This window comes from Gudongella sp. DL1XJH-153, from assembly GCF_049310905.1.
In the GTDB taxonomy this organism is placed as follows: Bacteria; Bacillota; Clostridia; order Tissierellales; family Tissierellaceae; genus Gudongella.
Genome location: NZ_JBMEMN010000008.1, coordinates 1 through 57,671 on the forward strand (window position 1 = coordinate 1; position 57,671 = coordinate 57,671).

The 57,671-nt window shown below is 38.4% G+C and carries 51 protein-coding genes, 1 rRNA gene and 1 other annotated feature; of the genes, 40 read left to right on the plus strand and 12 right to left on the minus strand.

Going from position 1 to position 57,671, the window contains the following annotated elements:
* From rrf to ileS, 6 genes are all read left to right on the plus strand, one after another.
* A 5S ribosomal RNA gene (gene rrf / locus ACOEN1_RS04825) occupies positions 1-79 on the plus strand; the annotation flags it as partial.
* Positions 80-235: 156 nt separating this feature from the next.
* Positions 236-1,300: a 4Fe-4S dicluster domain-containing protein gene (locus tag ACOEN1_RS04830; protein ID WP_422485346.1), complete on the plus strand. Its 1,065-nt coding sequence runs from the start codon at positions 236-238 to the stop codon at positions 1,298-1,300.
* A gap of 173 nt (positions 1,301-1,473) precedes the next feature.
* Positions 1,474-2,733, plus strand: coding sequence for a uracil-xanthine permease family protein (locus ACOEN1_RS04835; RefSeq protein WP_422485347.1), 1,260 nt, complete (start codon positions 1,474-1,476; stop codon positions 2,731-2,733).
* Positions 2,734-2,814: 81 nt separating this feature from the next.
* Positions 2,815-4,041: an NAD(P)/FAD-dependent oxidoreductase gene (locus tag ACOEN1_RS04840; RefSeq protein ID WP_422485348.1), complete on the plus strand. Its 1,227-nt coding sequence runs from the start codon at positions 2,815-2,817 to the stop codon at positions 4,039-4,041.
* 97 nt (positions 4,042-4,138) lie between these two features.
* Entirely contained in the window at positions 4,139-5,437 is a 1,299-nt protein-coding gene (locus tag ACOEN1_RS04845; RefSeq protein WP_422485350.1) for an NAD(P)H-dependent oxidoreductase, read from the plus strand.
* Positions 5,438-5,481: 44 nt separating this feature from the next.
* Positions 5,482-5,688 (plus strand) — a binding site (T-box leader).
* Positions 5,689-5,732: 44 nt separating this feature from the next.
* Entirely contained in the window at positions 5,733-8,837 is a 3,105-nt protein-coding gene (gene ileS / locus ACOEN1_RS04850; RefSeq protein ID WP_422485352.1) for an isoleucine--tRNA ligase, read from the plus strand.
* A gap of 27 nt (positions 8,838-8,864) precedes the next feature.
* Here ileS and sfsA read toward each other — a convergent pair whose 3' ends face one another.
* A complete protein-coding gene (gene sfsA / locus ACOEN1_RS04855; RefSeq protein WP_422485354.1) occupies positions 8,865-9,563 on the minus strand; it encodes a DNA/RNA nuclease SfsA in 699 nt (232 codons plus the stop codon).
* A gap of 103 nt (positions 9,564-9,666) precedes the next feature.
* Between sfsA and ACOEN1_RS04860 the strand changes: the two genes are divergently transcribed.
* From ACOEN1_RS04860 to ACOEN1_RS04935, 16 genes are all read left to right on the plus strand, one after another.
* On the plus strand, positions 9,667-10,152 hold the full coding sequence (locus ACOEN1_RS04860; protein WP_422485355.1) for a ribonuclease domain-containing protein: 486 nt from the start codon (positions 9,667-9,669) through the stop codon (positions 10,150-10,152).
* Positions 10,153-10,163: 11 nt separating this feature from the next.
* Positions 10,164-10,442, plus strand: a complete 279-nt coding sequence (locus tag ACOEN1_RS04865) for a barstar family protein (RefSeq protein ID WP_422485356.1) — start codon at positions 10,164-10,166, stop codon at positions 10,440-10,442.
* A gap of 63 nt (positions 10,443-10,505) precedes the next feature.
* Complete coding sequence (locus tag ACOEN1_RS04870; protein ID WP_422485358.1) at positions 10,506-10,877, plus strand: YbaN family protein; 372 nt, start codon at positions 10,506-10,508, stop codon at positions 10,875-10,877.
* A gap of 11 nt (positions 10,878-10,888) precedes the next feature.
* Positions 10,889-11,620 (plus strand): NAD-dependent protein deacylase, encoded by a 732-nt coding sequence (locus ACOEN1_RS04875; protein ID WP_422485359.1) that lies wholly within the window; start codon positions 10,889-10,891, stop codon positions 11,618-11,620.
* On the plus strand, positions 11,620-12,786 hold the full coding sequence (locus tag ACOEN1_RS04880; RefSeq protein WP_422485360.1) for a class I SAM-dependent methyltransferase: 1,167 nt from the start codon (positions 11,620-11,622) through the stop codon (positions 12,784-12,786). Before ACOEN1_RS04875 ends, ACOEN1_RS04880 begins: the two co-directional genes overlap by 1 nt.
* 15 nt (positions 12,787-12,801) lie before the next feature.
* Entirely contained in the window at positions 12,802-14,337 is a 1,536-nt protein-coding gene (gene guaA / locus ACOEN1_RS04885; RefSeq protein ID WP_422485361.1) for a glutamine-hydrolyzing GMP synthase, read from the plus strand.
* 230 nt (positions 14,338-14,567) lie between these two features.
* Positions 14,568-15,503: a nucleoside hydrolase gene (locus ACOEN1_RS04890; RefSeq protein WP_422485362.1), complete on the plus strand. Its 936-nt coding sequence runs from the start codon at positions 14,568-14,570 to the stop codon at positions 15,501-15,503.
* 2 nt (positions 15,504-15,505) lie between these two features.
* Positions 15,506-16,027: a nucleoside hydrolase gene (locus tag ACOEN1_RS04895; RefSeq protein WP_422485363.1), complete on the plus strand. Its 522-nt coding sequence runs from the start codon at positions 15,506-15,508 to the stop codon at positions 16,025-16,027.
* 131 nt (positions 16,028-16,158) lie between these two features.
* On the plus strand, positions 16,159-17,043 hold the full coding sequence (locus ACOEN1_RS04900) for a mechanosensitive ion channel family protein (protein WP_422485364.1): 885 nt from the start codon (positions 16,159-16,161) through the stop codon (positions 17,041-17,043).
* A 173-nt stretch (positions 17,044-17,216) separates the two neighbouring features.
* The gene (locus tag ACOEN1_RS04905) at positions 17,217-17,537 is read left to right on the plus strand and encodes a zinc ribbon domain-containing protein YjdM (protein WP_422485366.1); all 321 of its coding nucleotides are present in this window, start codon (positions 17,217-17,219) and stop codon (positions 17,535-17,537) included.
* Positions 17,538-17,683: 146 nt separating this feature from the next.
* Positions 17,684-18,625, plus strand: coding sequence for an FtsH protease activity modulator HflK (gene hflK, locus ACOEN1_RS04910; RefSeq protein ID WP_422485367.1), 942 nt, complete (start codon positions 17,684-17,686; stop codon positions 18,623-18,625).
* Positions 18,618-19,601 (plus strand): protease modulator HflC, encoded by a 984-nt coding sequence (hflC, locus tag ACOEN1_RS04915; protein ID WP_422485368.1) that lies wholly within the window; start codon positions 18,618-18,620, stop codon positions 19,599-19,601. The genes hflK and hflC overlap by 8 nt, the downstream gene beginning before the upstream one ends.
* Positions 19,602-19,717: 116 nt before the next feature.
* Positions 19,718-20,764: an aldo/keto reductase gene (locus ACOEN1_RS04920; protein ID WP_422485369.1), complete on the plus strand. Its 1,047-nt coding sequence runs from the start codon at positions 19,718-19,720 to the stop codon at positions 20,762-20,764.
* 563 nt (positions 20,765-21,327) lie between these two features.
* Positions 21,328-24,411 carry an EAL domain-containing protein gene (locus tag ACOEN1_RS04925; protein ID WP_422485370.1) on the plus strand — a complete coding sequence of 1,028 codons (3,084 nt, stop codon included), beginning with the start codon at positions 21,328-21,330 and terminating at the stop codon, positions 24,409-24,411.
* Positions 24,412-24,423: 12 nt separating this feature from the next.
* Positions 24,424-27,489, plus strand: a complete 3,066-nt coding sequence (locus tag ACOEN1_RS04930) for a putative bifunctional diguanylate cyclase/phosphodiesterase (RefSeq protein ID WP_422485371.1) — start codon at positions 24,424-24,426, stop codon at positions 27,487-27,489.
* Between the two features lie 13 nt (positions 27,490-27,502).
* Positions 27,503-28,042, plus strand: a complete 540-nt coding sequence (locus tag ACOEN1_RS04935; protein ID WP_422485372.1) for a GNAT family N-acetyltransferase — start codon at positions 27,503-27,505, stop codon at positions 28,040-28,042.
* 64 nt (positions 28,043-28,106) lie between these two features.
* Here the strand turns inward: ACOEN1_RS04935 and ACOEN1_RS04940 are convergent, their stop codons facing one another.
* Positions 28,107-29,117, minus strand: a complete 1,011-nt coding sequence (locus ACOEN1_RS04940; RefSeq protein ID WP_422485374.1) for an asparaginase — start codon at positions 29,115-29,117, stop codon at positions 28,107-28,109.
* Positions 29,118-29,193: 76 nt separating this feature from the next.
* Positions 29,194-29,502: a hypothetical protein gene (locus tag ACOEN1_RS04945; RefSeq protein WP_422485375.1), complete on the minus strand. Its 309-nt coding sequence runs from the start codon at positions 29,500-29,502 to the stop codon at positions 29,194-29,196.
* Positions 29,503-29,539: 37 nt separating this feature from the next.
* On the opposite strand from ACOEN1_RS04945, the gene ACOEN1_RS04950 reads away from it, so the two are divergent.
* Positions 29,540-29,773 carry a hypothetical protein gene (locus ACOEN1_RS04950; protein WP_422485376.1) on the plus strand — a complete coding sequence of 78 codons (234 nt, stop codon included), beginning with the start codon at positions 29,540-29,542 and terminating at the stop codon, positions 29,771-29,773.
* A 624-nt stretch (positions 29,774-30,397) separates the two neighbouring features.
* On the opposite strand, the gene ACOEN1_RS04955 is transcribed toward ACOEN1_RS04950, so the two are convergent.
* A complete protein-coding gene (locus tag ACOEN1_RS04955) occupies positions 30,398-31,744 on the minus strand; it encodes an SLC13 family permease (RefSeq protein WP_422485378.1) in 1,347 nt (448 codons plus the stop codon).
* A gap of 765 nt (positions 31,745-32,509) precedes the next feature.
* Positions 32,510-33,280, minus strand: coding sequence for an IclR family transcriptional regulator (locus tag ACOEN1_RS04960; RefSeq protein ID WP_422485379.1), 771 nt, complete (start codon positions 33,278-33,280; stop codon positions 32,510-32,512).
* A 354-nt stretch (positions 33,281-33,634) separates the two neighbouring features.
* On the opposite strand from ACOEN1_RS04960, the gene ACOEN1_RS04965 reads away from it, so the two are divergent.
* The 17 genes from ACOEN1_RS04965 to ACOEN1_RS05045 all read left to right on the plus strand — a co-directional run bounded on the left by ACOEN1_RS04965 (position 33,635) and on the right by ACOEN1_RS05045 (position 51,773).
* Positions 33,635-34,186 (plus strand): 2-oxoacid:acceptor oxidoreductase family protein, encoded by a 552-nt coding sequence (locus ACOEN1_RS04965; RefSeq protein ID WP_422485380.1) that lies wholly within the window; start codon positions 33,635-33,637, stop codon positions 34,184-34,186.
* Positions 34,140-34,454 carry a 4Fe-4S binding protein gene (locus ACOEN1_RS04970; RefSeq protein WP_422485429.1) on the plus strand — a complete coding sequence of 105 codons (315 nt, stop codon included), beginning with the start codon at positions 34,140-34,142 and terminating at the stop codon, positions 34,452-34,454. The genes ACOEN1_RS04965 and ACOEN1_RS04970 overlap by 47 nt, the downstream gene beginning before the upstream one ends.
* Positions 34,444-35,649 (plus strand): pyruvate ferredoxin oxidoreductase, encoded by a 1,206-nt coding sequence (gene porA, locus ACOEN1_RS04975; RefSeq protein ID WP_422485381.1) that lies wholly within the window; start codon positions 34,444-34,446, stop codon positions 35,647-35,649. The genes ACOEN1_RS04970 and porA overlap by 11 nt, the downstream gene beginning before the upstream one ends.
* A complete protein-coding gene (locus ACOEN1_RS04980) occupies positions 35,642-36,529 on the plus strand; it encodes a thiamine pyrophosphate-dependent enzyme (protein ID WP_422485382.1) in 888 nt (295 codons plus the stop codon). The genes porA and ACOEN1_RS04980 overlap by 8 nt, the downstream gene beginning before the upstream one ends.
* Before the next feature lie 38 nt (positions 36,530-36,567).
* Positions 36,568-37,497, plus strand: a complete 930-nt coding sequence (locus ACOEN1_RS04985) for a ketopantoate reductase family protein (protein ID WP_422485383.1) — start codon at positions 36,568-36,570, stop codon at positions 37,495-37,497.
* Between the two features lie 14 nt (positions 37,498-37,511).
* Complete coding sequence (locus ACOEN1_RS04990; protein ID WP_422485384.1) at positions 37,512-38,576, plus strand: TRAP transporter substrate-binding protein; 1,065 nt, start codon at positions 37,512-37,514, stop codon at positions 38,574-38,576.
* A gap of 95 nt (positions 38,577-38,671) precedes the next feature.
* Positions 38,672-39,157 (plus strand): TRAP transporter small permease, encoded by a 486-nt coding sequence (locus tag ACOEN1_RS04995; protein WP_422485385.1) that lies wholly within the window; start codon positions 38,672-38,674, stop codon positions 39,155-39,157.
* A gap of 5 nt (positions 39,158-39,162) precedes the next feature.
* Complete coding sequence (locus tag ACOEN1_RS05000; protein ID WP_422485387.1) at positions 39,163-40,446, plus strand: TRAP transporter large permease; 1,284 nt, start codon at positions 39,163-39,165, stop codon at positions 40,444-40,446.
* A gap of 100 nt (positions 40,447-40,546) precedes the next feature.
* Positions 40,547-41,443, plus strand: a complete 897-nt coding sequence (locus ACOEN1_RS05005; protein ID WP_422485388.1) for a bifunctional enoyl-CoA hydratase/phosphate acetyltransferase — start codon at positions 40,547-40,549, stop codon at positions 41,441-41,443.
* A gap of 25 nt (positions 41,444-41,468) precedes the next feature.
* Positions 41,469-42,533, plus strand: a complete 1,065-nt coding sequence (gene buk / locus ACOEN1_RS05010; RefSeq protein WP_422485389.1) for a butyrate kinase — start codon at positions 41,469-41,471, stop codon at positions 42,531-42,533.
* A gap of 276 nt (positions 42,534-42,809) precedes the next feature.
* On the plus strand, positions 42,810-44,201 hold the full coding sequence (locus ACOEN1_RS05015; RefSeq protein ID WP_422485390.1) for an IS1182 family transposase: 1,392 nt from the start codon (positions 42,810-42,812) through the stop codon (positions 44,199-44,201).
* A 253-nt stretch (positions 44,202-44,454) separates the two neighbouring features.
* Entirely contained in the window at positions 44,455-45,762 is a 1,308-nt protein-coding gene (gene rsxC, locus ACOEN1_RS05020) for an electron transport complex subunit RsxC (RefSeq protein ID WP_422485391.1), read from the plus strand.
* Positions 45,759-46,718 carry an RnfABCDGE type electron transport complex subunit D gene (locus tag ACOEN1_RS05025; RefSeq protein WP_422485392.1) on the plus strand — a complete coding sequence of 320 codons (960 nt, stop codon included), beginning with the start codon at positions 45,759-45,761 and terminating at the stop codon, positions 46,716-46,718. Before rsxC ends, ACOEN1_RS05025 begins: the two co-directional genes overlap by 4 nt.
* Before the next feature lie 17 nt (positions 46,719-46,735).
* Entirely contained in the window at positions 46,736-47,272 is a 537-nt protein-coding gene (locus tag ACOEN1_RS05030; RefSeq protein WP_422485393.1) for a GNAT family N-acetyltransferase, read from the plus strand.
* 277 nt (positions 47,273-47,549) lie between these two features.
* Positions 47,550-49,379 carry a stalk domain-containing protein gene (locus tag ACOEN1_RS05035; RefSeq protein ID WP_422485395.1) on the plus strand — a complete coding sequence of 610 codons (1,830 nt, stop codon included), beginning with the start codon at positions 47,550-47,552 and terminating at the stop codon, positions 49,377-49,379.
* Positions 49,380-49,547: 168 nt separating this feature from the next.
* On the plus strand, positions 49,548-49,895 hold the full coding sequence (locus ACOEN1_RS05040) for a YwpF family protein (RefSeq protein ID WP_422485396.1): 348 nt from the start codon (positions 49,548-49,550) through the stop codon (positions 49,893-49,895).
* A 216-nt stretch (positions 49,896-50,111) separates the two neighbouring features.
* Positions 50,112-51,773, plus strand: a complete 1,662-nt coding sequence (locus ACOEN1_RS05045; protein ID WP_422485397.1) for a glycosyl hydrolase family 18 protein — start codon at positions 50,112-50,114, stop codon at positions 51,771-51,773.
* Positions 51,774-51,978: 205 nt separating this feature from the next.
* Here ACOEN1_RS05045 and ACOEN1_RS05050 read toward each other — a convergent pair whose 3' ends face one another.
* The 7 genes from ACOEN1_RS05050 to ACOEN1_RS05080 form a co-directional block, all read right to left on the minus strand.
* Positions 51,979-52,473: a hypothetical protein gene (locus ACOEN1_RS05050; RefSeq protein WP_422485398.1), complete on the minus strand. Its 495-nt coding sequence runs from the start codon at positions 52,471-52,473 to the stop codon at positions 51,979-51,981.
* Positions 52,474-52,528: 55 nt separating this feature from the next.
* Entirely contained in the window at positions 52,529-53,518 is a 990-nt protein-coding gene (gene pdxA, locus ACOEN1_RS05055) for a 4-hydroxythreonine-4-phosphate dehydrogenase PdxA (protein ID WP_422485399.1), read from the minus strand.
* Positions 53,519-53,611: 93 nt separating this feature from the next.
* Complete coding sequence (locus ACOEN1_RS05060) at positions 53,612-54,409, minus strand: ABC transporter permease (RefSeq protein ID WP_422485401.1); 798 nt, start codon at positions 54,407-54,409, stop codon at positions 53,612-53,614.
* Between the two features lie 15 nt (positions 54,410-54,424).
* Entirely contained in the window at positions 54,425-55,231 is an 807-nt protein-coding gene (locus ACOEN1_RS05065) for an ABC transporter permease subunit (protein WP_422485403.1), read from the minus strand.
* A 12-nt stretch (positions 55,232-55,243) separates the two neighbouring features.
* Complete coding sequence (locus ACOEN1_RS05070) at positions 55,244-56,125, minus strand: ABC transporter ATP-binding protein (RefSeq protein WP_422485404.1); 882 nt, start codon at positions 56,123-56,125, stop codon at positions 55,244-55,246.
* On the minus strand, positions 56,122-56,736 hold the full coding sequence (locus tag ACOEN1_RS05075; protein ID WP_422485405.1) for a TetR/AcrR family transcriptional regulator: 615 nt from the start codon (positions 56,734-56,736) through the stop codon (positions 56,122-56,124). The genes ACOEN1_RS05070 and ACOEN1_RS05075 overlap by 4 nt, the downstream gene beginning before the upstream one ends.
* A gap of 148 nt (positions 56,737-56,884) precedes the next feature.
* Entirely contained in the window at positions 56,885-57,517 is a 633-nt protein-coding gene (locus ACOEN1_RS05080) for a hypothetical protein (protein ID WP_422485406.1), read from the minus strand.
* Between the last annotated feature and the right edge of the window lie 154 nt (positions 57,518-57,671).

A 57,671-nucleotide genomic window follows, 5' to 3' on the forward strand; every position in this document is an offset into this window, starting at 1 on the left:
ACCGAACACAGAAGTTAAGCCTCTTAACGCCGATGGTACTTGGTTGGAAACGATCTGGGAGAGTAGGAAGTTGCCAGTCTATATATACTTAGTAAAGATTCTGTTGATTATTCAACAGGGTCTTTTTTTTGTGCAAAATCATCGGGGAATGATATAATGGGGAATGATGTAATTTAGAAAAGCAGACTAAAAATGACTCATACAATACATGCAATTGGTAGAGAGGATGAGAAAAATGGCAAGGATAGATGAGAGAGATATAATGTTCTCAAGAGTAACAAGAGTTGAGGGTACTGAGGAATACAAGGACTACTACAAGAGGAATCCAGAAAAAAAAGAGATCGATGACGCGATAAGAGCAATGCCTGATATGAATGGAAATACAACCAAATTCTTCCACCCCTTAAATTCTCCAATGGTGGATGCAGCATTCGGTTTCTTGTCCGACATCAGGGGTTTGGTGGATGGCCCAGACTCAGCCGAAAAAAGGGTGGATGCCCTACCTGAAGAATTTACAGAAAAGCTAAAAGGCTTGGCTTCATTTTATGGTGCAAAGCTTACAGGGGTTGCATTGCTGGATGAAAGCTATTACTATACCCACAGAGGAAGGACAGATCAGGTTTATGGTGACAGAGTTGAACCGGATTTGCCGTATACATTTGTGTTCGCAGTGGAAACGGATCGAGACTACATAAACACAGCTCCTGTACTTTCCCAGAGCATAGAGGTAACAAAGGGTTATGTTGATGCTGCAATTATTGGAATGATTCTTCTATATTACATAAAATCAATGGGCTATAGGGCAAGAAATAATATGGACGGCAACTACTTGATGGTGATGCCACTTGCAGCAAGGGCCGCAGGACTTGGGGACATAGGAAGACATGGTCTTTTGGTGACTCCTGAATACGGCTCAAGGATAAGATTGGGTGCGGTTACCACTGATATGCCACTGGTTGCAGATAGAAGGTCACCCCTTAAAATCAAGGAATTTTGTGAAGCCTGTGGAAGGTGTGCACTGCTGTGTCCATCAAAAGCCATCTCAAAGGAACCGCCAATTGAAATTGATGGAGTCGAAAGGTGGCAGACCAATCAGGGGGCATGCTTTGGGAAATGGATGGAATTTGGTACGGATTGCGGTATTTGCGTAGCCTCCTGCCCATTCAGCCTGCCCATGGACAAGAAGGATATCGAAAAGTATTATGAGGATTCCGGGTATAAGAATGATATTCTGGAGAAGTATGGATCAATGGAATTCAGAAAAAAAATCAACAATGAAAAATTGGAATGGTTGAAGTAGAACAATGACTTAAATGGATACTTTCAGGATGTTTTTCACATAAATCGTTCAATAAGATGCACAATATTTCAGTAAAAACATCTTGAAATTCAACCAAACCAATGATATACTTTTGAGAAGTAAGAAAAAAATACTTTAAATCAGTCCTGAGAGGCTGGAAAGGAGAGAATAACATGACTGAAAACGTAATTAAAGGTTCAGTTTCTACTCCCGTGTCAATAGTGGCCGGAGCAAGAAAGTCAGTTTTAGCTTTACAACATCTAATCGCAATGTTCGGTGCAACGGTTCTCGTACCAATGATCACAGGTTTGAACCCATCAATAGCACTACTATCCGCTGGAATAGGTACACTGATTTTCCACACCTGCACAAAGGGTAAAGTACCTGTATTCCTAGGCTCATCATTCGCTTTCATCCCGGTAATACTTACAGTTAAAGAGTTATATAATGGAGATCTGGCTTATGCCCAAGGGGGTATTGTTGTAGCCGGATTAATTTATGTGCTGATGTCTTTCCTGATCAAGTCAATTGGTGTGGAAAGAGTACAAAAACTCCTTGCACCTCAGGTAATAGGACCAATGATTATTGTAATTGGACTTAACCTGGTACCGGTAGCATACGGAATGGCTTCAAGTCACTTTATGGTAGCTGCAATAACACTGGGCGTTGCCCTTGGAATAAACTTTCTTGGAAAAGGGTTTATCAAGCAGTTATCAATACTTCTTGCAGTAGTAACAGGATATGCAGTGGCATACAGCGTAGGACTTGTAGATACATCAATAGTAGGAAATGCAAGCCTTGTAGCAATACCAGAGTTCACATTCCCAAAGTTTGACATAGGCGCAATTGCAATAATAGCACCAGTTATACTTGCAGTATTCATGGAGCATCTTGGTGATATAACTACAAACGGACAAGTTGTTGGAAAAGACTTCATAAAGGATCCAGGATTAAACAGAACACTTCTTGGAGACGGCCTTGCAACAACATTTGCAGCATTGATAGGTGGACCGGCAAATACAACATACGGTGAAAACACAGGAGTACTTGCAATAACCAAGAACTACGACCCATCAATCCTAAGACTTGCAGCAATGTTTGCAGTAGTATTGGCATTCGTAGCAAAAATCGGAGCAGTACTTAGCTCAATACCAACATCAGTAATGGGTGGAATCAGCTTGATGCTGTTCAGCATGATAGCACTGATTGGTGTTAAGACAATCAAAAATAACGACGTTAAAATAAACGGAAAAAACATAGTGGTAATGGGAACAATCATTGTACTTGGATTATTCAGCACACAGCTTTCAGCAATGACTGGCATGACAATTGGAATACCAATAAATGAAACTGTAAGCATAACAGGACTGAGCTTTGCAGCACTTGTGGGAATCATCCTGAATGCAGTGCTTAACATGAAGAAAACAGCTTAGAATAGATAAAATTTAAGATTAATTGAGACTATGGTATAATCTATATCATAGTCTTTAATTATTTTTGGAAGAAGGGATATTATGAGCTTGAAGGTAGCGGTAATTGGAGGAGGAGCCTCAGGAATGATGGCTGCAATAAACTGTGCATACACTGGTGCAAAGGTTGTCCTGCTTGAAAGAAACGACAGGGTAGGAAAGAAACTGCTTGCAACAGGTAACGGCAGATGCAATTATACCAATGAGAATATGAAGCTGGATTTTCTCTATGGAGAAGACCACTTGTTTATAGAAAAGGTGATGGAAAAGTTCAATCGTGACCAGACCGTTGAATTCTTTGAAAAGATCGGAATCGTTCCTGCATCGGAAGGGGACGGAAAAATATTTCCCCTTTCATTTCAAAGCTCATCGGTACTGGATGTGCTGAGATACGAAATGGAAAAAGTAGGTATAGAAGTGCTTACAGATTCGTATGTAGTGGAGATAAAGAAGGAAAAGGATTTTTTAGTAAAACTAAAAGAAGGAAAGTCCATACGGGGCGACAGGGTAATAGTTACCACTGGAGGGAGGGCAATGCCCGTAAGTGGTTCCGACGGCAATGGATATGGCCTTGTGAAGCCTCTGGGTCATGGTACAGTCGAGACCACGCCTGCCCTTGTGCAGCTAAAGCTAAAAGGTGACATATTCAAGCAGATAAACGGAGTGAAATTTGTTGGAAGGGTTGTTTTGTATATCGATGGGAAACGGACAAAGGAAGACTTCGGAGATGTTCTTTTTACAGATTACGGAATATCCGGGCCACCTGTACTTCAAATTAGCAGGGAGGCAATCAGAGCCCAGGAAAAAGGAATAGATACAAGGGTAAGGATTTCAATCATTAGTGGAAAGACAAAGGAAGAAGTGTTTTCATATCTGAAGGAGAGATTTAAGAATTTTCCTGAACGTACATTGGACTTTGGCCTAGTTGGACTGATAAACAAAAGATTGATACTTCCAATTTTAAAGGAGCTTGACCTGGACAAGAACAAAGTGGTTGGAAGTCTCGAAAACAGAGAGATTGAAGCGCTTGCAGAAATCCTTACGAGCTGGGAGTTCCCTGTTATCGGCAACAAAGGCTGGGGACAGGCACAGACAACTGCAGGTGGAATAATGACAAAGGATATCAATCCAGATACAATGGAATCAAAACTGGTAAAGGGACTGTTCTTTGCAGGGGAAATACTTGATGTGGATGGTGACTGTGGAGGATACAATCTCCAATGGGCATGGTCAAGCGGTTATCTGGCAGGACTTTCAGCAGGATCCCTGTAATTGGGATGCATAAACTTATTGTGAAATAGAATCTTAAATATGATAAAATAGCTATGGTGCAACAAGAGATTAAAATTATGTAATTCGGGAGGATAAGATGTTTGGATTAAGAAATAAGCTGGGTGAGTTGGAGGAGAGTAACAATCCCATTAAGGTTTGCCTCGTAGGAGCAGGACTAATGGGAAAAGGGCTTGTAAGTCAACTTACACGAGTTGATGGCATGACACCGTCTGTGGTGGTAAGCAATAAAATCCAGGATAGTGTGGATGCATTTACAATTGCTGGAATCCACAAATCAGATATTGTAATAGCGAGGAACACAACTGATATAGACAATGCAGTAAGAGCCGGAAAGTTTGTAGCTACAGACCTGTGGGATATGGCAGTAAGAGCCGGCATGACAGATGTTATTGTCGATGCGACAGGAGTTCCCGATACAGGAGCGAGAATCGCAACAACCTCAATACTGGAAGGCAAGGATATCGTTATGCTAAATGTCGAGGCAGATGTTGTAGTTGGACCTTACCTTAACAGGCTGGCCAAGCAGGAAGGCGTAGTCTACACCGGTTCAGCCGGAGATGAGCCCGGAGCTGTAATGGAGCTGTATGATTTTGCTGTTTCAACGGGATTCAAGGTACTTGCCCTTGGAAAAGGGAAAAATAACCCGCTGGATCATCACGTAACCCCGCAAATGGTTCGTGTAAAGGCAGAAAAATCAGGTCTTAAGCCCTTGAGACTGGCCTCATTCATAGATGGAACAAACACCATGGTCGAAATGGCTGCAATGGCTAATGCCTCTGGATTTGTACCTGATGTAAGGGGCGGTCATGGTCCAGACACGACAGTGGATCAGTTGCCAAAGGTTTACAGTCTGAAAAGTGAAGGTGGAATACTAAACAGATATGGAATAGTGGATTTTGCATTTGGAGCAGCACCTGGAGTGTATGCAATAGTAACGACAGACCTTCCACAGGTTCATCACGAAATGAAGTTCCTGAAGATGGGCGATGGTCCAAACTATGTCCTGTTCAGACCATACCACCTGACAAGTCTTGAAACGCCAATAACAATTGCAAAGGCTCACATATACAGGGAACCATCAATAGTCCCAATGATGGACAGACCGGTGGCCGAGGTGATTACAATGGCAAAGAAGGATATCAAAAAAGGTGAGTACTTTGATGGCATAGGTGAAGAGACCGTATATGGAAGCATAGAAGAGTACAATGTCGCTAAAAAAGAGGACCTTGTGCCAATAGGTCTTATAAATAGAAATGCAAGAGCAAGGGTTGATATAAAGAAGGATGAATATATAACAAACAGCATGATAGAACTTGATACGGATACTGAGATTTACAAGCTTAGACAGCTGCAGGATGAACAAACAACATCTTGACAAAAGACTGTAAATCCTATATATTATTAGACAAGTGTAAACATATAAATGCAGTGATCAGGACAGTAATCAGTCGGGACCATTTTAGAGAGGTGGCAGTAGGGTGGAATGTCGCCATGGAAAGATTGATGAAAATCACCTGTGAGCATAACGTCTGAAAAGTAAGGCGTTACGTGAAGACGTTATACTTAAATGGAGTGACAGGATTTATCCTGTAATTTGGGTGGTACCGCGGAATTTTCGTCCCTAAGTCTTTGACTTGGGGATTTTTTATTTTAAAAAGGAGAGATGATCAGTGAAAAGGTTTAATGAATTATCAAATGAACCAGTAAAGGATAGGGAGAAATCCATATCAGAATACTGGAAAGAAATTGACCTTCTGCACAAATCAGTGGAATCAAGAGATCCGGAAAACCCTTACGTTTTCTACGAAGGACCTCCCACTGCAAACGGCAAACCTGGAATTCACCACGTAATGGCCAGGACATTGAAGGACTTAACCTGCAGATACAAGACAATGCAGGGATATCAGGTAAAAAGAAAAGCAGGATGGGATACACATGGCCTGCCTGTTGAAATTGAGGTAGAAAAGAAGCTTAACCTTAAGAACAAGCAGGATATTGAAAATTTTGGAATGGAAGAATTCAACACAGCATGTCGTGAATCTGTATTTACCTACGAAAAGCTTTGGAGGGAAATGACAGAAAGAATGGCCTATCTGATTGACCTGGATGACCCATACATCACCTTGGACAACAACTACATTGAATCAGTCTGGTGGATACTGGACAAGTTCTTCAAGGAAGGTTACATCTACGAAGGCCACAAGATACTTCCATACTGCTCAAGATGCGGTACTGGACTGGCATCCCACGAGGTTGCCCTTGGTTATGAAGAAATAAAGACAGAGACTGTAATAGTCGAGTTCAAGGTAAAGGACAAGGATGAGTATATCCTTGCATGGACAACGACACCTTGGACACTGCCATCCAACGTTTGCGTAACAGTAAATCCTGACATAACATATATAAAGGCAAAAAAAGACGACAAAGTATACTACCTTGCAAAGGAATTGGGAGATAAAGTACTTGGGGAAGACTATGAGATTCTTCAGGAGATGACAGGCAAGGATATGGAGTACATGGAGTACGAGCAGCTTATTCCATATATAGATGTCAAGGGAAAGGCGTTCTATGTAACTGTTGGAGATTATGTAACAATAGAAGACGGAACTGGAATCGTCCATTCAGCACCAGCATTTGGTGAAGATGACTACAACACAGGTTTGAAGTATAATCTTCCTGTAGTAAATCCAGTATCAGAGGAAGGCAAGTTCACAGAAACCCCTTGGGCTGGTACGTTTGTAATGGATGCAGACCACGATATAATTCACTGGCTAAAGGACAATGACAAGCTCTTCAAGAAAGAAAAAATGCTGCACAATTATCCACATTGCTGGAGATGTAGCACGCCACTTCTATACTACGCAAAGCCATCATGGTATATAGAGATGACAAAGTTGAAGGACAAGCTCGTTGAGAACAACAACAGTGTAAACTGGTTCCCTGATTTTGTAGGCGAAAAGAGATTTGGCAACTGGCTGGAGAATGTAAACGACTGGGCCATATCAAGAAACAGATACTGGGGTACACCATTTCCAATATGGAGATGTGATGACTGCGGACACCTTGAAAGTGTAGGATCGAGACAGGAACTGATTGACAGAGCAATCGAGGAAGATGTGACAATGGACATCGATCTTCACAGACCATACGTTGACGATATCCACTTCAATTGCCCTGAATGTAACGGAACCATGACCAGGGAAAAAGAAGTAATCGACTGCTGGTTTGACAGTGGAGCAATGCCATTTGCACAGCACCACTATCCATTCGAGAACAAGGAAAATTTCGACAAACTCTTCCCAGCAGACTTTATCTGTGAAGGAATAGACCAGACAAGAGGTTGGTTCTACTCCCTAATAGCAATTTCAACATTTGTAAAAGGAGTATCACCATATAAGAACGTTCTTGTAAATGACCTGGTACTGGACAAAACCGGAAAGAAAATGTCCAAGACAAGAGGAAATACAGTAGATCCGTTCAGATTGTTCGACGACTACGGAGCAGATGTTCTTAGATGGTACCTGATATATGTATCACCACCATGGACACCAACAAAGTTTGATGAAGACGGACTTAAAGAGGTTGAATCCAAGTTCTTCAGAAGTATAAGAAACGTGTACAACTTCTTCTCAATGTATGCAAATACAGATGAGATAGATCCTGAAGAATTCTTTGTACCTTACGAGGAAAGACCACAAATTGACAGATGGATTCTATCAAAATTCAATACACTGATAGCCCAGTCCAAGGAAAACATGGATGAGTTTGAGCTTACCAGAGTAGTAAGGGCAATCCAGGAATTTGTAATAGAAGACCTGTCCAACTGGTATATCAGAAGAAATAGAAGAAGATTCTGGTCAACAGAGATGGATGATGACAAAAAGGCAGTATACAATACAACCTATGAAATACTGGTAGATGTATGCAAGCTAATTGCACCATTTGTACCATTCATATCAGAGGAGCTATACAAAAACCTAACAGGCAAGGAATCAGTTCACCTTGACCTCTACCCAGAATCAAAGCCAGAGCTAATAAACAAAGAGCTTGAGGAGAAGATGGACCTTGTCAGAAACCTTGTAACTCTTGGAAGGGCATCTAGAGAGAACGTTAGAATCAAGGTAAGACAACCACTTAACGAGGTTGTAATTGACGGTAAATATGAATCAAAGCTGTCTGATTTGATTCCATTGATAAAGGAAGAGCTTAACGTTAAGGAAGTCTTGTTTGAGAAGGATCTTTCACAGTTTATGAACTTCTCACTTAAGCCTAACTTCAAGGTTGCAGGACCAATCCTTGGATCAAAGATCAAGGCATTTGGCAAGGCGCTTTCCGAGCTCGATGCAGCAGCTGCTGTAGTAAAGCTTGAAAATGGCGAGAACCTCCATATGAACCTGGATGGAGAAGAATTTGAGATAAACAATGACCTTGTTCAGACATCAATATCATCCAAGGAAGGCTTCAATGTGGTTATGGAGAACAACCTGTTTGTAATCCTGGACACAACTCTTACACCGGAACTCTTGAACGAAGGATTTGCAAGAGAGTTTGTATCAAAGGTCCAGCAGATGAGAAAAGCGAACGGCTACGAAATACTGGATACCATAACAATCAAGTACGACGGAAGTGATGCAATCAAGGAAGCGGTATCACAATACGGCGAATTCATAAAGTCAGAGACACTGGCAACTGACATCCAGCATGTAGAAGACGCAGAATTTGAAAAGCAGGATCTTAATGGAGAAGAAACAGGAATACAGTTAAGCAAAAATTAAGTAAGGATAAATAAATCAGGGAACAGGCTATAAGACCTGTTCCCTGTATTGTATTTTTGAGCCTATTTGAATCGAGTCAAAGGTGACGATGCTGTCATAAACGTGAACACGTACACCCTTGTTTACTGCCAGGTCGAGAGCCTGACCAAATTCAGGGTCCATAGTCCTGTTTGGTGTGAAGGTTTCAGGGCCCTTCATCTGGATAAGAAATAATATGTTTCCCTCATAGCCATCTTCAACAGCACGGATCATTTCCATGATATGCTTTGTTCCCCGAATTGTTGGAGCATCAGGGAATTTGGACAAACCATCCATTTCCAAGGTGACCCCCTTGATTTCAATAAAGCCCTCTCTGTCAACATCCCTGTAGTACACATCAAAGCGGGAATCTCCAAACCTTTGCTCTCCCTTGATTAGCTCAGGAGTTCCAAGTCCCTGGATTTTACCATCCATCAGGGCATCCATAACAACCCTGTTGGGAACCTGGGAGTCCATGTTAACAAGCATTTCCTCCTTGTAAACGGATATTAGGGAGTATCTTGTCTTTCTTTTGGTATCGAGGCCGTGGTCCTGAAGGATGACCCTTGCTCCCGGAAGTAGTAGTTCCCTGCATCTGCCGGTGTTTTTAACATGGGCTATCTCCTCACTGCCATTTACCATGACGTGGGAAATGAATCTGTTGGGACGCTTAAGGAAGATCCCTTGTATCATATTTGAATATTTCATAGGTAAAATCAACTCCATTTCAATCATTCAATATTAACACATATTGAATCTCCAGACAATATTAGGGTATCTTAAGACTAGTACTTAAAGGAGGACAAAAAACATGAGACAATTTACAAAAATGACCATTATAACCCTTGTTGTGGCCTTACTTCTATTGGGATTAGCGGCATGTACAGGCACGGATGTTGTAGTGGACGAAGCTGAACCTCCACTGGTTGAAGATGGAGAAGAGGTAGTTCAGGAGATAGATGAGGATGGCTATTACACATCACCCGAGGATGTAGCTCTCTATTTACACACATATGAAAGACTGCCCAACAACTATATCACCAAGGAAGATGCAATGGACCTTGGATGGGACGCACAGGAAGGTAATCTCTGGGAAGTAACTGACAGGATGAGCATCGGAGGCAACAGGTTTGGCAACAGGGAGAAACTACTACCTGAAGCAGATGGCAGACAGTATTACGAAGCAGATGTAAACTACGAGGGTGGATACCGAGGTGCCGAAAGACTTGTCTATTCAAATGATGGTCTGATATTCTATACTGAGGATCATTACGAATCATTTGAGCAGCTTTACTAGGGGGATGAATGATGAAAACTGTATTGCTAGATGCAAAAAAAATGAAGGACAAGGATTTTCACGACTACTTTAAAAAGAAGCTGGACCTGGAAGGATACCACGGAAACAATCTTGATGCAATGTATGATGTCCTTTCAACGATAAGAGAGGAACTCCGTATATATGTATATGATATGGATCTAGAAAATATGACTGAATATGGGAATTCCATATGGAGAACATTAAGGGACTTGGAGATGCATAGAGATAACATCAGTTTAAGAACTGTGAGTATTTCGAAAAGGTATTGAATAAAATGGATAAAAGTAATATATTAATATGAATAGAAAAATCTGTAACAAGAGGAGAAAACCATGAAAGCTGTATTTATAGCATTAGGTTTTCTTTCAGTCTCAATCGGGGCAATAGGGGCAGTGTTACCTGTACTTCCCACTACGCCTTTTCTTTTGCTGGGTTCATACTTTTTTGCAAAGGGATCCGACAGGTTCGATACGTGGCTGAAGGGAACAAAACTATACAAGGATAATCTGGAGAGTTTTGAAAAGAACAGGTCCATGACCAGAAAAACAAAAATATACCTGATGACTTTATCATCTTCAATGATATGGCTGAGTGTATTTATGGTGGATAAAATATATCTTAAAGCAATGCTGATTATGATAGATCTGTTTAAGTACTACTATTTTATTTTTGTGATCAAGACAGAGGAAGAGTCAGTGGATTAAGGGGGATAACCATGTCTATTGAAAAATTGAGCAAGATAATAATGGAAAGCGACAATATAGTTTTTTTTGGAGGAGCGGGAGTCTCAACAGAAAGCAATATACCAGATTTCAGAAGTGAAAGTGGAATATATTCAACAAAAAACAAATACGGATATCCTCCGGAATATCTCCTAAGTCACTCCTTCTTCAGAGACCATCAGAAGGAGTTTTTCAACTATTATAGGGATAATATGCTCCACCCGAACGCAAAGCCAAACAAGGCACACCTGGCTCTGGGAAAACTGGAGGAGTTGGGAAAGCTAAAGGCAGTCATAACCCAAAATATCGACGGGCTACATCAGTTGGGGGGATCAAGAAACGTACTTGAGATACACGGTTCAGTCCACAGAAACTATTGTCTATCCTGCGGAGCGGAGTACCCGGTAGATAAGATTCAAGAGTCCGAGTCAATCCCCACATGTGATAAATGCGGTGGAATTGTACGCCCCGATGTTGTATTATATGAGGAAGGCCTGGATATGAGGGTAATGGACAAGGCAATGGATTATATCAGGAAAGCCCAGGTGCTAATTGTAGGAGGTACATCCTTGAATGTATATCCTGCAGCAGGACTTGTGGAGTACTTCAGAGGAAAAGAACTGGTCCTGATCAATAAGACATCAACAGGCTATGATAACAGAGCAACCCTGATATTCAGGGATAGCATAGGAGAAGTACTTGATGATGCATTGAGGAGAATATGATGGAGACAAGAGAACTGCTGAAAAAACTCATAATTGAAGACAAGCTATCAAAGGCTGTTTTAAGCAACAGAAGGACAAGGGATGATTCATTGGCGAGCAAGGTCATCGTGAGTCCGGTTACAATTAAGGATAGAATCATGTATCAGTTTGAGAGCCATATTGACAACAAGGCACTCCATGAAAACCTTGAAAAGGAAGAAGCTCTTGATAGGTTGCTGGAGTTGATCCAGAATGATTTCAGACAAGCTGTGATGAAGACATCAATCGGTGAATACCAGATACTGACGAGTAAAAAAGGCAAGCAGAAAATAATTGGCAACATGGACAACATCTCAAAGGTTGTAAGTAGCCATAACAGAAAAAAACAGTATGTTATCAGCGAGGGAGAACCAGTGGACTTTCTGATTCATCTTGGAGTAATGGATGGGAAGGGAAAAGTCTTTAAGCAGAAGTACAATAAATTCAGGCAGATAAATAAATTCCTGGAGTTGGTTGATGCCTCAATGGAGCCACTGATGGGCCAGGATGAGATAAGGATAATCGATTTTGGGTGTGGAAAAAGCTACCTGACATTTGCACTTCATCACTACCTTGTAAAAATAAAGAATAAGAAGGTAAAAATCACAGGACTTGATCTTAAGCAGGATGTAATAGACCTTTGCAACCGAACCACAGAAGAACTCAATTATGAAGGACTGCAGTTTATATGTGGAGATATCAAGGATCACAGCTCGGGAGAGGACATCGATATGGTTGTAACTCTTCATGCCTGTGATACAGCTACAGATGTTGCTCTTGAGAAAGCAGTAAGGTGGGGAGCAAAAGTAATTTTGTCAGTACCTTGTTGTCAGCATGAGCTTTATGATAAAATCAAGAATAATAATCTTTCTGCAATGCTCAAGCACGGCATCATCAGAGAGAGACTAAGCTCCCTTGTAACAGACAGCATCAGAGGATCCGTCCTGGAGATACTGGGGTATCAGGTTCAGCTGTTGGAGTTTATAGACATGGAGCACACTCCAAAGAACATAATGATAAGGGCAATAAAAAAGCACCCAATCTTCAGAGAAGAGAAGGTGAAGGAGTACAGAGAGCTTAAGGAAACATGGGGTCTTGAGGATATATTCATTGAGAATGCCATGAAGGATTTACTGGAAATCAAATAAGTGGGAGGAATGTCAATGGAAAGGGAAATGGTACTGGTACTTGACTTCGGTGGTCAGTACAACCAGCTGATAGCAAGAAGAGTAAGAGACTTGAACGTATATTGCGAGGTACATCCATACACAATAGGTCTGGATAAGATCAAGGGGATGGATCCAAAGGGAATCATCTTTACAGGTGGACCAAACAGCGTATACGAGGATAAATCCCCGTCAATAAGTAAGGAAATCTATGATATGGGTATTCCAATACTGGGGATATGCTATGGAGCACAACTTATGTCATATACATTAGGCGGTTCTGTAAAAGCTGCCAAGACAAGGGAATACGGAAAAGTAAAACTGAATGTAGAAGGCGATTCACCGATATTCAAGGATGTAAAAGAGAAATCTGTTACATGGATGAGTCACACAGATTATGTTGAGAAGCTTGCTGAAGGATTTCATGTAACAGCAACTACAGAGTCATGCCCAACAGCAGCCTTTGAATACAGTGAAAAGAACCTGTACGGAGTACAGTTCCACCCAGAGGTTCAGCATTCAGAAGAAGGTAACAAGGTATTGAGCAATTTCCTGTTTAACGTTGCAGGATGCAGCGGAGACTGGAAAATGGATGAATTTGTCGAAAACTCAATAGCTGCAATCAAGGAAAAAGTAGGGGACAAGAAGGTCCTTTGTGCACTTTCAGGAGGCGTGGACTCCTCAGTGGCAGCAGTAATGATAGAAAGAGCAGTAGGCAAGCAGCTTACATGTATATTTGTAGACCACGGACTTCTTAGAAAAGATGAGGGAGACCAGGTTGAAGAAGTATTTTCCAACAACTACAACCTGAACTTCATAAGAGTAAATGCACAGGAAAGATTCTACGATAAGCTAAAAGGTGTAATAGATCCAGAGACAAAACGAAAGATAATCGGAGAAGAATTTATCAGGGTATTCGAGGAAGAAGCAAAGAAGATCGGTACAGTAGACTATCTAGTACAGGGAACAATCTATCCGGATGTAATAGAGAGCGGAGTGGGCGACTCAGCAGTGATTAAGAGTCATCACAATGTAGGAGGACTACCAGACTACGTAGACTTCAAGGAAATAATAGAACCACTAAGGGACCTGTTTAAGGACGAAGTAAGAAAAGCGGGACTTGAACTGGGATTGCCAAAGGAATTGGTATTTAGACAACCATTCCCTGGACCAGGACTTGCAATAAGAATAATCGGAGAAGTTTCGGAAGAAAAGGTGAAAATACTTCAGGAAGCAGACCATGTATTCAGAAGAGAAATAAAAATGGTCGGAATGGACATGGAGTTAAACCAGTACTTTGCAGTGCTTACAAATCTTAAGAGCGTTGGAGTAATGGGAGATGGAAGAACCTACGACTTCACACTGGCACTAAGAGCAGTAACCACAACAGACTTTATGACAGCAGAGTTTGCACAGATACCATGGTCGATACTTGGAGACATCTCATCAAAGATAGTAAACGAAGTACCACACATAAATCGAATAGTGTATGATATAACAAATAAACCACCAGCGACGATAGAGTGGGAGTAACTCCCAATTTGTTAAGCCCAAAGGGCGAAAACAAATTGTAGGAGTTACCCCTGTCAGGGTTGACGAGACCTGTATCGACCAAAGGGAGATAGAGGTCCGTAACCTACGGCGCCGGAATGGACTTTCATGTCCTATTTCTATTCCCAGCAAGGGAGTTCCCGTAACAAAGGCACTTTAACAAAATTGGACCGAAAGGTCCTTTTTTGCTACAAAGAAGGAGGTATAGAAAAATGGATAGAATTCCAGTAATACTGGACGGAGATCCAGGGCACGATGATGCAATAGCCTGGATGATTGCGGCAGCATCTCCAATGTTGAATATCAAAGCTGTTACAACAGTGGCAGGTAATAAGGATATTGAAAATGTAACAAGAAATGCACTAAATGTATGTTCACTATTCGGAATTGATGCTCCGGTAGCAAAAGGAGCTCATGGTCCTTTGGTAGTTGAAGGAATTACTGCTGGCGACTTCCATGGAGTAACCGGTCTTGACGGAGCAGACCTTCCTCCATCATCTAAGATTCTCAGTAAAGATTCTGCTGTAGAGCTAATGGTCAAGGTGATAGAAGAAAGTGATGAACAGATTGTTATAATCGGTACAGGTGCAGAAACCAATCTAGCTGCCTTGTTGCTGTATAGACCAGATCTCAAGGGGAAAATAAAGGCATGTTACCTAATGGGCGGCGGGATTGGTACAGGCAATTGGACCCCTGCTGCAGAATTTAACATCCTTGTAGATCCAGAAGCTGCCAGTATAGTATTTGAATCCGGTGTACCCGTTGTAATGTCCGGACTGGATGTAACAGAAAAAGCACTTATATATCCAGAGGATGTAGACCGAATCCGAGCAATAGGAACACAGGTCAGCAATATCGTAAGTAACTGGCTGGACTTCTTTGGAGCAACACATGCAGCATTGGGCTACAAGGGATGGCCACTGCATGACCCATGTGCTGTTCTGTCCTTGATCAAACCAGAGATTTTCACAATTGAAGATGCCTATCTACAAGTTGATAAAAATGGGATACACACAAGAGGGGAAGTACTAGCGGATTATGAAGACAGAGATCGATTAAACGGTAAGGTTGTGCTTAATCTAGATCGCCAAGCCTTTGTGGAAGAACTAATAAAGGCAGTGGAACACTTTACAGATGGGGAGGTATAAGTATGAATATATTTATTTCTGGAGACAGTCTGCCTTCCATGAAAGGTACATTTCATCAACCAGAAAGCCACCTAGATAAGGAATGGGATCTGCTGAAGGAGCAACAGGACGTAATACTGGTCTTAACAGAAGGACCTTCATCTGCAGCTCTGGCATTTAAGGTATGGCCCGATCTGATACATAATGTGAAGAGAATAGTCTATGCAGGCGGTACACTGAAGAGAGGAGACAGCACTCCCTACGCCGAAGCATCCATCTATAAGGATCCACATGGAATGGAGTCTCTCTTGAACACCGGTGTCCCCGTCATATTCTGTACCATGGAGGCAGCTAAAGTCCACAATGTGACCATGGAAGACCTGGCATTGGGGTATGCTCGAAATCCTGAAGGTTACAGGACCGTTTTTTGCGGTGTTCATGTTGAAACCCAGATGAACTCCATTGCATATGGAAAAATGATAAGTGATGTTATTAGCGACAATAAATTCGAGAAGAAGAACGCCCATATAGTTATGACGGATTAGGTTTAGATCAACAATCCAGGGAATATCTTAGATATGGACAAAGAAGATGGTGTATTTGAAAACTCTAGTGTCTTAATACATGCCAATGGGTATATACAAAACATATGATTAAAGCCATTCAGGAGGGTATCATGAGAGAATTTATAGATTCCATAAACCCAATATACACACAAGTTGCAATTTTTGTAGTAGTTGCAATGGTTTTGTATGTAACTGCAAAGAGAGTTCTAAACCGCTTTTATCCAGTCTTGCAGGAACAGAACAAATGGTATTTTACAAAGAAAATAGTAATGAATACCATTTATGTCATTATCTTCTTAATATTCGTTTTTACCTTCAGTGACAGGTTCGAGGGCTTCTACACCACACTTGGTCTGGCTGGAGCAGGAATAACCTTTGCCCTTCGCGAGGTTATTGTAAGCTTTGCAGGCTGGTTTGCAATTCTATTTGGAGATTTCTTTAAGGTGGGCGATAGGGTACTTCTTGGAGGAATCAAAGGAGATGTAATTGATCTTGGAATCCTAAGGACAACACTTATGGAAATAGGAGACTGGGTAGATGGAGATCAGTACAACGGAAGAATCGTCCGTGTTGCCAACAGCTTTATTTTCACATCACCGGTACATAACTATTCAGCCAATTTCCAGTTTGTATGGGATGAAATCCATATACCGATTCATTTTGGAAGTGATACCAAACTGGTCAGAAAACTATTGACCGATGTTGCGGATGAAGTCGTTGGAGAAGCATCAACTCAAGCCAAGGAAGCATGGTATAACATGAGAAGGCAATTCAGGCTAGAAGATGCAACACTTGAACATCAAACTTTTATGGCATTCGATGACAACTGGGTAGAATTTTCACTTCGGTACGTAGTTGATATCAAGGAGAGAAGGAGAACCAGAGACAGACTTTTTACCAGACTACTTGAGGAAATAGAAAAATATCCCGATACGATTGAACTGGCTTCAGAAACATTTGAAATAGTAAGGGGTAATGGGGTTGAAAAGTCCTAGAAAATTTACGTCCGTGCAGATGAAATACACTGTGGGAATACAATGACCTTGACCAGGTATAACATCTGGAGCAGGGTCTTTTCAATGAATGGTGTTATCCTTTTGGATATTTGATAAAGATGGTCATAAGAAGTATAATAATCTTATAACACAAGAATTGAAAGGGGGATTTTATGCTTACTTGTCCTAAATGTGGAAGTGAATATGGTTACGATGATGGTACATCATATAACTGCCCAGAGTGCGGTCATATCTGGACAGATTTAAGTCTTGAAAACGCTAAAGTAAAGGATTCTGTTGGTAACGAGCTTCAAAATGGAGATGATGTAATCATAACTGTGGATACAAAACTTGGGAAGGATATTTTGAAGAGAGGAACCAAAGCCAAGGGAATTCGTATCCTAGATGAAGAATACAATGGCCATGATATCGATGGTAAGGTTGATAAATTTGGTAGTATCTATTTAAAATCATCTATCGTAAAAAAACTATAACAGTATCCTAAGCAATATAGAGCAAGCTAATTTATAGCTTGCTCTATATTTATTTATTAAATAAGGTAATTGCTTAAATATGAACATTATAGGTCTATTAAGTGTTATACTACTAAAGTATATTAAAAAACAAAGGGAGGAATTACATGTCAAAAAACTATGCAAAAGTGACATTTGTAGTGCTGCTAGTAGGGTTACTCCTAGTACTTGCTACTACAAGTTTTTACACCGTTGACCAGACGGAATACGCTGTGCTTGTAACATTTGGAAAACCTAGCACGGAAATAGTATCCCCTGGACTAAGATTTAAGCTACCTTACCCTATACAAACAGTTAAAAAAGTTTCAAGAGAGACTTTTTCCCTGACCCTGGGTTATGAAGAAAGAGCAGATGGAATCACAGTAATGGAACAAGAGTCAAAAATGATCACAGGGGATGAGAATATTATCCTTGCAGATTTGGAAGTACAATGGCAAGTTGTAGATCCAATTGCATTTATATACAATTCCCAGGATCCTGTTAACATCCTATCAAATGCAACTTCATCTACCTTAAGAGGGGTAATTGGCAGTTCACTTGTAGATGATGCATTAACTGATGGACGTACTCGTATTATGAATGATATACGTGATAGCTTAGTTGAAATGGTAGAAGCATATGATATTGGTATTGCAATTAGAAATGTAAACCTACAAGATGTAGACCTTCCTACAGATGAAGTTAGTGATGCTTTCAAGAAAGTCGCTTCAGCTCGTGAGGAGAGAATCACAAAAATAAACCAAGCTAATCGCTATAAAAATGAAAAAATCAATACCGCCGAAGGGCAAAAGGCTGCTTTGATTAGTGAGGCAGAAGGTGTTAAGGTCAGCAGAATTGAGCAAGCCCGTGGAGATGTTGCACAGTTTGATGCAATTTACTCAGAGTATGTTAACAACAAAGATATAACAAGTGACCGTCTTATGATAGAAACACTGGAGCAAGTTTTACCAGATGTTCAAATATATGTAATGCAAGAGAACCAAGGGTCTAGCACAGTAAAATACTTACCTCTGGATCAAGTAAGACAAGGAGGTAGTTATAGTGAATGATTTAATGAGAATGCTGAAAAAATTGTTTGATGATTTAAACGCATCTAAGCCAAGAGAAGAAGCTTCAAATCAGGATGCTGGGCAAGCTCCTGAAGATCTTCTAAAAGGTCTATCATATATTGTTCCAATACTGGTTATAGTAATCCTTCTTGGATTGTTTGTTAAGAGCAATCTATATGTAGTAAAAATGGATGAGTATGTGGTAGTTCGTCAATTTGGTGAAATCGTAAAAGTTGAAGATTCACCAGGGCTTAGATTTAAAATACCTTTTGTACAAACTATTGGTACACTACCAAAAAAAATTCTGTTTTATGATGTGCCTCCTGCAGAAATCAACACCTTGGATAAAAAGAGGATGATGGTTGACTATTATAGTCTTTGGAGAGTAACTGATCCAAAACAAATGATAGAATCATTAAGGACTCTAAATGCTGCTGAAAGCAGATTAGGAGATATAGTTTATTCAAGCATCAGAACAGAACTTGGTAAAATGAACTACGGAGATATTATTAATGATAAAAAAGATAGCCGTGGTGGTTTTGATGAGATTGTAAATGTGCAAGTTAATGAAACCCTAGACCGCAACCTAAGCGGTATTGAACTTGTTGATATTAAAATGAAAAGAGTAGATCTTCCAGTTTCCAATGAGGAATCGGTATATCAGAGAATGATTTCAGAACGTGAATCTACGGCACAAGAGTACCTTTCACAAGGTGATGCAGAAGCTCTTAAAATAGTTGCTGATACAGATAGGCAAGTAGCAGAAATGCTAGCGACAGCAAAAGCAGATGCAAAAACTATCGAGGCTGAGGGCGAGAAAGAAGCAGCCAGGATTTATAACTTGTCATACAGCAAGGATGCAGAATTCTTCAATATGTACCGATCCTTGGAATCCTACAAAACAACTATAAATGGTGAAACAGTAATGATATTACCATTGGAATCACCATACTTGCAATATCTAGTAGGACGTTAGGATTTTTGGATATACTCAAGTTTTTGACAATGAATACTATCATTTATTCAGTGAAAACTTTCAATGTGATATAATATAATCGTACTTTAAAAATCAGGATTGAATAATAGAAGGGTGTGAATTATAGGATGGAAAAGAGGATATTGGGCAGAACGAACTTTGAAGTTTCGGCAATTGGATTTGGTGGAATACCAATCCAAAGGGTAGATGAAGAAACTGCATATGAGCTTCTAGTGGAAGCACATAAGCAAGGAATCAACTTTATTGATACAGCAAGAGGCTATATGGAAAGTGAAAGCCTCTTAGGAATCGCCCTGGAGAGAATTGGAAGAGATAAATTCATTCTTGCAACCAAGTCCATGGCAAAAACCTATGATGCCGTAGTTGAAGAATTCGAAACCAGTCTGAAAAATTTAAGAACTGACTACATAGACCTTTTCCAGTTTCATAACGTCAGCAAGAAAGAGGACCTTGAAACCGTTATGGGAGAAAACGGTGCCCTTAAAGCCATCAAGGAGTACAAGGCAAAGGGAATCATTAAGGAAATCGGGATAACTAGCCATAGTGTTGAGCTTTTGGACATAGCAATAGATACAGGAGAATTCAGCACCATTCAGTATCCGTATAATCCAGTTGAAAAGCAGGGAGAACCAGTCTTTAAGAAGGCTAAGGAGAACAACCTGGGCGTTATTGTAATGAAGCCCCTTGCTGGAGGAGCAATCTCAAAAGGGGAACTTTCACTTAGGTTCATAATGGAGAATAAGGATATTACCGTTGCAATACCAGGCATGGATTCAGTTGAACAGGTAATAGAGAATGCCAGAGCAGGAAATGTAATGAGACCCCTGACAGACGATGAAAGAAGCATGTTGATGAAGGAAGCAGATACTCTTGGAGAGGAATTCTGCAGAAGATGTGGTTATTGTGCACCATGTACCGTAGGAATAGATATACCTACCCAGTTTATACTTGAGGGATACTATTCAAGATATAATCTTCAGGATTGGGCTATAGATAGATACCGTGGATTTGAAATCAGCGCAAAGGATTGTATTGAATGTGGCTTGTGCGAATCAAGATGCCCTTACAATCTTCCAATTGTAAAAATGCTAAAGAATGTTGAGGAGAGACTGGGAGTAGAACCCAGCGAAACAAGTCACTAAATGACTTAGTTGAGCTGTTGGTACTACCCCTGTTGAAGCCCTAGACATGCTTTGAGGAGTACAACATCTCAAAGCATAGACAGGTCTCATGTCAAAAATCCCCAATTAAGCAAGTTTAGCGATGCTTGATTGGATTGGATTTGACGGCCAGAGTCGGTGAGGTTCAAAGCGACAGAAAGGGAGCATTGGACCCACGACTTACGGCGCTGGAGTAGAACCCACGACTTACGGCACTGGAGTAGAAGCTTAATTAACAAGATTATAACCTGAAATCTATATTACTTAAGTTAAGTGTACCAGTATAAAAAGAGCATATGAATTAAGCAAAACACACCAGTTGACGATTTATTGAACTGGTGTGTTTTGTATTAACTACAAAATTAACAATTATTAGAAATGTATATGTATAGCGTGAACTTTAGTTTTGTTAAATATCTCCAATATCAATAAAATACACATTTTTCAAAGAATTATGTTTATTATTTACAAATATTACTATATACTTAGATGTATTAATCTTTAAGAGGGGTTTACCATATATCTAGAAGGGAGGCCGTTATGTAATGCTAAGAGAGTTACCATTAAATGAGATATATTCAATTATTTTTTATGCAGCTGCAACCACATATATTCTTGTTGGGGTATACATTCTTACACAAAGTGTTGAAAGTAAGCTAAATCAGATTTTCTTCCTCATGACCATATCCTTGGGGATATGGGCTTTCAGCTATAGCATTGCCACATCTGCAACAACATATCATGAAGCTTTGATGTGGCACAGAGTTAGCTCTCTGGGATGGGGAATAATGTATAGCATTCTTTTGCATTTCTTCTTAATTCTTACCAATAGATACAAACTATTAGAAAACAAAATGACATATGTAATCCTCTATTTTCCAGCTCTTATCAATATATTTTACTTTGGTATTAACACCAAAACAGCGGCAACTGGATTTAATGTCATTCAGACAAGTTCAGGATGGGTGGATGCTTCCACAGGAGGGATATTAAATATCTATTTCTATACATATTACCTTGCTTTTACAATAGCTGGTTTCATTGTAATCTGGACTTGGGATAGAATTAGAAAAGAGAATAGAGCAAAGGGAACAGCTGTTTTAATAACCATTACAATGCTATTAGGAATAACCTTAGGAAGTTTGACAGATCTTTTTTTTACAAGCTCAATTCTAGATCCCAAGCTAAATATGGGAGTAGTGTTTTCCTTGATACCAATTTCATCTATAATCCTGGTCTTTAAAAAACATGGGATTATCCAAGATGAAAGTCAAACAGACGTTTTTATTGCAGGAAATATCTTCACAAAAGAAAAAAGGATGAATTTTTTTAAAATGATATCCTATGTGTTTATAGCAGGGAGCATTTCTTATGTGATATTGGATTATATTATGATTGGCAAAGAAATTACTAGTGTATTAAAATTTAGTGGTATTGTTCTTTTCATAGGAGTGTATTTGAGAATTATGCCTCACTCTGGCAAGGATGAACGTTCTCAAGATATACAATTGGGAATTGTTATGGCGCTAGTTACTCCAATACTGTATTTACACTATATGCAATACGGTTATAACAGTGTTATTTGGTCTGTGCCTATCTTCCTAATGATTCTTTCAATAGTGTTTAATAATAGGATAGTTTTAATTATGACATTAGTATCTGCTGCTCTGGTTGAAACTGTATCAGCTGCAAGAAATGGTAGTTTTGTTGTAACAATAGGAAGAGTTGACTACCAGCAGCGATTAGCAATTTACTTTCTGCTGGCAGGTATAGTCTATTACATAAGTCATATCTATCGCCAAAGATTAGATGAACACGAAAAACAAATAGAAGTTCAAAGAGAAGTTTCCAGAATTTCTTCGGAATTTGTTGGCATTAATTCTGAAAATATTGATGCAAGAATAGATGATGTTCTAAGAATGTGTGGTACATTCTTTGGAATAGATCATGCATTCATGTTTAGGTTATCAAATGACATGTCAGTAGCACATTACACAAACGAGTGGTGTGCTGATGGAATTCCTCCTACTAAAGGGAGAATGGAAACACTAAATGTCAATGACTTTCCATGGTGGATGAAACAGCTTAAATCAAATACAACTATGCATATAAGTGAATTGGCTGAGTTACCCTTAGAAGCCCAAGAAGAGAGACAACTAATGACTAGGCAAAATATTAAGTCAATGAGTTCAATTAGTATAGTAAATCAGAATAAAACACTAGGAATTCTAGGATTTAATGCCATAAGAAAGAAAAGTGTCTGGAAACCGGAGCATCAAGAAGTTCTGCAGATACTCACCAACATGATATCAGATGCCCTTGTAAAGATTGAAGCCGAGAAGAAAATCAATCAGATGGCATATTATGACAATCTCACTAATCTGCCAAACAGAATATACTTTAACATGGAGCTGGATCAGATGCTCAAATTGGCAAAAAGAAATGAGAGATTAGTTGGAGTACTATTTCTTGACCTTGACCTCTTCAAATCCATAAATGATAGCTTGGGTCATGAGGCGGGTGACAAACTGCTTGTAACAATTGGAGAGAGATTGACAAGCCTTCTCAGAGAATCAGATATGGCATGCAGGTTTGGAGGAGATGAATTTCTAATCATGCTTCCCCACATGAAAAACCATGAAAACATAAGAAAAGCAACAGAAAAGATAATGAGGGCATTTGAAGAGCCGGTAACAATAGATGGACAGGATTTTTATGTTACTGCAAGTAGTGGAGTTGCAGTATATCCACTTGATGGAGAGGATTCAGAAACCCTTGTAAAAAATGCAGACCTTGCAATGTATGAGTCAAAGAGCAAGGGGAAAAACAGATACACATTCTGCACACCAATAATGAAGGAAGAAATAAGGGAAAAGGTCCAGCTATCGAATGACCTTTACAGGGCATTGGAAAGAGAAGAGCTCGTACTTTATTACCAGCCACAGCTAAGTATCGAAACAGGAAAGATAATAGGACTTGAAGCCCTCATAAGGTGGATGCATCCAGAAAGAGGAATGATATCCCCGGGAGTATTCATACCAATGGCAGAGCAGACAGGACTAATCCAGTCCATTGGAGATTGGGTAATAAAGACAGCCAGCAGACAGAATAAAATCTGGCAGCAAGAAGGATATGATCCAGTAGCAGTGGCAGTAAATATATCAGTGGAACAATTTAGAGGATCACAGCTTGTCGAAGTTGTATCAGAAGCATTGAAGGAGAGCAAATTGGAACCCCAGTACCTGGAGCTTGAAATAACAGAGTCAATAGCCATCCAGGAACCAGACTATATAATAGGAGTCTTGGAAAGATTAAAGAGCCTGGGAGTATCAATTGCAATAGATGATTTTGGAACAGAGTACTCATCCCTAAGCAGACTCAAAGAGCTACCAGTGGACAAGCTAAAGATGGCAATGGAATTTGTTCAGGGAATAGATAAGGACAGCAAGGACAAGGCAATAGCAACAGTGATAATCAATTTGGCCAAAAGCCTTGGATTAAGGGTAATAGCAGAGGGTGTAGAGAAGAAGGGGCAGCTTGATTTTCTAAGGGACAGAGCATGTGATGAAGCTCAAGGATATTATTTTTACAGACCAATGCCAGTTGAGGAAGTCGAAAAAATACTATAGCTAGGAGATAATATGAATGCACAAGCAGAAATAATTTCAATCATAGTATTCGCTTTTTTAATTATATATGGAATTTTTGGTACATACACACTTTCATTAAACCCTAGTTCCAAAATGAATAGGATGTTCTTCTTAATCAGCATTTTTCTTTGTGTATGGGCATTTGCAATTGCAATGGGAAATGTTGCTCCGAACTACGAGACTGCCATATTGTGGAGAAGAGCAGGATCGCTTGGATGGGGCGTCCTTTATAGCTTGTTGTTACACTATTTACTAATGTTAACTGGCAGAGCAAATCTATTGAAGTCAAAAATGACATATATATTTTTATATCTTCCAGTTCTAGTAAATATCTTGTTTTTTGGTCTCTATAGCCCGGTTGCTATAACCCAATACAATTTAATCCAAATAAAAACAGGTTGGGTTAATGTTCCAACTGGAAGTATTGGGGACATCTTTTTCAATTCTTACTATCTCTTGTTTTCATTGCTCAGTTTAATTACAATATGGACCTGGGAAAATGTAGCAAATGATAAAAGAAGAAAAAGAATTGTGCATATTATAAGCATTACGTTCACCATGGGAATCCTTGGGGGATTTATCATAGATACTATGTTTCATCAATTGCCTCAGTTGAGTGTTCTATTTGCATGTTTTCCATTGGCAGGAATAAACTATTCCATTAGAAAACAAAATTTAATGGGTGCTCACAATGAGAAAGGATATGAAGACAAAGACTTATTTGTCTATGAAAGGAGAACTCAGTTCTACAACTATCTCTCATATGCTGTAATAGCAGGAAGTGTTCTAAACATAATGTTTTACTCTCACGAAATGATAAAAATTCAATCAATCCTTACAATGAGTTTAGTGATATTAGTGTTTGGTATTACAATTAGACTTATCCCACTATTACAAGTCTCTAGTGCAAAACAAGATACAATTCTTTTGATTTTGTTGCCTGTTTTCATTGTACTGATACTATTGTACTTTACTAGGCACTATGGTAATAATGCCGTTTGGCCAATACCAATTATTTTTCTCACTGCAAGTGTAATGTTTAGGCAGAAAAGTTTTTTTTACTCGACTTTGGCAATTACATTATTGTATCACTTTTGGTCATTGACGACAGAACCAGTTTCAGAGATAACTGTGGGTGCTTTTGAGTACACATCACATATTACAATGTATTTTGTGATTGCTGCACTAGCTTCATATGTAAATAAGACATATCGAAAAAGACTTGCAGATCATGAAAAGCAAATAGAAATTCAAAGAGAGATATCCAGAATATCTTCAGAATTTGCAGGAGCAAATCCAATGAATATAAACGAAAAGATTAATGATGTCTTTAAGCTGTGTGGAACATTTTTTGGAATAGAGCATTCATTCATGTTTAGATTTTCAAATGATATGTCAGAAGCATATTACTCTAATGAATGGTTTGGTGAGGGAAATTCGCCAGCTAAGGGTAAAACTGAAACGCTATCCATCAATGACTATCCATGGTGGATGGAAAAGCTTCAAAATAACAACAGGGTTTTTATTAGAGACGTAGACAATCTTCCTGATGAAGCAGTCTCGGTTAAGCAATTTATGCAAAACCAGCATATAAAGTCTCTCATATCAGTAGCTATGCATGATAAGGATCGTTTGATTGGATTTCTTGGATTTGATGTTTCAAGAAGCGAGAAGACCTGGGAGCTGGAACATCAGGCGGTTCTTCAGATACTCGCCAACATAATCTCAGATGCTCTGGTAAAGATTGAAGCCGAGAAAAGAATCAATCAGATGGCATATTATGATAATCTGACAAATCTACCAAACAGAATATACTTTAACATGGAGCTAGATCAGATGCTCAAATTGGCAAAAAGAAATGAGAAATTAGTGGGAGTACTATTTCTTGACCTTGACCTCTTCAAATCCATAAACGATAGCTTGGGTCATGAGGCGGGTGACAAACTGCTTATAACAATTGGAGACAGATTGACAAACCTTCTCAGAGAATCAGATATGGCATGCAGGTTTGGAGGAGATGAATTCCTAATCATGCTTCCCCAGATGAAAAATCTAGAAGATATCAGAAAAGCAACAGAAAAGATAATGAAAGCATTTGAAGAGCCGGTAACAATAAATGGACAGGATTTTTATGTTACGGCAAGCAGTGGAGTTGCAGTGTATCCACTAGATGGTGAGGATTCAGAAACCCTGATAAAGAATTCAGACCTTGCAATGTATGAATCAAAGAACAAAGGCAGAAACAGATATACATTCTGCACACCAATAATGAAGGAAGAAATAAGGGAAAAAGTTCAGCTATCGAATGATCTTTACAGGGCATTGGAAAGAGAAGAGCTCGTACTTTTTTATCAGCCACAATTAAGTATTGAAACAGGAGAGATAATAGGACTTGAAGCTCTTATAAGGTGGATACATCCAGAAAGGGGAATTATATCGCCTGGAGTATTTATACCGATGGCAGAGCAGACAGGACTAATCCAGTCCATCGGAGAATGGGTAATAAAGACAGCCAGCAAACAAAATAAAACCTGGCAGCAAAAAGGATATGATCCAATAGCAGTGGCAGTAAATATATCAGTGGAACAATTTAGAGGATCACAGCTTGTTGAAGTTGTAGCAGAAGCATTGAAGGAGAGCAAACTGGAACCCAAGTATCTGGAGCTTGAAATAACAGAGTCAATAGCCATCCAGGGACCAGACTATATAATAGGAGTCTTGGAAAGCTTAAAGAGCCTTGGAGTATCAATTGCAATAGATGACTTTGGAACAGAGTACTCATCCCTAAGTAGACTCAAAGAACTACCAGTGGACAAGCTAAAGATGGCAATGGAATTTGTTCAGGGAATAGATAAGGACAGCAAGGACAAGTCAATAGCAACGGTGATAATCAATCTGGCCAAAAGCCTTGGATTAAAGATAATAGCAGAAGGTGTTGAGAAGAAGGGTCAGCTTGATTTTCTAAGGGATAGAGCATGTGATGAAGCTCAAGGATTCTTTTTTTACAGACCAATGCCAGTTGAGGAAGTTGAAAAATTGTTGAATTTAAAACGTTAGGAGTAGAAGCTTAATGAGAAAAGAGATTGAGTACAAAGTGTTGCGAGCAGAAGAGATAACCCGTGAAATGTTCACCAATTTTATCCGCCATCAGAAGGTGACTAAGTGTTGGAGAAAGATTGAAGGGGAATGGCTTATGAAGGACATAGAATTTGTTGATGACTGGTCGGATAAGGAGTACTCCCTACTCTCGGGATACCTAAAAAATACATCAAAAACAGGTGGTATTGTAATAGGTGTCTTTCATAAAGACAAGCTCAAAGGCTTTGCTTCCGTTGAGTCTGAATTTTTGGGATCGGACAAGGAGTATCTGGACCTGTCAAGCCTCCATGTTTCAGAGGATATGAGAGGTCATGGAATAGGCAAGGTCCTGTTTGAAATGTCCACCACCTGGGCAAGGGAAAAAGGAGCCAAGAAGCTTTATATTTCCGCTCACTCCTCAGTAGAAACACAAGGTTTCTATAGATCAGTCGGTTGTGTTGAAGCCTTGGAATACAATAAGGAGCATGTTGATAAGGAACCGTATGATTGTCAGCTGGAGTATGTACTTTAGAATAATAGAAGATATAAAAACGCACCAGGTATTATTTATACCTAGGTGCGTTAGTTATTAAAATTTAAACTTTCATATCCAACTCAAATACAGGCTTAATCTCCCCAACCTTTTCCTTAAGGGTGTTTATATTATCGATTATATGGAATGATTTGAGAGCACTCATATCTTCCTGATCCAGATATTCCATCTGCTTTAGAATATCCATCACAGCACTGGAAATCACATTGTAATTACCATTTTCAATTTTAATTGCAATTCCAACTCCCTGCTCAACCATGCCGATGCAATATACGCCATCAGCTCCAAGCTTGCCCATCAACTTTCCATTGGTGTTTTTCATCAATTCGGTACAGAATCCACCGGTACCAGCAACCATCTCAGGATATTCCATCATTGATTCAACAACAAGATCCGCTGCTGCTTTCCTTTTTTCATCAAAGACAGATGAGTGTACCAGCTTTGCGTAAGAAAGGGCCATGTTGTATAAGGGCATTTCAACAACTGGAACTCCGCAGCCGTCGATTCCAACCCCAATGTCGTCTCTGTCCATTTCACATACCTCAGCAATGGTATCAAGGGTCATCTGCTGAAGTGGGTGTTGAAGCATGTTGTAAGTATCAAGTGGAAGGTCCAGCTTCCTTGACACAGCAAGCATTCCGGAATGTTTGCCAGAGCAGGTGTTAAAGATCTTTCTAGCCTTTCTCCCATCTCTTATCAACTGTCTTGTAACTTTGTCATTCAGGGAATAACTGTGTCCGCACAGAAGATCATCTTCGCCCAAGTCGAGCTTGCGAAGAACTGAGCTCACCGCATCAATATGAAAATCCTCAGCATAATGTGAAGCACACATCACAGCAAGTTCCTTTTTTGTTATTCCATATTCCTTTTCAGCTCCAGTCTCAATTACTACCAGGGTCTGCAAAGGTTTTGCACTGGAACGCAGAAAGGTTCTCTTGTAGGGATCTCCAAAGCTTGCAATTATTTTTCCTTTGTAATCAACAACTGCAATATCCCCTCGATGTATGTTTTCAACTCTACCGCCTCTGGTTACATGCAACAATATCTCTGACAAGGCAATTCCTCCTTTATTCTTGGTATCATCTATTAATTACAGTATACATTAACATAGCTATCATTGGAAAATAAAATCAAATATCAATTCCACTTATCTGCATATACAAAAGTGCAGCGGATATTAAGGCAACAGCATAGTAGTACATCCAGTGGCGTTTGGTCTTGTAGAGATAAAAGAAAATTCCAAACACTATCAATCCGCTCACGCCATAAACAGCAACGGGCCAGTTGTACAGGAATATCCCGGTATAAACAAGAGCTACAGCTGTTGGTACAACAGAAAATGTTGCCTTGTAAATGTCTTTTAATTTCTTGTTGCTAAGTACCAGGAACGAAATAAACATAAAAATCAGCGGTGTAATTACATGAAATAGCCTTGGCATATAGAAAGGCTCACCAATACCACCGGGATTAGAAAGTATGAAGAAACAATACCTAATGGCGGCTGTAAATGCAAAAGCCAGATTAAGTAATACCAATCCTGCAATGGGAATAACAAGAATTGGAATTAGTGGATTGATTCTTTTTTCAGCAGACACTACAATCGCTTCCTTTCATAAGGAAAACATATGTAACAGCTATAAGTTCTACTATCACAGTATATTTACCCTGAAATTCATAAAATCATTATTGACTGACAAAGAATCATTGTAAATAATTGTAGGGGGCGGATTCCATGCCGCTCCTGAAGACATACAAAGAATCGTTGTCAATAGGAGATTAAGTGATCAATAAAAAGTATACATAACATAATACAATGTTTACTCTAATTAATTGTCTCTCTCGCATGTTTGAGTATACCGGTCAAGATTGTACCACTAGTTCGGAACTATAATACCGTTAATCCTGTAACTCGATACCGCATTTATTCCACGGTCCTCCTGACAACGACCCTCTTAAGGTAGGTCTAAAGGCATCATGACATCTACTTGAGAACAAAGGATGCTTGGGGCGTAAGCCTAACATGCCCTAGCTTATTATTAAGAGGCATTCGCGGCATAAATACTAGATGGTATCCTTGTCCGGAATTGTGGTAAACTATATGCCGGATTGCAAGTACTGATTAACAAGAATATCCAATTTTAAGGTTTTATGAAAAGGATATAGTGTATTAATGACAATGTTTAGTATTATAATTCTTTGTTTTAATTTTAATTGAAAAATAAAATAAAAGATGCTTAACCGATTATATATCGAAGTTAAGCATCAGATTTTGAGTGATTTGCTGAATTACATAAATACCGGTTCACATACTTGGACCTCAAGCAACGTTCGACTCTAGAATAAGTTAATAAAATTCCACCAAGGTAAGTAAAGAGTGAATATTGAAATAAAAATTATTCCTGTCATTATTATTCCTGTTCTAAATACTGTTTCTTGACTGAAGAAGCCTAAACCTTCACCAATGACGAAATGGACGCTATGGAATGGTAAAATAAAATGCAAAGCCAATGTCACGAATACAAGAAATGCTACTAATTCAGGCGCCATTATCCCAGTTGTTAATAATGCTATTCCTGGCAGTATAATAGACATTGATGTTACAATGCTACCAAGTATCATGTGAATTAACATAGATGTAACAACTACCGATAAAATCATTAATAGAGAAAATTCTTTAGGAAAAACAGGTGTTAAACTACCAAAAAGTATATTAGCTGTACCACTTGTTAACATAACAGGTCCAATAGAAAACGTAGCTGTTAAGAATATTAATAATGGCCATTGAATTGTTTTCAAGTCTTTAAACACCAGAATTTTAACAAGGAACATTAGTAGAACACCAAATAAGATGACATTAGTTCCAGAAATTGGGTGAAGTCCATCTAAAGCCCAAAATACTAGTGGTAGTATTATTAGAATAAGGTTTACTTTGTCAGTAGAATCAAGTCTTATTATAGGTTTATTTGAAATTTCAACTCTATAGTTCTCTAAATGACTCTTAAAGAACCTAGTATATACAACCATTGTAAAAATTAACATTAAAACACCAGGTGGAAGCAAAAATTTCGTCCACTGATACTCATTTATCAAAATCCCGGACATATTGATTAGGGCAGGATGCATAATGATATCACCCTTTAAGAAAAAAGTATTTGTAATTATTGAAATCAAAAAAACAGAGAAGAGGAGTAATTCTTTTGATTTCATACTTATATCTAGTCGATCTAGGTACTCTCTAAATATTGTTGCGACTAGTATTAATCTTGCGAATGGTTGAGGTACAATAAAAATCATACCTAGAGCAACTATCCATATAGTCATCAGTAATTTCGGAAGAGTAGTTGCATAATAACCTATATACGGTTTAAGCAGTTTGTCGATCAACTTGCTTTTTACAATTCCTTCAGAAAAAAGGAATGAAAAAATAATCAGTAGAAAGTTTTCCGACAAAGGGAAAGTCAATACTCTAGTAACTGGGGTTTCTCCGAATACTATAAAAACAAGCAACATAAACAATGAAGCGTATGATCTATTAACAGATTTGTTTACCCACAATGTTAAAGTGAGTATCAGTGTAGCTAGTATAATCGATTGATTAAGTGTTAACGCCAGGGGCCTTGCTAATAAAATTACAAGTGGAATTGGAATACTAAGAATCCTATTTCTTGCTTTTCTTGTCATATTATCACCATCTCTTTACTAATAGTTATTGTGCTTTTTTACTTTGCGAGTATTTTTTTATTGAGCTAGTAGTCGGATGACTTTAAGCCAAAATTTAACTGATTAAAAGCTGGAAATACTGTACTCTGGAATTAAGAATAAATGGAAATTGAATTATACTTTAGTTTTATCATTTGAAATCCTTAAGTGACTCAGTTTAGCTCGACATAAGGATCAAATATATAGGTATACACATTTAAAAAATGTGTATTTTTCAAAACTCTTAACTATTGTGAAGTGAGTCTAAATAATAAAGCTATACTAAATGTTAGAATTGATTATCAACTCTTCTACTTGTAAAATGCATAGATTTGAGTGATGCTTGGAAAAGTTAACTTAATAATGGATTGATTGATAGTATTGTAGAAAAGGGAGGCTCAACGTAAGAATCCAAGATAACTTCCTTAGACTAAACTTGAATAAGCTTAATATCGAATTCATATAAATTATATTACACGGCTAGAATTTATTTTGTATCCGACTTTAAGATTTATTTAATAAGTAGATTTATGAATCATAGGATTTTGGTTAACATGTTTATTAAATCATACTACAAAAGAAGCTGTCAAGAGATTTTATTTTCTTGACAGCTTCTTTTGTAGTTATTTCAATTGTATTTGAATAATTCACAAAATACAGTTCCTTTAATAAACTTGTTGCTTAAACAATTAATTTTACACTTAATTGAAAAATATTTTGGACTGAACTTCATTGTATAAATCAAACTCATTCCCTATAACCCATTATTAAAGAGGCTTCATCTCCTGTTGACTTGAGGTCATTTATTAGATACTCCCAGTTCCTTTTTATTCTTAAGGTAGGACCTGAAATACTTATTGCTGCAACAGTATTTCCTGTAAAGTCTCTGACGGGAACAGCTATACACGTTAATCCTTCCTCACTTTCTTCTTCATCAACTGAGTAATTTTGATCTCTTACTTTACTAAGCATCTCAATAATCTTTTCATACTCAGTTATAGTGTTACTAGTGTATTTTACAAAATTATAATTCTTTAGTTTCTCTAGCAACTGATGGTCCATCCGATTAGCGGCAAGTATTTTTCCCATAGCTGATATATAAAAGGGAAGTTTATATCCAACTTTCGAAGTCATTTGAATAGTCGCAGTGCTTGGTTCTTTGGCCATGAATATTACATTTAAATCTTCATCTAAAATACCAAGATGTGTAGTTTCATTGTGCACATCACGTAGACTTTGCAGAAAAGGTTTTATCACGTTAAATACATTAAGATTTTCAGTAACGATGGATCCATAGTAAGCAAGCTTAATACCTAATCGATACTTCGAAGTTGATGTTTTATATACAAATTCCTTCTTCTCCAGAGTATACATCATCCTAAAAACGCTAGACTTACTTAATCCAGTGCTGTTACTAATTTCAGTGATTCCCATTTCATTGTTAGTGCTTAACAAATCTAGAATACTTAAAGTATTATAAACGGAACTCAATAGATATTTGTCTTCATTCATATTCATAAATGCGTTCTCCTTCTCTTATTTTCATTCAATATATTAAGCTAATTGGCAAAACTGAATATAATTAATACATCAATAGTATTGCATAGATGAACACAAGTAGTCAAGCGCTGACTGTTAAAGTAGACTCCAACCATTTAAATATTTATATCTTTGCATACTCTTAGATTTTGGTAATGAAAATGAAAACATTTAATCACTTCAAAATTCACATAAAGAAACGCGGTGCACTATAGTGAAAAAAATATTGACATTGATTTATTGTTTTACTATACTAAACATAGGAAACGTTTTCTGAATATATTGAATTAATTTTGGATTGATTAGTTCAAAATGATGAAAGGATGGTTAACAATGAAGCGTATAAAGTTTTATGGTCTAGGGGGTCAAGGTGTTGTAACAGCAGGGAAAATACTGTCTGAAGCTGTATCATTGTACGAAGATCGTTATGCTATAACTGTACCAGCTTACGGACACGAAAGAAGAGGAGCACCAGTTAATACTAGTATCATAATAGATGATGTTAAAGTACTTATTAATTCATTTGTCTATGAACCTGATATAGTATTAGTTATGGACAGCGCTATTATCAACAAAGGTGTAGATATATCAAGTGGGATACACGAGGGTAGCGTTTTAGTTTTGAATACTGATAAAGAAAAAGTGCTTGAAAGATATAAATCTTTCAATTTCAAGAAGATTTATTATGTTGATGCAACACAAGTAGCATTAACTCACATAGGGGTGGGAATCCCAAATGGATCAATGTTGGGTGCATTAGCTGCTACAGGCTTAGTTGGGATTGAGTCAATTGAAAAAGCTATCGTTAAGACTTTTGGAGAAAAGGCAGGTGATAAGAATGCAAAAGCAGCAAGAGAAGCTTACGAAAGAATCAAAGAGAGTTAGTGTTCTAGGCCCTGTTGCTACAGTTTTTGGAAGTGCAACGACTGGTAACTGGAGACTTGAAAGACCTTCTGTGGATTTTGAAAAATGCATAAAATGCAGAACTTGCGAAAGACACTGTCCTACTAATGTAATTGATGTCAAAAATGATGAGGAAGAATGTGTTGTATTTAATTTTGATTATTGTAAAGGCTGTGGAATATGCGTAAACGTATGTCCTGCTAAATGTATGACAATGATTCCTGAAAGAGGTGATTTTGATGAACTATAAAATGCTAGATGGAAACGAGGCTGCCGTCGAGGCTATGAAACTAGCGAAAGTACAAGTGATTTCAGCATATCCAATCACTCCTCAGAGTTCTATATCTGAGAAATTATCAGAGTTAGTAGCTTCAGGCAAATTAAAAGCTGAGTACATAAGAGTAGAATCAGAACATTCGGCATTATCATTGGCTACAACAGCTCAGTTAACTGGAGTTAGGGCAGCAACAGCTACGGCATCTAATGGATTAGCATTAATGCACGAAGTATTAAGCATGACATCTGGTAATCGTGTACCAATAGTTATGCCTGTCGTTAATAGAGGTGTTGCTGCACCGTGGACTTTATGGTGTGAGCATGGAGATACTATGGCTCAGAGGGACATGGGTTGGTTACAATTTTATTGCCAAGATGTTCAAGAAGTTTTAGACTTAACTTTAGCTGCATATAGAGTTGCAGAAGATAAGAGAATATTGACTCCAGCTATGGTATGCCTAGATGGATTCTTTTTATCTCATTCAGTACAAAAAGTGGATGTGCCTGATTCAACTGTAGTTGACACATTTATCGAACCGTATGAAGCGAAGAATACATACTTGGATACAAGTGATCCCATGTTCATTTGTGATTTGACTGGTCCGGAAGAGTTCACTGAAATGAGATATCAACAAAAACATTCCATGGATATTTCAATCGGTGTAATCGAAGAAATTCAGAAGGAGTTTGAAGAAAAATTCGGCAGAAAATTACATGTTGTAGAAGGATATAAGACCGAAGATGCAGATGTTGTATTAATAGCTCTTGGTTCAATGTGTGGAACTGCCAAATATGTAGTTGATAAAATGAGACGGGAAGGCAAAAAAGTTGGACTTGCAAAGATGACAGTATTCAGACCATTCCCAGTTGAAAGGCTTAAGCAAGTTTTAGCGGGCAAGAAAACAATAGGTGTATTTGATAGGAGCGCTGGTTTAGGAGGTCAGGGTGGTCCTGTATGGAGCGAAGTCACTGCAATGATGCATGATGAAAATTGTGATATTAGACATTATGCCGGAGGCTTGGGTGGTCGAGATGTTACGGTTGATAATATTGAAAAAATATTCAACGAACTTTTAGAGCTAAATAAAGGAACTAGGAAAGAACATACAGAATGGATTGATCTGAAGGAAGATCCAATGAATATAAGGCAGGTGATTAAGAATGTTTGATTTACAACATGAAGCAAAAGGATTGGTTTCGCATGGTAATAGTGCATGTGCAGGTTGTGGTCTAGAATTAATCATGAGAAAAACCATGGAAGTTTTAGGTGAAGACACAATCATTATTATTCCACCAGGTTGTTCCGCACTTTTTTCAGGATTCGGGAATGAGTCTGGACTAAAGATTCCAGGATTTCAAGGCAATCTAGAAAATACAGCAGCATGTGCTGCGGGTGTAAGAGCGGCACTAAATGCAAAAGGAAATACTGAGACAACAGTATTGGGTTTTGCAGGTGATGGTGCTACTGTAGACATAGGTCTTCAAGCATTGTCAGGAGTCTGGGAGAGAAGAGACAAGGTAATGTATATTTGCTATGACAATGAGGCATATATGAACACAGGAATTCAGGGGAGCAGTTCTACTCCATACTATGCAAGTACTACAACTACTCCTAGTGGAAAACCAACTGGCAAGAAAAACCTTATGGAAATTGCAATGGCTCACGACATTCCATACGCTGCCACAGCATCCCTATCTAACTTAAATGACTTTAAAAAGAAATTAAAGAAGGCCAAAGATACAGATGGACCATCATTAATTCATATTCAGACCCCTTGTCCTACAGGGTGGAGATATGAACCTTCCAAATCTATTCAATTGGCGAAATCTGCTGTAGAAACAGGTGCGTGGATATTATACGAATATGAAGAAGGCAAAATAACAATAAACTCCAAGTTGAAAGACCTTAAACCAATCGAAGAGTATATAGGTATTCAGGGGAGATTTAAGAAGCTATCTGATGATCAAAAGTCTGAACTCCAGGAATATGTTTCAGATTATTATCATAAATATGTTTCGAAATTAGAAAGAATGAGTGTCGAGGATTAACCAATTAAATTTACTACCTTCAGAAAGGAGGAAACCACTTGAAAATACTTGTACTAGGTGCAGGCGCAATGGGAAGCTTATATGGTGGTTTGCTTAAAGAGAGAGGCAACGATGTAACTCTGGTTGATGTATTCAAGGATCATATTGATGAAATCAATAAAAATGGCTTGGAAGTAGAATTATTAGGAGTAAAAAAGAACATTAAAGTTGAAGCTTGCACTTCTGATAAAGTAGATTTCAGACCAGATTTAGTAATTCTTTTTACAAAAACCATTCACTCTCGATCAGCACTAGATTCTATACATAGAATTATAGATGATAATACGTTAGTTCTGTCATTGCAAAATGGATTAGGTAATGATGAAATTATCCGTGAGTACGTAAGAGCTGAAAATATAATTATCGGTACAACAAACTTTCCAAGTGATTTTATTAGCCCTGGAAAGATCAGGTCAAATGGAACAGGACAAACTAAAATAATGACAAGTATTGGTTATGAGACGTCTGAATTAAAAGAAGTTCAAAGTGCACTCGATAACGCTGGTTTTAATTGTATTATTACAAAGGATGTGTTTGTTTCAATTTGGGAAAAAGTTGCATTTAATTCAGCATGTAACGCTCTAACTGCAATAACAAAACTTAAGTTAGGAGATGTTGGAAAGACTGAGGAAGGTAAAATACTTGCTCATAGAATTGTTCAGGAAGTAAGTTCAGTAGCTAATAAAAAAGGTATTAAAGCAAGTGCGGACAATGTTATAGAATTAGTGGAAGCTGATTTTATAGAGCATTATGAGCATATTCCATCAATGGCACAAGATGTATTGACAAAAAGATTGACAGAGATACAATTTATTAATGGTGCTGTTGTAAAAGAAGCTGAGGAGTTAGGGATGTATATACCAGTTACAGAAACATTGTATCAACTGATTTCCATAGTTCAGAGCAACTATGAAAATATACTAAAATAAATGGGGGGAAAGAAATGAAAACGAAAGTATTAGCACTATCATTAGTTTTAGTTCTTATGGCTTCAACATTAATTGGGTGTTCAAGCGGGAGTAATGAAGCTCCAGCAAGTGAAGCGCCAGAACAATCAGTAGTATCTGAAGAAACTTCTAGTGTAGAACCTGGAGATGCCATAGTAGTTAAGTTGGCATATATGTCACCAGAGTTAGAAAACGATCCTTATCATCAATTCGCTGTAAGATTTAAGGAAGCCATTGAAGAAAAAACTGATGGGAAATATGTATTCGAGACTTACGGTGGAGGGGTACTAGGTAAAGACAGAGAATTATCAGAAGGACTTCAGTATGGAACCGTTGATATGGCTGTTATTACATCCTCACCGATGGGTAATTTTGTACCAGCATTTCAGGCTTTAGATCTGCCATTTTTATTTAGTGGGTGGGATCATGTACATAAGTTCCTTGAATCAGATTTAGCCGAAGAGCTTTATGCTGAAAGTGAAGAAGCAGGAATAATAAGTCTTGGATTAATAGGTCGTGGTGCAAGAAGTGTAACAAATGCAGGAGATCCCATACAATCGGTTGAAGATCTGAAAGGGATGAAAATTAGGGTTATTGAGAGTTCCATATTTGTAGACACTTTCTCTGCACTAGGAGCTTCACCTCAAGCAATGTCTTGGGGAGAAGTATTTACCGCACTACAGCAAGGTACTATTGACGGACATGAGAACTCAATGGCTACTATAAACAATGAGAGAGTATATGAAGTACAGGATAATGTAACTAAGACTGAGCATATCTTTGCATTTACAACAGCACATGCATCATCAAACTTCTGGGACTCTTTGCCAACAGAAGATCAGGAGTTATTCAAAGAAGTTGCTGAAGAAATAACTATTCAAATAACAAAGGAGCAAGAGCAAGAAGAACAGAACTTCATTAAACTTCTTGAAGAGCAAGGAATGAATTTTTATGATATCAATAGAGATGAACTGAAAGACTTAGTAAATCCAGTATATGAGAAATTTGCAGGTCAGAACTCAGATTATTTCTACAAAGCAATTGAGGCTCTAAACAACTAAATAATAATTATGAGTAAATTAATAAGTTGTTAAAGGATATTACTAAGATGAGTTTCTAGCTCATCTTAGTAATATTTAATAGGAGGAATAATAGAATGAATTTAATTATTATCATCAGTAATGTTATTGATAAATACATAAGGCAAATAATAGCAATTGTATTAATTGTAATGACTGTAGTATTATCCAGTCAAGTTATTGCAAGATACTTAATGGGGACTGGGCTAACTTGGAGTGAAGAAATCGTAAGATATATGTGTATTTGGATGGTGTTTTTGGGCGCAACTTCCGCACAGAAAGAGGGCAGTCAAATATCAGTTACCGCATTGGAAGAATTGTTACCTCCATTGCCTCAAAACATACTTATGTGGATTCAAAAAATATTCGTAATTGTTTATAGTGGTATAGTTATGTGGATAGGTTTTAATACATTAAAAGTTGCATCAACACAGGCATCTCCCAACATGAGAATACCTATGAATTATGTATACATAGTGATTCCCATATCAATGATTATTATGCTGATTCACTTGGCTTCAATACTATTGGTAGACATAAGTGCCAAGAGATTAGGGAGGTAGACAAAATGACAATGGGAATTTTTTTCGGTTTGGCTGTAATTTTACTAGTGCTAGGTGTTCCAATTGCTATGACAGTTGGTCTGGCTTCCATAATATTCATAATAGGTGAAGGTATACAGTTGTCGATTGTTATACAAAGATTATTCTCTGGAATTGATGTTACAGCTCTATTAGCAATTCCATTCTTCGTACTTGCAGGTGAGTTGATGGGAAAAGGAGGAATTGCCAATAGACTAGTTAGATTAGCATCTCGTGGAGTAGGAGATAAAACTGGTGGCCTTGCAATGGTAGCAATTATCACTTGTATGTTTTTTGCCGCAATTTCAGGTAGTGGTGTAGCCACGGCAGCAGCTATTGGTGGAATAATGATACCTGGAATGGTTATAGCAAAGTACGACAAGAGTTTTGCAGCAGCTGTAATTTCAACAGCAGCGCCTATAGGAGTTATTATTCCACCAAGTATTTCATTTGTACAGTATGGAGTATTGACTGGGTCTTCAATCGCGGACCTTTATAAAGCTGGAATACCAGCAGGTTTTATTATTGGTGCTTCATTAATGATCACTGCATATATAATAAGTAAAAAAAGAGGTTATAAAATAGAAAAAGATGAAAATCAAAACGAACCAAGAAAATCAGACACGTACTCAAAGAGGGATTTAATTGAAGTTTTATGGGCTCTCGGAACTCCAATAATTATTGTTGGAGGGGTGTTCGGAGGTATATTTACACCTACTGAGTCAGCTGTTGTAGCAGTTGTTTATGCCCTACTTGTAGGAATATTTATTTTTAAAGAATTGAAAGTTAATGAAATAATGATTGTTTTTAAGAATTCTGCAATTACAAGTTCTAGAATTATGTTTATCATAGCTAATGCGACTTTGTTTTCGTGGGTCATGACATACCAGAGAATACCTCAAATGATTATGGAAAACATGCTTTCAATGACAGATAATACTTTTCTACTTTTACTAATAATAAACATTGTGCTACTTATAGCAGGCACCTTTATGGAAACAGGATCAATAATACTTATAGCAACACCGTTATTGTTGCCAATAATCAACTTTATCGGAATGGATTTGACTCACTTTGGAATATTATTGACTGTAAATACAGCTATTGGACTGACAACTCCACCTTTTGGTGTATGTTTGTTTACGACGGCAAATGTGGCGGGATTAAGTGTACAAGCTATTTCAAAAGAAGTTGTTTACTTTATAATGGCTATGATTGTTGGACTTATGATAATAACATATTTTCCACAGACTGTTATGTTCATGGTTTAACAGGAAAGACTTATGTACTCGCAAACTTATTTATATCAGTCGTTTGAAGGAGAAGTATCTTTACTAGTACAACTATACAATAAAAATAAAGGAGAAATTTATGTTTGTAAAAAGCTTTGATCATCTAATTGAATTAGCTAAAAAAATGGAATCAAAAACAATTGTGGTTGTTAAACCTGAAGATGAGGATTTGCTTGAGGTTATATCTAAAGCAGAGATAGAAGGACTGGCAAATTTTATTTTAGTAGGAGATAAGGAAAAGTTAATTAGTTTAATTAATGAGAATAATATTCAAATAGACAGTGAGATTGTAAATGAAAAAGATGAAAAGACAGCAGCAGATAAAGCAGTGGACTTGATAGTTGATGGTAAAGCAGATGCTTTGATGAAAGGCATGCTCCATTCATCCATATTCCTGAAAGCAATTTTGAATAAGGAAAAAGGCTTAAATATTGGCAAACAGATAACTCAGATTTCAGTTTTAGAGAAAGAAAACAATAAGGGTTTTCTTTTTATAACTGATTGTGCAATAACAGTAAACCCAGATTTAATGGGAAAGAAAGAAATAATTGAGAATGCTGTTAATCTAGCAAATAAGCTTGGTAATTACGAACCAAAAGTAGCAGTGTTAGCTTCTGTTGAGGTAGTAAACCCTAGTATGCAAGAAACAATTGATGCTGCAGTATTAAGTAAAATGGCTGATAGAGGTCAGATAAAAGGTTGCTTGGTTGATGGACCTCTTGCATTTGATAATGCAATCTCCGAAGAAGCTGCTAAAGCTAAAGGTGTTGGAGGAGATGTTGCAGGTAAAGCAGATATAATTGTTGTACCTAGTTTGACTGTAGGTAATACATTGACAAAATCAATTACTTACATCGCGAAGAAAACAGTAGTAGCAGCCACTACTGGTGCAGCTATTCCAATAATTTTCACTTCAAGAACTGAGTCAACTGAAGGTAAATTACTGTCAATAGCTTTAGCCGCTTATACCGCATAAAAATACTGTGAGGTGATGTGATATCATGTATAAAATATTAGCAATCAATCTAGGATCTACATCTTCAAAGATTGCATATTACGAGGACGATATTTGCAAAGTAAAAGCGAATATTGAGCATCCAGCTGATGAAATTTCAAAATTTGGACATTTTATGGAGCAGGATGAATACCGAAGAAGTTATATAACTGAATTTTTAAGAGATAATAATATTGTGATGGAAGAATTAGATGCAATAGTTAGTAGAGGTGGACACACACGACCAATAGAAAGTGGTGTCTATAAAATATCCGAATTAATGATGGAAGAGCAAGCAAGTGGAAAATTTGGACAACATCCATGCGACTTGGGAAGCAAAATTGCATACAAAATGTGCAATGATATTTACGCCCTCCCATTAGTTGTTGATCCACCTGTCACAGATGAATTTGAAGATATATCAAGACTATCAGGTCACCCACTTCTCGAGAGGAAAAGTAAATTCCATGCTCTTAGTCACAAAGCTACAGCTAAAAGATATGCAAGAGAGAACAATCTAAACTATGAAAAATTAAATTTAATTGTTGCGCATATAGGAGGTGGCGTCTCAGTAGCTGCCCATTTAAAAGGCAGAATGATAGATGGAGATAATGGGCTTGAAGGTGATGGAGCATATTCAACAAATCGAACGGGTGGTCTACCAGCTGGAGACCTGGTGAATTTATGTTTTTCTGGAGATTATTCACATGACCAAGTCAAGAAGATGATAAATGGAAATGGTGGACTAATGGCATATGTAGGATCGAATGATGTTAAGGAAATTCAAGAAATTGCAAAAAATGATGAGAAAGTAGCTCTTTATTTGGAGGGTATGATTTATCAAATAAGCAAACAAATAGGATCATATGCAACTGTACTTAGTGGAAAAGTAGATGCAATTCTGATTACTGGAGGTATTGCCTATTCAGAATTAATAGTAGAAAAAATTAAGCGTAGATGTTCTTTCATAGCACCTATAGTAGTATATCCCGGTGAAAATGAAATGGACTCACTTGCTCGAGGAGCATGGGAAGCATTATTGGGAGAAGTTAATATAAGAGAACTAGATTAAACAGTAAGACTAAGTGCATTTTGTAGTATATGATAAATATCTAAACCTGCATAATTCAACTAATAAATGTAGTATTAACAACTCATGAAAAACAAGCTAACAATTCCCCCAAGACTAAAATAGTATTTAGGAAAAGATCTTGATTTATTTAAATCAAGATCTTTTCCTGAGTTTATCGAAAAAGTAAGCAAATATATATTTTTTTTAGAAAATCCTTTAAAGCAAAAAGGATTTTCTTCTTTTTTGTCGAATATATATAAGAGAGGGGTGATTTTGATGATGACAAGAGGAAAGAAAGATAAGAAACAGCTTCAACTGGAGTTGGTTATGCTCGAACAACTAGTAAAGAAAGACCATGATTTGAGGAAAATCGATAAATACATAAATTTTGATTTCATATACGATCTTGTAGAACCTTTTTATGCAGAAGATAAAGGCAGACCATCCATAGACCCTGTAGTTCTTTTCAAGATGTCATTGATCCAGGCATTGGATGGTATCAGGTCCGAAGAAAAACTGGTGGATGCAATCCACCACAACATGGCATATCGATGGTTCCTGGGCTATGGCTTGACAGAGCCAATACCTGATCATTCAACAATAAGTCACAATAGAGCGGTGAGATTCAAGGATTCAAACATATACGAAGATATATTCAATGAAATTGTCCTAAAAGCAATAGATCATGGGTTCGTAAACGGGAAAATAGTCTACACAGATTCAACTCATGTAAAAGCCAATGCCAGCAATTCCAAATATGAAAGCATAGAAGAAACACGAGTAATCAAAGAAGATGAGTCCCTTCTTAAGCTTGTGAATGATAAAAGGATTAGCAAAGGTCAGAAGCCCCTCGAGCCAGCTGAGCCAAAGACAGAAGTGCATACAAGAAAAGCAAGTAAAACAGATCCAGACAGTGGCTACATGCATAGAGATAGAAAGCCTGTTGGATTTTATCATTTAGTTCATGGAACCGTTGACAGTGCAAACAAAATCCTCTTAAGCGCACACGTAACCCCTGGAAATATTCATGATAGTACAGTATATATGGATAACTTGGAAGAAATGTTTGAAAGACTGGAATTGGCCCCAAAATATGCAGGAGCAGATGCGGGATATTTTAATTTGGATATAATTGAAGAATTGACAAGCAAAGGAATTACACCGGTAATTGGACCGAGAAGATATGCCTCAAAGAGAGGCAAGAAATCAAAATACTGGTTTGAATACTATCCAGAAGAAGATACATATCGCTGCTTCGAAGGAAAGGAACTAAGATACAGAACAACGACGCGGCAAGGCTATGTAGAATACCGTAGTGATAAAGAAGTTTGCAAAAATTGTCCCAAACGAGAAAAATGCTTGTATGAAAGCAGCATAACAGGAGAAATATCTCCAGATCAGACACGGATAATACGCAGACACATAAAAGAACACTACGCTGATGAAGTAAGGTCATTTATGAAAACTGAAAAGGGAAAGAAGCTTTATCAACGTCGAAAAGAAACAATAGAAAGGGCATTTGCAGATTTGAAAGAATTGATGGGCATGAGATATGCCCATTACAGAGGTTCCCATGGAGTTAAATCCCAAGTCCTAATGACTGGGGTTGCTTACAATGCAAAAAAGATAGCTAGATTGTTAGATAAGCAGGAAAACCCCCAAAGTTAAGGGGATAAAGTGTCTAAAACACAACCTAATATTGCGATAATACATGAATAGATATGAAAAATGCAGTATTTCTGGAACAAGCCTCTAGAAATACTGCATTTTTCGATAATCTCAGGAAAAGATCTTGATTTATTTAAATCAAGATCTTTTCCTTTGTAAGGGTTGAATTTAATAGAATAATATTTGTTTTGATGGGGTAACTGTAAAAGAGGAGAACACAGGATTACATACAATATGAATGCGAGGAAATCATATGAGCATATTTGACAAATGGAAGGCAGGCGGCCTCCAGATCCCAAAGAACAAGGAAGCCACCAGAAACTTAAAGACAATAGAGGCAACAGCACCGAAGCTGTTGTATTTCCCCATGGACATGCATATCGGCTCACCAGCCAAGGTGGAGGTGGAAGTTGGGGACAGGGTCCAAATTGGAACACTTCTTGGATCCAGGGACAAGGGAATATCAACAAACATCCACTCATCAGTATCCGGTAAGGTAGTGGCAATTGAGAACCGAAGGGTGTTCAGAGGAGAAAGCACTTGCGTAGTGGTTGAGAATGACTTCAAGGATGATGCAGATACCTTGGAGAGCATTGTTGAGCATCTTGAATCAGAGGAATTCAGCGAGCGTATACAGGATGCAGGAATCACTGGAAAGGGAGGAGCAGGATTCCCAACAGCCATAAAATACAACAAGGAGCACAAGGAAGTGGAGTACCTTGTTGTAAACGGTTCGGAATGTGAACCATACTCAACATCAGACTTCAGGTGCATGGTTGAATACAGCGAAGAGATAGTTCAGATAATCCGAGCAATATCAAGGATATATGTAATTGATGATACATACATAGCCGTTGAGGACCATATGGTAGAGGCAATTGAACAGCTGCAAAAAGCAATTGATAAAACAGGAACTGAACACATAAGAATTCATGTTCTTCCATCAGAGTACCCACAGGGTCATGCGGGACTTCAGATAAGGGAAGTTCTTGGAATAGAAACAATGGAAGGGCAAAGATCCGGAGATATCGGTGTCCTCCAGTCAAACGTGTCCACAATAAAGGCGATCTATGATGCAGTTTACGATAACAGACCACTTGTAAAACGAATCATAACTGTTACAGGACCAATGATAAAAGAACCCAAGAATCTAATGGTAAGAATCGGAACTCCAGTAAGCCATCTGCTAGAGGAATGCGGAGGATTGTTACAGGGAGAAGTGGATATGATAAACGGTGGTCCAATGATGGGTCGGATATTCCACAATACGGATATCCCGGTTGACAAGGATACCACGACCCTCCTGTTTATGGAGAAACAACAAGAGAGGGAGGAAACGGATTGCATAAGATGTGCAAGGTGCATCGACAATTGTCCTGTAGACCTTCAACCAATCCTAATAAGCAATACGTACAGGGAAGGAGCATATGACAAGGCACCGGCATTAAGATCAGAAAGCTGCATATCCTGTGGCACCTGTACATTTGTATGCCCTGCAAACATTCCACTTCTTGAAGATATTCAGGCTCTGAACAAAAAATGGAAGGAGATGCAGTCATGAAAAAGATTAAAACATCCCCTTTCCTAAGAACACCAGTAACAACGAGAACAATAATGAGAGATGTCTTGATTGCACTTTTACCAGTAAGCATAATGGCAGTTGTACAGTTTGGAATTAAGAGCCTTGTGATGATACTTTTGGGTATCACATCGGCGGTACTGTTTGAATTCCTGTATCAGAAGTTCAAAGGCAAGAAGATTACCATAACAGACCTTTCAGCAGCTGTAACAGGACTTCTGGTAGCTTTAAGCTACCCGGTAACTGCACCCCTTTGGATAATTGTTTTTGGTAGCTTTATCGCAATTGTACTTATCAAGCAGCTTTCAGGAGGGATTGGAAAGAATAATCTCAATCCTGCAGTCTTTTCAAGGGTACTGGTAAAGATACTGTTTACACCAATTATTACAGGGTGGGTCTTGCCAGGAGCAGATATGATATCAACAGCAACACCCCTTGAGTTTATTGGAAATGGGCAGACTGCAATTGCCCAGGGAGCGCCTGAGATGCAGGCACTGTTCTTTGGTGCAATAGGAGGGGGTATCGGAGAAACAGTCAAGTGGGCAATAATTCTTGGCGCCATTTACCTGATCTACCGAAGGGTAATAAACATAAAGATTCCATTGGCAACCCTTGCAGGACTTTTCTTTATTTCAATGCTCTTTGGAAAGTCCAGTCTGGAATTTGCATTGTATCATGTTCTTTCCGGAACAGCGATGTTTGCGGCAGTCTTTATGGTAACAGACTATTCATCGGGCCCGCTAAATCAAAGGGCACGGGTTTATTACGGACTAAGCATCGGGATCCTGACAGGGATTGTGCGACACCTGTTTGCACTTCCTGGCGGGATAGGAGTAGCAATTCTAATTATGAACATATTGGCACCGATATATGATGCCTGGTTTACACCAAGGGTATTTGGACACAAGGGTAAACGGGTAGTCATAGAAACCAGATAGGGAGATGAAGGTTAGAGATGAAGGAGATAGAATTAAAAGATGGCAGGAAAATGAGAATAAGAGAGGCAACAAAATCAGATGCCAGAGAAATCATTGAATACCTTCAGAAAGTTGGGGGAGAATCCGATTTTATAACATTTGGCAAAGATGAATTTGACAAGACTATTGCGGAAGAGGAAATGTTTATTGAAAATATTTCAAAGACAAAAAATGCCCTGTTTATTCTTGCAGAAATGGACGGAAAGATAATTGGCAACCTTAGCTTTGCAGGAGGACCCAGAAAAAGGATTGAACATGTTGGTGAGTTCGGAGTTACGGTCCTTAAAGACTATTGGGGAATAGGAGTGGGCACAGCCCTGGTAAAGGAACTTATACAATGGAGTAGAGATTCTGGAATAATTAGAAAGATAAATCTAAGGTCGAGAACCGATAACTTCTCGGCGATCTCAACTTATGAAAAGCTTGGATTTGTCCAGGAAGGGATTAGAACCAGAGACCTTTGCATAGATGATAAGTTCTACGACTCAATATGCATGGGCTTAGAGATTGATTAATATTAATTGATTATTATCAGTAAACATTGAATTGCGAAACTTATTATTTGGGTATCATATAGTAAAAGTAGAATAAATGCATTAGCAACGGGCGCCTTGATCTTGGAGTCCAACAGATGGACGCTTGACTCCAAATGAGCGAATAGCGAAACCGACCTTTTATTTAGGTCGGTTTTTTTCGTGGGCAATATAACTAAAAGATGCATCAATAATTACGGGGGTGAAAAAAGAGCAGAGTCAGTCAGAGATTTAGAAACTTTAAAAGGAGGTGTACGATATGAATATTAGAAATATCAAAAGAATTTCCATTTTACTAATTCTGGGATTGCTGATAATGAATCTACCATTTTTCACAGGCATGATTTATGCTCAGGAAGATCAAAAACAAATAAGTATAACAGTCAATGGTTTGGATGTAAGCTTTGACAGTCCTCCAATAATTGAGGAAGGAAGGACTCTTGTACCCTTAAGAGCAATATTTGAAAGTCTTGACGCCGATGTGGTATGGGATGCAATTGAGAGAAAAGTAACTTCTACAAAAGGCGAAACAACAATTGTCCTTTACATAGGTAATAACGTGGCAATGGTCAATGGAGAATCGATAACACTTGATGTGCCACCTAGAATTGTCAATGGGAGGACGCTTGTACCAGTAAGATTTATAAGTGAGTCTTTTGGGGCTGATGTTAAGTGGGATGGAATAAACAAGATTGTTGCAATAGCTACTGATAAACCTTATACAGGTATTGAAATTCCTGGATTTACTCTACCGGATAATGAGCTTGCAACTTTGCCAAACTGGGTCAAGGAGGGATTGAACCTATCCATAATAGACAAGGGCTATGACTCGGCAAAAATCTACATGGACTCTTTATCCGTCCAGGAGGGTGTGAACATTTCAGATATAAAGCTAGATAATGAATATGATACATTAGCCTTCATACCTGATCAAACCATAATGTGGTCAACGGGATGTGACTTCAGTCCGTATGTTACATTCCAAGGGAATCAGAGCAACACAGGTGGCTGTATTGGTAGGTCTCTGGTTCATATTATGAATATAATCAAGGAAAGAGAGCATAAATATACTCCAGATGTTTCCTTCTGGTATCTGCACAGCAGACAAGTACAGCTGGCTGATGGAGGACCTATAGACACCCAATTTGTACTCCAAAGCAACGGTATCTCTCCGGAGGCTTACGCACACACAGATTACGATGGAGCAGTAAAGAAGACAAATCCAGATGGAAGTATGTATTACGATTACAGCGGGATGCCTCAACCAAACGGATGGACCAACGCTCTGGCAAAGTATTATCGAATGATGGAAAGCGAAAAATTTGAACCAACAAGCCAAAATATCAGATTCGCATTAAGGGAGTATGGTCCTCTACTTGCAGGAGGAGACATGCCACTTATCTTGGGAAACGACCCTGTAGAAGGTCATGCAGTAACAATAGTAGGCTACAATGATCTAACCAGAACCGTAAAATGTCTTAATAGCTATAGCGATTTATGGGGACCAACAGAGAATGGGTATTTAACAATTTCATATGATGATCTGGCAGAAAACTTTGAATACGTAAGATTCTATGTCAGTGTACCCGTTGAACGCGCTGGAACCGATCAGGCTTATTCAGCAAGAATCCACATTGAAACAGGCGGCTATTCAAGGATCAAGCTTAAAGTTACAATAGGTATAGACGATAAGAGTCCATTAACAGTATGGGATACTCCAAATGAAGAAGTTTTTATAGACTACAGTAAAACTCTTAAGCTGGATGTACCACTTCCAACTTATGCATCTAGTAACTGGCCACCTGAAAGAGGTACCCATTGGTATGTAGAAGTTGTTAATACATCTACATGGGACACCGCTGAGCTAAAGGAAATCACATTGGCTAAGCTCTTGAAGGACTCCAGTGGCAACTACGACATGGAAACATTCAAATCCAAGGATGCAGGAACAATTCTTCAACCTGGAGAGACAAGAAAATTCTTTATCCCAAATATTGAGAAGATAGACGTTATGCCAATTGAACCAATATTTGATCCAATCACTGTGCCAATAGAACCAATAACTCAACCAATTATCAACCCATTATAGCGAAGAGAGGGTAACAAGAAAGGGCAGCCTGAGAATTTTCAGGCTGCTTTTTCTGACCTGTTTAGTGAGAGATTACTTGATATTCTTTCAAACATTATTGACATTACTACTGGTATAGATTATTCTAAAAGTAAGGAAACAAAGAAACTTTACTTTTGGAGGTGTGTTATGGAGGCCAATAAACCTAGTAAGACCAAGAATTATGATAAAAAAAGAATTAAGATTTCGTCCAAAAGACAGATTACTATCCCAGCCAAATTTTACGATGCATTGAAGATAGATAAGGAAATGGAATGCATATACACTGAAGGTATGCTTGTTCTTCTGCCTATAAGAAGCGAAAAATCAGAATTTGCAGAGGAAATACTAAAAGACCTGATCAATCAGGGATACAGCGGGGATGACTTACTTAGAGAATTTAAAACAATGAATAGAAAAATGAGACCTGCAGTCGAAAAATTGATTGACGAGGCTGACGAATTGGCAAGAAAAGTTGCTGAAGATTATGTAGACTAATTTTCAGGCTGCTTTTTCTGACCTGATATGCACATTTGAACTCACAGTCAGCATTCTTTAGCTTACAGAATCATAGGTTTTTTGGCATGAATTGTATTAATTTACCGTAGTAAAGCATGATGTGTTGTCGTATAATGATATCAGGAGTTCCCAATCAATGGGAACATATATTGACTTGTGTTATCAATTGTTCTCTATTATGAGAGGAGTGATTAAGTGAATAATAAAAAAAACGCAGCTTTATTGTTTACACTTATTTTTGTTTTCCTGAATTCATCCATAGTCTCTGCCAGTGAAGAAACGAGTTTTTCTGACATCCCTGAAGACAGCCAGATGCTTTCAATAATCAATGAATTTAGTACCAAGGGTATTTTAAGGGGAGTTTCCAATGATGTTTTAGGTTACGGAAATGACATAACAAGAGCTGAATTTATTACCTTTCTGGTCCGAGTTCATGGTTGGGACCTGATTGATACAGAGAATAGCAACTTTATTGATGTCCAATCTGAGCATTGGTTTCATCCTTACATAGAGACTGCTGCACTAAATGATTCCTTCAGTCATATGGACAAAGGGATTGACTTTAGGCCAAATGCTCCCTTGACCCGAGAGCAAGCAGCTTTAATCATAATAAACAGTCTAGGGTACGAAAAGTTAGCCAACTTCAAAAATAATGATAACATAGCATTTGCAGATGTCGAGGGAAATACCGGCTATATCGAACTGATAACAAATTTCGGTATTATGGAATTGCTGGAAGGGAATAAGTTCGCTCCAGAAAAAACATTGAAAAGGGAAGAAGCATTGTCAATACTCCATTCTCTATACAACAAACTAAACAATGAAATTGGGGATGAAAATGTTTTTTATGCGGTGAAAAGCTATAGTCAAAAGGAAATGATGTCAGAATTTGATAGAGTAAGCTTTGGCTGGGCTTCACTGGAATATAATGAAGTAATGGATGAAGTTTCCTTAAAATTGGAACTACCTGTTGGATATGAAGAGCCCTTGATGATTGCAGAATCAAATAGCAGCATCAACTACCTTAATATTTATGCCTCCAATACTTCAGTTTCAGATCAGAACAATCCAGGTCTATTGGAGTCTCTTTTAAGCCGAGATGAATTATATCTTGACCTGATTGATCAAATTTTGGTTGTTTTAGATTCCCATAAGGAGTTTGACGGGGTTGTTATAGATTTTGAGGATATGATATCTGAGGAATTAAAGCCAATGTTCAGCAATTTCATCTCTGAATTGGACAAACGTTTAGAGTTGAAAGACAAAAGTATCATGGTGACAGTACCTCCTGACCTTTACTACAAAGCCTATGATTACAGAAGTCTTTCAGACTCTGCCGATAAATTGATACTGATGGCTCATGATTATAATGCCAAGCTACTTACTGAAAATGAACAAGAAATGGGATATACATATACACCGTTAACTCCAATAGAAAAAGTATATGATTCTCTAGTAGCTATTCTCGATGAAAAAACCGGTGTGGAAGACAGATCCAAGGTATCACTCCAGATTTCCTTCTCAACAGCTCAATGGGGTGTTGATAATCAAGGGAAAGTGGTAAATAAATATCCATATACACCTACCTATGAAATGCTTTACAATAGGATTATTCAGGATGGTGTGGATATATTTTATGATCTTGATAATCAGAATCCTTACATTAAATATTATAATGAAAATGACAATATGGAGTATATTATCTGGTATGAAGATTCTAGAAGTATAGCTGCAAAAATAGGATTGGCAAAGATGTTTGAAATAGAAAGCCTGTCATTTTGGAGATTGGGAAATTTCCCTGACTACAGTGATAAAGCTGGTTCTGAAGTATATCTTAATGTTTTAAACTCATATTAATACAGAGTCATAGAATCAATTATCGACTAACTGATAATTAAAAGTTATTAAGGTGAACCCATAAGTTATATAAACTTTACGGGTTCACCTTTTCATTATAGATTTGGTTTATAGGAAATGAAGTGCATCTACACGTAAGGTATGTTTGTTCTTTGCCTATAAGAAGTGAAAAATCAAATTCTGCTCAAAATGCAAAATTTTTGGATTAACTAATCCATGCATCTCCTTGTTTATCTATTTCCCATTTTTCATTTTCATACTTTACAACCATGCCATCATAGCCAATTGCACCAAGCCCAGAACGCCATTTAGATATATCCATAGTTATTGAATTTCCTTCTATAGGCTCATCTATAATTTCAAAGAGTATGCCTTCTTCAAAGTATAAATCCTCTACATACCCTTCCTCTTTAAGTTCCTCCATTGTCATATCCAAAACTGTGAAACCATAGTCTTCAAGCTCTTTTAACAGTTCTGCTTTTTCTTCATCATCCAAATTTATTATTAATGATGTATCTATAGCAATATATTCAATATTGCTATTAAGAGCAGTGTCTTCTTCATGCAATTTATCAATAACTGTTGTATAGGCTCCGATTTTATCAACATCACTTTCACTTTGTGTGCATGCTACTGTAAATAAGGCGATAGATAGAATAAGTAGTATAAATACTTTTCTTGTGATATTTTTATTCGTCATTATATACCCTCCCATATTGTTATCGTTATCTATATTATGCCCAATATATACTAAATTATATAAAAAACCTGCTATACACCCCAGCCAACCTAATTGCCTCAATCATGCTGATTTCACTGGCGATTCCCGTGCCTGCAATATCAAAGGCAGTACCGTGGTCAACTGAGGTCCTTAAGAACGGGAGGTTATTGGTTATTGATACAGTCTTTTCAAAATTCATCATCTTGGCTGCAATATGGCCTTGGTCGTGATACAGGGATACTACCGCATCATATTTACCAGTAGCTGCGAAATGAAAAACAGAATCTGCTGGGAAGGGGCCAACTACATTATATCCCTCATCAGCTGCCCTCTTTATGGCAGGCCTGATCTCATTCTCTTCCTCATCTCCAAAGAGCCCGTGCTCCCCTCCGTGAGGGTTAAGTGCGGCCACGGCAATTACCGGATCCTTTACACCAAGTCTCTTAAGTGCTGCGAAGGATCTTTTGATCATCTCATACAACTTCATTTCAGTGACAAGATCACAGGCTTTTCTCAATGACACATGCCTTGTCAGGAAGAATATCCGAAGGGAATCAACCTGAAACATGGTCAGGGGATTTGTGACTCCTGTAAGCTTTTCAAGCATTTCAGTGTGACCGATAAAGGGGACATTAGCTGCCCTTAGGGACTCCTTGTTTACAGGAGCAGTTGCAATGGCTTTTATCCTACCATCAATTGCAAGCTCAACAGCCTTTTCAACATACTGGTAGGCTGCCTTTCCGCAGTCACCGCTGACCTTCCCACGATTAAGGCTTTCTATGTCAACATTATCAATATCGAGAATGTTCACAGCTCCGTTCTTGTATGCAAAACTCTCTTCATCGAGGACGTTTATATCAACATTCAGTCCGCAAATTCTAAATGCTTCCTCCATTACTGCGCAGCTTCCAAACACCACAGGTCTGCACAGCTCCAAAATCCCCTTATCAATCAATGCCTTTGCAATTATTTCAGGACCAACTCCTGCAGGGTCTCCCATTGTAACTCCAACTATTGGCTTCACTCTAATCCCTCCCGACAATGTCATGTGCTTGCTCCAATTCAACTCCATACTTAGATTATAGGTTATATTTGAGACAAATCAAATGGATTAGGATTAAATAAGATCCCGTTTGCCAAGACCCCTGATAGCCAGGAGCATCAATGTGCCAATAAGAGCAGCTGAAAGGGCAAGATAGAGAGGACTTAGACCACCTTCAGCCAAGGCAGCAAGATTGAAGTACCTTACAGGTGACAGGAAGTTCAGGTGATTGAGATTGCCAACATACTCTATTGAAAAAGCAATGACGTATGCGACAATAAGAACCAGAAAACCTCCAAGCATACCCCGTTTGTAATGCCCGGTTATGGACCCGAAGAGCATTCCAACAGCCGAAAAGATAACCTGTGTAAGGAATACGCCAATGGTTGAGGTAATGATATGCGGCATTATTGATTGACCATCCCCAAGAAACGGAACCAGGAATACAACTGTTCCCACAGCCGTTAGTAAAGCCAGGACTGCATTGATTATCAGCACCACTATTCCCTTCGAAAGGAGTATTGTCCTTCTGTCATAGGGCTTGGTGTATATAAAATCAGCATAATTTTCCTTTTCATCCCTTGAAACAATATAGAATCCGATGTAGACTGCCAAAGCAAAAAGCACCAGCTGATACCAATAAAACATACTGGCATATCCTCCAAGAGGCGTACTGATTGGAAATGCGTCCACACCAAAGAGGATCTTTACTATTCTAGGGAAATCTGCAACAGTGGTTTCAAGCATATCCATCTGATTTTGAAGACCCTTAAACTCAATACCGCCAAAGGCAGCTGTAAGAATAAGAATAAAGGACCATATGAGAACGAGCTTTCTCTGAAGTCTTAACTCCTTTAATATTATTGATTTCAATTTACACACCTCCCTTTAGACAGTAATAAGGTCTTTTTTCCTGAAAATGAAATATCCCGATGTGATAAAGGCTATTACAAGGAAAAAGAGCCAGTATACAAATCTCATGTCGTAGCCTCCCATGCTTGCTATGACCGACCCACCGAAAAATTTGGGAGGGGACAGGAACAACAGCCAGTCTAATCCTACGGTTGCAGCAAAAGTACCTACTACTACCGTTAGAAACACAACGGTCACTGCAAGTAGAAGTGGCCTTCTGTTTCTTGGCCAAATGACCCCCACAAATATCCCAAGAGCCAGATATATTGCCTGCAGCATAATCAGGGAGAAACCAAGATGCAAGAACATCCTCATGTCAAATCCCTCCGGCAGGTTGATTCTAAGGGCTGCATACGAAGAAACAAAATACACAAACCCAACGGTAAACACTGCCAATGCAGCGGCAAGCAGCTTTGAAAGGAACACCATGCCTCGATCAATAGGCTTGGTGTAAATGAAGTCTGCTGAACGTCCGGTAAAATCCTTTGTATTCACTGATAAACCTAAATGCATTGCAAGGACTGATGTTGCAAGTGTAAAGAACCAGGCATTCACAAAGCCAAACATTCCAATTGGCTCAGAAAGAAACTGTGCACTCATTCCCACGGCTTGAAGGAACTGATTTTCTGAAACCATCTGTTCCAGCTGCTGGGGATCGCCTACAACACTTTTTCCAATATCCGTGAATACAGGTATCAATAGAAATGCCAGGACTGCCATCGCCACGGACCAGGCAATAATCAGAGTTTTCATCTGTTTTAATTCATATTTGAAAACAACCAAGATATTCACCTCCTACTGGTAGTAGTGGAGGAAGATTTCCTCCAGGGTTGGCTCTTCGATAAATACATCCCGTACCTTGAATGAGTTGATTCTTTGAAGAAGGTCTGTAACAGGTCCCATATAGATGAAACTGGCTGAGTTGTCCCTGATTGCAAGGTCAGCTACTCCGTCCATCATAAAGTCCTCTTCACTTATGGCACTATCTGCAAAAATGGATACCTTCTTGTATCCGTTTTTTCTAAGCTCAGTGATGCTCTGGGTATCGATAATCACACCTTCCTTGATGATTGCAACCTTGTCGCACAATTTCTGCACTTCGCTGAGGACATGTGATGAGAAAAGTATGGTCGTTCCCTTTTCATTCTCTTCTCTTAGAATATCGAAGAAAATCTGCTGCATAAGTGGATCAAGTCCGCTTGTGGGTTCATCAAGTATAAGAAGCTTGGGTGAGTGGAGCAGGGCGGAAATGATTCCAACCTTCTTCTTATTACCCATTGAAAGGTCCTCGATTTTACGGCTCATGTCAAGCTGAAGCCTTTCTGAGAGCTCATCCAGTCTGGAGTTGTCCTTCTTTCCGTATAGCTCTGCAGAGTATTTCAGGAATTCCTTCGCTTTCATGTTTTCATAGTAGCTGGGTTCTCCTGAAAGATAGCCTACATCCTTTGCAATATCCGAAGCATGGGCAATACAGTCCTTGCCAAATATGGTTGCACTTCCTGATGTTGGTTTAAGAAGGGCGAGAAGGGTCCTTATGGTAGTGGATTTACCGGCACCGTTGGGACCAATGAATCCGAATATTTCACCCTCATGGACGGAAAAACTCACATCCTCGATACCTCTTTGCTTGCCGTAATACTTTTTGAGATTTTTTATTTCTACAACCGGTTCCTTCATAGATACTCCTCCTTGTAAAGATTATTCCTCAACATCTCCACAGCTTCATTGAACTGACCAATATACTTATCCAATGCTTCTTCGCTATCCAGGGCTACATTCCTGGAAAAGCCCTCGGCCATCCATATCATCATCCTCAATACAACCTTGAGGTCAACATCATCCTTGAATTTTGAAAAGTCAATGTCATCAAGGGCGTAGCTGCTTTGAAAGGACGCTGCATAATCCCTGTAGGTCTGAAGTTCCTCTGATATCTCGTGATCTGACTCAGACAGCATTGAGTTCAGGAACTTGAGGAAAAATGGCTCATCCCTCAATACACCCATCTGCTTTTCAGTGGCAACCTTCATTCTCTCAAAATAGTCCCTGGGCAGGTCTTTCTGGATACTTGTAAGCGGACCTGTTAGAACCTTTGAACAGTAGTCCACAAGATACAGATATAGACTCTTCTTTGTCCCAAAGTAGTGGAAGACCATAGACTTTGATATCCCGGCTTCATCTGCAATATCCTTGACTGAAGCTTTCTTGTACCCGTTTTCACCAAATACCTTTAGTGCTGCATCCCTAATTGACTTTTGCTTGTCTTCAGGGAGCGATAAAAAATTCTCCATATACATCACCTCACCATTATTTCGACCGAATCGGTTTATCTACTTTAAGAATACTACTTTCGACCGAATCGGTCAATATATATTTTGGTGCTTTGCCATTCGAAAAACATAAAAAAAGATACCCGAAAAAGGGTATCAAGATAAAATGTCAATTTTCAATTATTTGATCCTTGTGGTAATAATCAACTCCATCATAAACTCCAATGCGGATCTTTATTTCTCCCACAGAGATATCAAGGGCATTTTCAATTCTATTAGCGATATCTTCAAATACAGCATCAATTCCATCAGAATCAATCTTTTCAACATCCCAGCTGAAATCTATTACATAAGAGTTCATCTGAATTCTCCTTACCAAGTCAGTCTCAAAGGCATCCTCAGCCAGATATTCCTCGTAGACGCTCATTCGATAGTCCAAATAATCAAAATCAGCTCCCAGCGATTCAGTAATAATATTTCTGATATACCTTCTGCTTCTGGCCTCGCCATATGCATCCTCATACCTGGCTTGATCCAGGGAAGAGCGGAATGTAAGGGATGGATCATTCTCAGGGTAGAGAACAAAGTCAAACTCACCTCTCTTGTAGTCGTAGCTGGATCTTTCAACTTTAAACTCCTGGTTATACCGATCCTCAAATAGGTTTACAACAGCACTTCTTTTTTGCCACATCTCAATGGGATTACCCGAAAGAGCGATGTAGAAGTAAAGAACTATAGACAGAATAATTGCTGTAATGACACCAAGAACAATAAGCAATACTTTTTTGCGATTCCGTTTCATATCCTCACCACCACAGATAATGTGTATTTATAATAATAATTATATCACGAAAGGATAAAGATCTTAACAGATTAATGAAATATGCTAACCTGTTAAGAATAGAAAAAGTACTATGACCATACTTGGAGATACTGATTTGAACACCATTCATTTT

Bases quoted from the DNA above. Each gene is read 5' to 3' on its own strand.
- ACOEN1_RS04930 (WP_422485371.1), top strand. From the start codon at position 24,424: ATGAATGCACAAGCAGAAATAATTTCAATCATAGTATTCGCTTTTTTA.
- ACOEN1_RS04905 (WP_422485366.1), top strand. From the start codon at position 17,217: ATGCTTACTTGTCCTAAATGTGGAAGTGAATATGGTTACGATGATGGT.
- ACOEN1_RS05000 (WP_422485387.1), top strand. From the start codon at position 39,163: ATGACAATGGGAATTTTTTTCGGTTTGGCTGTAATTTTACTAGTGCTA.
- ACOEN1_RS04925 (WP_422485370.1), top strand. From the start codon at position 21,328: ATGCTAAGAGAGTTACCATTAAATGAGATATATTCAATTATTTTTTAT.
- ACOEN1_RS04890 (WP_422485362.1), top strand. From the start codon at position 14,568: ATGGATAGAATTCCAGTAATACTGGACGGAGATCCAGGGCACGATGAT.
- ACOEN1_RS04875 (WP_422485359.1), top strand. From the start codon at position 10,889: ATGTCTATTGAAAAATTGAGCAAGATAATAATGGAAAGCGACAATATA.
- ACOEN1_RS04880 (WP_422485360.1), top strand. From the start codon at position 11,620: ATGGAGACAAGAGAACTGCTGAAAAAACTCATAATTGAAGACAAGCTA.
- ACOEN1_RS05080 (WP_422485406.1), bottom strand. From the start codon at position 57,517: ATGAAACGGAATCGCAAAAAAGTATTGCTTATTGTTCTTGGTGTCATT.
- ACOEN1_RS05005 (WP_422485388.1), top strand. From the start codon at position 40,547: ATGTTTGTAAAAAGCTTTGATCATCTAATTGAATTAGCTAAAAAAATG.
- ACOEN1_RS04970 (WP_422485429.1), top strand. From the start codon at position 34,140: ATGCAAAAGCAGCAAGAGAAGCTTACGAAAGAATCAAAGAGAGTTAGT.
- ACOEN1_RS04995 (WP_422485385.1), top strand. From the start codon at position 38,672: ATGAATTTAATTATTATCATCAGTAATGTTATTGATAAATACATAAGG.
- ACOEN1_RS04980 (WP_422485382.1), top strand. From the start codon at position 35,642: ATGTTTGATTTACAACATGAAGCAAAAGGATTGGTTTCGCATGGTAAT.
- ACOEN1_RS05030 (WP_422485393.1), top strand. From the start codon at position 46,736: ATGAAGGAGATAGAATTAAAAGATGGCAGGAAAATGAGAATAAGAGAG.
- ACOEN1_RS04870 (WP_422485358.1), top strand. From the start codon at position 10,506: ATGAAAGCTGTATTTATAGCATTAGGTTTTCTTTCAGTCTCAATCGGG.
- ACOEN1_RS04960 (WP_422485379.1), bottom strand. From the start codon at position 33,280: ATGAATATGAATGAAGACAAATATCTATTGAGTTCCGTTTATAATACT.
- ACOEN1_RS04950 (WP_422485376.1), top strand. From the start codon at position 29,540: ATGAAGAAACAATACCTAATGGCGGCTGTAAATGCAAAAGCCAGATTA.
- ACOEN1_RS04845 (WP_422485350.1), top strand. From the start codon at position 4,139: ATGTTTGGATTAAGAAATAAGCTGGGTGAGTTGGAGGAGAGTAACAAT.
- ACOEN1_RS05075 (WP_422485405.1), bottom strand. From the start codon at position 56,736: ATGGAGAATTTTTTATCGCTCCCTGAAGACAAGCAAAAGTCAATTAGG.
- ACOEN1_RS04860 (WP_422485355.1), top strand. From the start codon at position 9,667: ATGAGACAATTTACAAAAATGACCATTATAACCCTTGTTGTGGCCTTA.
- ACOEN1_RS04935 (WP_422485372.1), top strand. From the start codon at position 27,503: ATGAGAAAAGAGATTGAGTACAAAGTGTTGCGAGCAGAAGAGATAACC.
- ACOEN1_RS04895 (WP_422485363.1), top strand. From the start codon at position 15,506: ATGAATATATTTATTTCTGGAGACAGTCTGCCTTCCATGAAAGGTACA.
- ACOEN1_RS04835 (WP_422485347.1), top strand. From the start codon at position 1,474: ATGACTGAAAACGTAATTAAAGGTTCAGTTTCTACTCCCGTGTCAATA.
- ACOEN1_RS05025 (WP_422485392.1), top strand. From the start codon at position 45,759: ATGAAAAAGATTAAAACATCCCCTTTCCTAAGAACACCAGTAACAACG.
- ACOEN1_RS05050 (WP_422485398.1), bottom strand. From the start codon at position 52,473: ATGACGAATAAAAATATCACAAGAAAAGTATTTATACTACTTATTCTA.
- ACOEN1_RS04965 (WP_422485380.1), top strand. From the start codon at position 33,635: ATGAAGCGTATAAAGTTTTATGGTCTAGGGGGTCAAGGTGTTGTAACA.
- sfsA (WP_422485354.1), bottom strand. From the start codon at position 9,563: ATGAAATATTCAAATATGATACAAGGGATCTTCCTTAAGCGTCCCAAC.
- ACOEN1_RS05015 (WP_422485390.1), top strand. From the start codon at position 42,810: ATGATGACAAGAGGAAAGAAAGATAAGAAACAGCTTCAACTGGAGTTG.
- guaA (WP_422485361.1), top strand. From the start codon at position 12,802: ATGGAAAGGGAAATGGTACTGGTACTTGACTTCGGTGGTCAGTACAAC.
- ACOEN1_RS04945 (WP_422485375.1), bottom strand. From the start codon at position 29,502: ATGCCAAGGCTATTTCATGTAATTACACCGCTGATTTTTATGTTTATT.
- ACOEN1_RS05040 (WP_422485396.1), top strand. From the start codon at position 49,548: ATGGAGGCCAATAAACCTAGTAAGACCAAGAATTATGATAAAAAAAGA.
- hflK (WP_422485367.1), top strand. From the start codon at position 17,684: ATGTCAAAAAACTATGCAAAAGTGACATTTGTAGTGCTGCTAGTAGGG.
- buk (WP_422485389.1), top strand. From the start codon at position 41,469: ATGTATAAAATATTAGCAATCAATCTAGGATCTACATCTTCAAAGATT.
- ACOEN1_RS04840 (WP_422485348.1), top strand. From the start codon at position 2,815: ATGAGCTTGAAGGTAGCGGTAATTGGAGGAGGAGCCTCAGGAATGATG.
- ACOEN1_RS05035 (WP_422485395.1), top strand. From the start codon at position 47,550: ATGAATATTAGAAATATCAAAAGAATTTCCATTTTACTAATTCTGGGA.
- ACOEN1_RS05070 (WP_422485404.1), bottom strand. From the start codon at position 56,125: ATGAAGGAACCGGTTGTAGAAATAAAAAATCTCAAAAAGTATTACGGC.
- ACOEN1_RS04865 (WP_422485356.1), top strand. From the start codon at position 10,164: ATGAAAACTGTATTGCTAGATGCAAAAAAAATGAAGGACAAGGATTTT.
- ACOEN1_RS04955 (WP_422485378.1), bottom strand. From the start codon at position 31,744: ATGACAAGAAAAGCAAGAAATAGGATTCTTAGTATTCCAATTCCACTT.
- rsxC (WP_422485391.1), top strand. From the start codon at position 44,455: ATGAGCATATTTGACAAATGGAAGGCAGGCGGCCTCCAGATCCCAAAG.
- porA (WP_422485381.1), top strand. From the start codon at position 34,444: ATGAACTATAAAATGCTAGATGGAAACGAGGCTGCCGTCGAGGCTATG.
- ACOEN1_RS04830 (WP_422485346.1), top strand. From the start codon at position 236: ATGGCAAGGATAGATGAGAGAGATATAATGTTCTCAAGAGTAACAAGA.
- ACOEN1_RS04990 (WP_422485384.1), top strand. From the start codon at position 37,512: ATGAAAACGAAAGTATTAGCACTATCATTAGTTTTAGTTCTTATGGCT.
- ACOEN1_RS04900 (WP_422485364.1), top strand. From the start codon at position 16,159: ATGAGAGAATTTATAGATTCCATAAACCCAATATACACACAAGTTGCA.